Raw genomic sequence first — 57,671 nt, forward strand, 5'->3', positions numbered from 1 at the left:
CGGGGGATTCGTCGCCCGTAAAGCGAAGGTCCCGGCCGTCCGGGGGTGTTGTTTTGCAGCCCACGTCGTGGGCCATGCGCGCCAGGACCTTTTCCCTGTCGTAGGTTCCCCAGTTGAAAAAGGCAAGGTCCCGAAAGGTGGTGTTGTTGTCCCTGGCAATGGACGTGAAGGTTTCCCCTGCAGCGACCTTGTGCTCCGTGATATGGGCCATGTGGCGCATGCTTTGTCTGGCGTTTTCCTTTTTTCGGGTATGGACCCGGGTGGCGCCGGGGTCACTGGCTTCGGCTTCGATGGGGGCGGTTCCCATGCCGACGTAGGCAAAGGTGTTGTCCAGGGTGGCACCGAAGAGGCCGGATGTGTTCAGGTCAAGGCCACTTGTCTTGCCCTTGACGTTTTTGAGGATCACCTTGCCGTCGTTGGCTGAGACCAGCTCCTTGTGGCGGTCTTCCGTGAGGGTGACGTTGACCCGCACCCCGGGGAGGATATCGCCGGGGCGGTCTTCCACGATTTTGTAAGTAATGGTGGCGCTCCCATAGTCAGGGAGCTTACTTCCCATGCTGAAGGCATTGGTGAGTGTTTCGGTCGGTACATGGTTGGCGGTGATGCCGTGGGCGGTGTTTGTCATTGCCCTGGGGTAGACCGCGATGTCCCGTTCCACGATGAGCTTCGCCGCCTGCTGGCGAAGGGTCATGTCCGATGAAATCCAGGCCGAGCCGTGATGGTGCCTTGCCACAAAACCCTGGATATCGTGGGTGTCCCCTGTGCAGCCCATGGATGTCTGGATCAGCTCTTCCGCCTCACGGATCGATGCAAGGCGCATGACGTCGGCCTCGGAATCCGCCGAGCCGCTGGGATCCAAAACATGGTAATCGTAAACGCCGTCGGTAAGTATCAAGTCACATGCATCTTCAGTTGGCTCCAGATCCACAGTGTCCATGTTTCAGCCTCATTTTTTTTCTGCTTTCAACTGCGTGTTATGATGAAGGTTCCGGAGCTGGCGTCACGGTTTTGGTCTACATGTATGATGGGGGCTCAGCTTGCCGGTGCCTGTTTACTATGTCTCATGTGTGGGGATGACGATGGCGTATATATGTTCTTTTGTGGTCACGTTAAGTAATTGACATAGACTGATTTGTGGCGTTTTGTCAATGAATATGAAAATTTGAGGTTTTGCTTTGTGTGTGGTGGGCCTTTGGCGTACAACGCGACGTAAGCCTCTGTGGGGTGTGGCCTCCGCACCGGCCAACACTCCGAGGATTCATGACGTGAGACGTATTAGATTTTCTAATAACTCGGTTACGATTACTGACTTGAGCTTTCCGTCGCGGCCTCTTATGGTTTGCACCGTTTTTTTCGATCGCTTCGGTTGACACCCCCATGTTTCCACACAGAGATGCCGACCCATGGTGAGTTTTTTATCGGTTTTCCGGCGTGCAAGCCGGGAGACATTATCTTTTGGGAAGGTATGGTATGCTGACGACGATGATCAATACGCTGTTGCCTCTGTTTGCGATGATGGGGTTCGGCCTTGCGGCCGGTTACAAGGGGATGCTGCCGGAAGAAAGCGCCTCCATTCTGAACACCTTTGTTTACAGGTTTACCCTGCCGAGCCTGATCTTCGGCTCCCTGGCCTCGTCTCCGGCCGCCGAGATCTTTCAATGGCAGTTCATGGAAGGGTTTGCCCTTGCCATGCTCTGTGCCTACCTGGTGGCCTTCCTCGTCTCCTGTTTCTCCTTTAAATGCCATTTTACGGAAGGGGGCCTTCGGTCCACGGCGGCCAGCTTTCCCAACACAGCCTATCTCGGATTCCCTATCCTTTTGTCCCTGTTTGAGGGAAGCTCCCATGCGGTCATCGCCGTGACCCTGGCCACTTTGATGCCTACCCTGGTGCTGATGCTGGCCATTGGCAAGCTCGAGTTTCACCGGGCGGACAAGGGGCGATCCTCGTGGCATACCCTGGGGACAGTCTGCTTTTCCCTGCTGAAAACCCCTGTTATCGGCGCGTCTGTGGGGGGGATTCTCTGGTCCTGCCTCGGGCTGGGATTGCCCGAATCCCTCACCCTGTTCTTTCATGACTTCGGCATGGCATCCGTGCCGTGCGCCCTTTTTGCCATGGGCATGGTCATCGGCAAAAGCGGGTTGTCGGTCTCTCCCATGGACCTTTTGTCTGTGAGCGTGGTGAAGATGGTCATCCAGCCCGTGCTGGCCGCTTTTTTCCTCGTCATGTGCCATGTCTCCGGGGACTGGCTGATCATGGGAATTCTCCTTTCCGGGCTGCCCACGGCCATGGTTTCCTACCTGGTGGCCAAAGATTACGGGCTCTACGAAGACGGAAGCTCTGCGGCCGTCCTTGTGTCGACCCTGTTGTGTGTCGTGACCATCCCCGCCACCCTGGCCCTGGCGTCCCGCTTTGGCTTGGGCCTTGCCTGACCCGGATATTTCATGAGAAAACGACCGCCTCTCCTCCCTTTTACCTCCGGCTAATCCGCCGGAGGTTCTCGTAAATTTATTAAAATATCAATGTGGTGTGTGGTGTCTCCTGCTATACTCGGTGGGTATGGTGTGGCGACGTGTGGCGTCGCCCGTCCGAGCCGGGCCATTCTGGGCCCGGGTAACCTCGGCCGTTTTGTCGACAAACCGTCAAGGAGGAGACCATGGAAGATCGCATCAGGGATGCCGTGATGGCGTCGTTTGTGGGGGATGCCTTAGCGCTGGGAGTGCACTGGATCTATAACGTCCGGGTCATCGACCGGAAATACGGGCGTGTTGAAGAGCTTCTGGCCCCGGAGCTGGCGTCGTTTCACAAGGGCAAGGCCAAAGGCGAATTTACCCATTACGGGGATCAGATGATGGTGCTTCTGGAGTCCGTGGCCCAAAACGGCGGATTTGACGCCAAAGGGTTCATGTCTGCCTGGGTGGGGCTCATGAAGGGGGGCTCCTGCTACCTGGATAAAGCATCCCAGGTGACCTTGGGGAATCTTGATGCGGGGGCGGCCTTTGACGGGGCTGGGTCGGACTCCACGGACCTGGCCGGGGCGGCTCGGATTGCTCCGTTGCTGCTCGGCAACCATGCATCGGCCGGGGAGCTGGCGCAGCTGGCCACGGCCGAGACAGCTCTGACCCACGCCAACACCGCCGTGACCGATGCGGCGGCCTATTTTGCCTGCGTGGCCCGCCTCGTGCTGGACGGATGCGGGCCGGTGGAGGCCTTAAGCCTCGCCCTGGACGAAGCCGGGGGCGGTGCCGAACTCAGGGAGGGGGTAACCATGGGCCTTCAGAGCCGCGAGACCCCGACCCGCGAAGCCATCGCCGAGTTTGGCCAGATGTGCGAGATCGAGGCATCTCTTCCTTCCACCGTTCACCTGATCACCCGCCATGAAAAAAGCCTGAAAGAGGCCCTCGTGGATAATGTCATGGCCGGAGGCGATTCCGCGGCCCGAGGCATGCTTGCAGGGCTGGTCCTGGGGGCCCGTCACGGGATTTCCGACATACCGGAATCCTGGGTCACCGGTATGACACGGTATCAGGATATCGTTAAGCTCATGGCGCCATCGTAAGTCCTTGGTCGACGACATTGTCAATGGGTGAGGGCCGGGATCATGCGGCGGCCCCCCAGAAAGAGGATTGCCACGGCAGCGGGGTACCACAGGGCCTGGTAGCCTCCTATGACGATGATGACAAGGGCCAGGCTGGAGAGGGTGAGTTGGATTTTGAAGGATTCGTGCACCAGCATGCGCCACGACGCCAGGATGATAATGACGTAGGTGGTGAGAAAATTGGCGCTGGCGAGCTTGAGGTAGTCGTCCACCCGAAATCCGCAGACCCAGAAGAGAAGCAGGGACAGGCCCCAGATACACCCCAGGGCCAGGAGGGCGCGGCGGGGCGTGTGGGTTCTGGGGTCTACCTCTGAGAGCCAGGAGGGAAAGACTCCGTCCCGGGCAAGGCCGAACACCAGGCGGGAGGCCCCTCGGACCCAGGAGATCATCATGATGAAAATAATGGTGATGGCCGCCACGGCTGAAATGCATTCGGCATGGGCACCGATGGAGACGCGCAACAGGTCGGAGATGGAGGCGTTGCTCGATGTCAGGGTGGCTCTGGGCAGCACGCCCACGATGGCAACGGAGAGAAGGGTGAACAGGACGCCCACCACGGCAACGGAGGCTCCTAATGCTTTAACCATGTCGTTGGGATCATGGAACTCCTCCCCGGAAAAGGCCGCGTTTTCCCATCCCACAAAGGCGAAAAAGCAGATGAGGGTGGTCTCCAGGATATGGCTCGGGGTCACCCCGTTGATATCTGTGAACCTCACGGGGTCGATGTGGGAAAAGGAGAGGAGGATACCTAAGGTTACCAGCCCGAGGAATCCCAGGAACGTGTAACGCTGGATCCGCATGGTCATTTCCACATCCGCCAGGTTGATGCCGATGAGGGCCACGAGAAAGCAGTACGCCACCAGCACCTGGCTGCAGTGACTCAGGGCCATGAGTTTGGTCAGGTACTCGGAGAAAAAGAGGGCGGTGGCCGGGGCGCCCACGAAGATGGCCGTCAGGTAGAGGACCCCGGTCAACTGGCCTATCTCTTTTCCCAGGCCGTGGGAGATGAACTCGGTGACGCCGCTTGCCGAGGGGTATCTGCGACCCAGTTCGGACATGACCCGCGCCATGGGGTAGGAGATGCCCGCCAGAGCCACCCAGATGGCGATGGACCAGGGACCGGCCAGCCTGGCCGCGATGGAGGGCAGGACAATGAGGCCGAGGCCCAGGACAGAGGTGGTGTACAGGACAAACCCGTCGATTGCCGTGAGGTGTTTGCGCAGCATGTGTCGTCTCGTGTGTGAATGTATAAATCGTGGCAACGGCTCGGCTCGTTTTTTTTCGTTGGTGGCGCTGCCGGGGCCTGCCTTATTTCCTTGTGTATTAAAGCCGTAAAGCTGTTTTTTTGATGCGTAGTAAATGTCTTTAAGGCTCTTTAAAATTGGCGCTTGGGTGTTTTTGAATACTTTTTGTGTGTTGGGGTGTTTTCCTACCAGGAAATCCGGGTGAAGGTCAACGGGAAGGTTGCCCGCTGGGCGGGGCAAAACGAAAAACAATGGTGCAGGCCATCACATGGGCCTCCGGCGACTGTGCCGGAGGCCCATTGCTTTTTTTATTTCCGCACACGCTGGGCCAGGCGTTCGCTCAGGCGCAGGAGGGCAGGGGAGCGATCGTCCCTGCCGATGGAGACATGGATCAGGGAGAACCCGTCCTGGTAGGCCTCGGCATTGTCCAGGGCCCGGTCCAGTTGGGCTTCGGTGGTGACGTGAAAACCCTTTCCCGCGCTCAGGACCTCGGGGATGCGGCTGAAGTTCCATGGCAGGATGTCGTTGAAGGGGCCGTCCAGCATGGGGCGCTCCGTGCTGTAGCCTTTGTTGTCCAGCACGATGATGATGGGGTTGAGCTTGAAGAGGGCCAGGGTGGAGAGCTCCATGCCGGTCATCTGGAAGGAGCCGTCGCCGGTGAGGACCAGGGGCCTGTGGCGGGGGTTGGCCAGCTGGGCCCCGATGGCCGCCGGAACCGCAAAGCCCAGGGAGGCGTAGTAGGCGGGGGACAAAAATTCTGTTGCCTCGTGGATGAGCAGGTCGTTGGCGCCGAACAGGGTGTCTCCCACATCGGCGATGACCACGGTGTTGTTTTTCAGGAATCCGTTGAGCCTTTCAAAGAGCCGCTTGGCCGTGATGGGGTCGTTGCCGTTGCCCGCAGGCACCGGATCCGGGGTCGGAGGCTGGGGCAGGGTGCCTGGTGTTCTGGGTTGTATGTTGGTTTCGTAGAGACCGCTGACGAACTCTTCAAAGAGGATGTCGTCGTAGTGGTGGTGCTTGATGCTGACCCTCTCGCTGATGGCATAGATGGATCGGCCCGGGTCGATGTCGGCTGTGTAAACCCCCAGGTTCAGGTCGGTCATGAAGGCCCCCAGGATGATCAGGCAGTCGCTTGATTCGACATAGTCACGAACCTCCTCGCGCCCGGTGGCCCCTTCGTAGATGCCTAAGTACAGGGGTGATTTTTCCGAGATGACGGATTTCCCGAGGATGGTGGACGCCACCGGGATCCCCATTTTTCGGGCGAACCCAAGGAGCTGGGGCTGCAACCCGAACCGGTGAATCTCCACCCCGGCAAGGATCACGGGGCGCTCGGCCTCGTTGATGAGCTCTGCCGTCTCGGCCAGGGCTTCCTTGAGGCTCTCCGGGTCGCTCGTCTCTTCGGCCTGGGGGTGGGTGTGGTGGGCGGGGCACTCCTTTGTCACCATGTCCCGGGGGATCTCGATGTAGACGGGCCTTTTGTAGCGAAGAGCCGCGTGGATCACCCGATCGATCTCCGCAGGGGCCGTGTCCGGGTTGTCCAGGAGGGCCGTTGCCACGGTAAATTCCTGAAACACCCGAAGCTGGGTGTCGAACTCTTTGACCTTGTGGTGCAGCATGGGGTCGTTGAGGCGCTCTTCCACGCCCGGTGCGCCGCTGATCACCACCACCGGGGATTTTTCGGCAAAGGCCTGGGCCGTTGTGTTGGCGATCTTAAGCCCCCCGACGCAATAGGTTACGCAGACGGCCCCTAAGCCCCGTACCCGGGCGTAGGCGTCGGCTGCGAATCCGGCCCCCTGTTCGTCGCAGGTGTTGATGAGGCTTAAGGACTCGTGTCGGGCCATGAGATCAAAGAACGAGAGGACATAGTCTCCGGGAATGCCGAACACATGGTCGACGCCGTGGCCCTGGAGTTGTTCGATCAGATAATCGCCAATGGTCTTCGATGCGGTCATCGTAGCCTCCTCGAATGAAAAACGGTTATGGGTACGTCAATGGACCCTGCCCAAAGGGGATGGCGGCGCGGGCAGGTCGTTGATGCATGGCGTTGTGTCGGGATGATTTTCTCGGAAGCGTCGGCAGAGAGGCCCGTGATGGTCTTTGAAGATGTGTGCTGGAGAAGGTGTCGTTGCTAATATATCAATTTTATGTGGCCTTTGGCAAATGAGTTGCCGGGGAGGGCCGGGCTTCTTACCCGGCCCCGGCACGGGCAATCAGGGGCTGGCGGGGTCTGTTTATACGGCCGTCAGTATGGTTTTGAGAATGTGCGGAAAATCCGTGATCAGCGTGGTGACCCCGGCCTCGATAAAGGCCTTCATGCGCGCGGGATCGTTGACGGTCCAGAGGTTGACACGTTTTCCTTTGGCGACGATATCGCGAAGCTCATCCGGGGTGATGAGGTCCTGGTTGGCGTTGTAGGTGTCGTAGGCAAGGTCTCCCCAGTTGTTTTTGGGGCCGCCCGTGTCCCCGATGAGGGCCTGGACGTCAAATTCCGGGGCTTTTTCTTTGATCTCGTCCAGGAGGCTGTGGTCAAAGGAGGAGAAGAAAATCAGCTCTGGGGCAAGGCCGCTTTGGCGGACCTCCGACAGGGCTTTTTCCACCACGGGAAAGCCCACGGCGGACCCCAGAAGGGTCTTGATCTCCAGGTTGACGGGCCAGTTTTTGGAGGCGGTAAAGGCCAGGCCTTCCTGCAGGGTGGGGATGGTGAGGCCCCGGAACGATGCGGCCTCTTCCTGTGAAACGGCACCGGATTTGATCTGGTCAAAGGGGTCGGTGCGGACAAACCAGGAGCCGGCGTCGAGCTGCCGTAGCTCGTCTAAGGTAAAATCCGAGATCGCGTAGCTTTTTCGCCCGGGGAACCGGGTGAGGGCATCGGTGGTGCGCTCCAGGGTGTTGTCGTGGAAGAGGACAAGGGCGCCGTCCCGGGTGACGGAGATGTCTGTTTCCCAGAGATGGGCTCCCAGGTGAAATCCTTTTTCGATGGCGGCCAGGGTGTTTTCCGGTGCGAGGCTTCGGGCGCCTCGGTGGGCTGAGTTGAAAACCATGATGTGGTATCCTTTGCAAGGGTGACGGGCTGAGGGTCCCACCCCCGGCCCGGACACCCGTTATAATACAGAACCGGTGGTTAATCCAGGCGTGGTGGTGGGCTGGCAACGCTCTGTTTCCCTGACAGGAAGGTGGTAAAGCGCGGGTGCAGCTGGCCTGAGAAGGATCAGGCGATGTATGGCTGCGGTTTGCTGTGTATCTGTAAATAGATACAGTTCAGGGCTGAACGGTGTTAGTGTTTGGGGTGGTGGTTTTATCTCCTGCTTGACAAAAAGATAAACTTTACGTTAACGTAAAGTCCAAAAATCGCCGGTGGGAAAACACGAAGCTCCTCGCCTGCCGGACTGTCACCGTTCATGCTCTGATGCTTTACCGGAGGGCGTATGAAGATACTGGCCATTGACCCCGGTTCCACATCGACAAAAATCGGGGTGTTTACCCACGGTGAGATGATCCAGGAGGGCATGGATCACGACCGGGACCTGATCGATTCATTTGCAGAGATCCACGAGCAGGAAGAGATGCGGTTCGCCTGCATCACCAGGGCCCTTGAGACCCGCGGTTTCGGTACGGTGCGGTTTGACGCCGTGGTGGGGCGCGGCGGATTGATCCGTCCTGTCACAGGCGGGGTCTACCGGGTGTGCGACAGTCTTCTTGCCGACTTAAGGACAGGTGTCAGCGGCAGCCACGCTTCGAACCTCGGCGGTATCCTGGCCCGTCGGTTTGCCGCCTCCTCCGGGTGCGAGGCCTTGATCGTGGACCCCGTGGTGGTGGACGAACTCGACGACGTGGCCCGGCTCTCCGGCCTTGAAGGCATCGAGCGAAAAAGCATTTTCCACGCCCTCAATCAGAAGGCCGTGGCGCGCCGGGTGGCCGAAGAGAGGGGCGGCTCGTATCATCAGGCCCATCTGATCGTGGCCCACATGGGGGGCGGCGTCACCGTGGGGGCCCACAAAAAGGGACGTGTGGTGGACGTCAACAACGGCCTGGACGGCGACGGGCCTTACGCTGCGGAGCGCTCCGGCTCCCTTCCGGTGGACGGCATGGCAGAGGCCCTGCGCAAAGGCCGCTTTACCCCGGATTCCCTGGTGCGCACGGTGAGCCGCAGTGGCGGTATCTTCTCCTATCTCGGCATTGTGGACCTGCGTGAGGTGGAGCGTCGCATGGACGCGGGCGATTCCAAAGCGGTCCTTATCTGGCGCGGCATGGTCTACCAGATTGCCAAAGAGATCGGGGGACTTGCTGCGGCCATGGACGGAGACGTGGACGCCATCGTCCTCACCGGGGGGATGGCCCATAGCCGACGCCTCACCGAGGCCATTTCGGAAAAAACCGGGTTCATCGCCGACGTGGTGGTGGTTCCCGGTGAGTTTGAGCTGGAAGCCCTTGCCGAGGGGGCCCTGAGGGTGCTGGAGGGGGAAGAGAAGGTCAAACGGTATGAAACAGGGGAACAGTGAACAGTGAGTAGTGAGTGGTGAGTGGTGAGTAGTGAACAGTGAACAGTGAACAGTGAACAGTGAACAGTGAACAGTGAATGGTGAATGGTGAGTGGTGGGGGCATTGAACTGTGGTGGCGTTTTTGGGCACGGTCGGGTACACAGGTTTAAAAAAAGCGTTTGCTGAATCCTACCTGTTCAGCGTGCCTCCGGTGGGTCGCTTTTTTGGAAAAAAGCTCCGTTAAAAACGTTCCCAGCGCGGGTGCAAAAATGTCGACATTGTTTCGGCGGAGTCTGGAAAGGCTTGCTGCAGGCCTGTTTGCCAAACTTTTTTAAACGTTTGGCCCCCGGCAGGGCCGCCGGAGGCAAAGATGAACGGAATAGCTACACAATCAGGAAGGACGATATGGATATTGGGAAGCACCTGAGACGGTACATGGCGCGGGAAGGGGTCTCCGAGGCGGAGGTCATGGAGACCCTGGGGGCGGACCCAGGCAGGTTCGAGGAGCTGGAGAGCGGTGAGCTGGCCCTGGGGGTCTCGGATCTGCTCAAGCTGGCCACCCTGTTGAAGACCGACCTTCCGGCCCTCTTGCACGGCAAGGAGTACCGTGAGCGAAAGGCGATCAAGACCGCGGTGGCCGACCGTGTGGTGGTGCGGAACGAAAGGGCCCTGGACTACGAGAGCCTGGCGCCCTCCTATGTGGGGCGAAGCATGGAGCCTTTTCTGGTGACCATCTACCGCAGGGATGACGCCGAGGTGGAGGTGAGCCGCCACGACGGTGAGGAGTTTCTCTTTATCACCGAAGGCACCTTGAAAATCGTGGTGGACGGTGAAGCGCATATCCTGGAGGAGGGGGACAGTTTCTATTTCGACTCCAGTCTGCCCCATTCGGTGAACGCCGTAACGGAGAAGGTGGTGCTGGTCTCCTCCATCTACAAAGGCGAGTCCATGGTCCACCGCACGCGGGGGCGGCGCATGAAGGCCATCATCGAAGCGGCCAAGCTCTTGACCCGCCGCAACATCGTGGTGATCTCTCCGGACAAGACAGCCATCTCCGCCATCAACATCGCCATTGAAGAGGAGATCATCGACAAGGCCTATCTCGTGGGCAAAAGGGCCTGGATCGAAGAGCGGTGCGACGGAGAACTTCGGTTCCCAGCCGCCTACGAGTACGTGGAGGTTGCAGCCGAGGGCGACGACTTCGAACCGGCGGCGGCCCGGGCCGGTGTGGCCATTATCCGCAAGGGCCTCGGCCACATGATCATGAAGGGGAAGGTCAACACCAACGCCTTTTTAAAGGCCATCCTGAACAGAAACGAGGGCATCGGCACAGGCCGGAGGCTGTCCCTGGTGGGCATTTTCGAAGTGCCCGGCGTGGACCGGCTTCTCATGCTCACCGATCCGGGCATTAACCCCGAGCTCTTTGTGGGGGACGATGTGGCCAGTGGCGTGGATATCGTCCGCAACGCCATTGATGTGGCACGCTCCCTGGGCGTTGCCCGTCCCAAGGTGGCTCTTCTGGATGCCAACGAGGTGCCCACGGACAGCATCCCCACCACCGTGTTCGAGCGGAACCTTTCGGAGATGGTGTGGGAAGACGCTGACGTGGCAGGCCCCCTTTCCTACGACCTTGCCCTTTACGACACCTTTGTGAAAGCCAAGGGCATCACCGGTGATCCCGTGGCAGGCAAGGCCGACATCCTCGTGGTGCCCTACATCGCCACCGGCAACATCCTCTACAAAAGCTGGGCCATGACCATGGGTGCCGAAGTGGCCAACGTGGTCCTGGGCGCCTCAGCCCCCATCATCCTCACCTCCCGCTCAGATTCGGACATCGTTAAGTTCCTCACCATCTGTGCCTCTGCCTTGTATTCACGCTGGCTGGAAGAGAAAAGCTCGTAATGCAGTGCATTCACGGGGGCCCCGAAGCGTGTCGCGAATCGTAGGGTGCGGCCCCCGCACCGCTTTGCGATGGGTGACGCAGGTCGAATGATATGAGTCTTCATTTAATAGTGGTGGGTGCTTCAGGAGGAAAGACAAAAGCCGCCGCACGTTGACGTGGTCTACGATCAAGGCGCGGCGGCTTTCGTTTTTTGAGGCGGCAATGCCTCGCAATGGCAATGTGTTCGGTTTTTGCGTCGTAAGGCTGTTTTGATATTTGATCCGGATCACGTGTCCCGGGTCGCTGCCTGTGGTCTTTGCGTCTGACACCACGGGCGTGCGGTGGACCGGCACGCGTAAGATGCCGTCGGTTCGGGGGCGGGTGTTCATCTCCGGTGATGATGCCCCGCACGTGTTCTTCCAGCCCGATGACGTCCACCCTGTCCATGGCTTTGTTTCTGGGCAGGGGGAAGCCGAAGTTGTTTCACGCTGGGATGCCCTCCTTGACTTATGGAAGCGGGTATCCCAGCGTGGAAGCACTCGCGTGCCGACCTGACCCGCCCCGTCGTGTTGATGGGAAACGGGGCAAGGGGAGGTCTGTTATTCAATCGTTTCCATGGAAAGATCCAGTATGGGAGACTTTACATTATGGTCTTTTTCTTTTTTGATCGCATAAACCACACCCGTGGTAAACGCTATGATCGTAATAACGACGATGTAGAGTTTGATGGATGTAATTGAGTTGTAAATAATGATGCATTGCACAAGACCGGCAAGGCCCACTGATACATAGAAGGCCCACGTCGGGATTTTTCTTCCAAACTCTCTGTTTGCCCAGGCACCCGGGTATTTTTTGGGGATTTGAGCGATTGAAACCACGAGGAAAACACCCAGGATGAGGTCGGTTAACAGGTAGGTGTTTGCAATGGTGCTGACATCCCATCCCAATACAATGGGAATCATGGACGATGCCCAGCAAATCGTCAGGATTTTCCAGGGGCTGCCTTTTTTGTTGGTTGCAGCAAAGCTTTCGGGGAACCAGCCGTCTTGGGTCGCTGAGTACAGAGGCTGCACGTAGGCGGCATACACGCTGTTAATGGTTGTGGCAAGGGCCATGAAAGGCCCGCAAATGATGAAGAATACAAAAATCGGTGAAGCGAGAATCTTTTTTGCGACGTATGTAAGGGGTTGATTTGCAACCGCTTCGATAGGGAGCACTCCGGATGCAACAATAGAAACCCCCAAGTATACGAATACGATAACAATGGTTGTTCCCAGCATGCCGAAGGCAATGTCTTTCTTGGGATTTTTGGCGTGCCTGCTGAAGAACATGAGGTAGTATTGACAATACGTACAGAAGGAGAGCAAACACGTGGCTTTAAACAAGCCCTTGGGTCCGTTTGCCAAAAAATCGGGGTTCGAAACGCTTGACAGCAGCGTGAAGTCAATATGCCCCAACCCGATAAGAATAAATGTCGCAACGCCTACGACCAGGGCGGCGGTCATCATATTCTGGAATTTGGACAATGTGTCCATTCCAAACAGGTTGACGATGTAAAACGTTGTCAGTGCAATGATCGCGACAACGTTGACAGGCAGTCCCGGGATAACCGAGTGCACGTAGATGCCAAGAGAGATGGCATATATTGCGACAGTAGGGAAGTACAGAAAGAAACTTACCACATACATGCCTGCGTATTTCTTGCCCAGAATGGTGCTGATGAGGGCGTAGGGGCCGCCGTCCATGATCAGTGACCCACTTGCGAAAAGCATTGGTGCGTTGTAGAAAAAACCAAGTATAATAGCCAAACCAAAGGCAAGCCAAAGTGAATGGCCGGTGATGCCGATTGCCTGACCTACCAGCGAGAACACACCGGCGCCAATGGTACAGCCAACACCCATCGCCAAGAGTGTCCATTTGCCTAACGTGCCATTTCCCTGACTTGTGTCTAATGAGCTACTCAATTGCATTTCTCCTTTATTGCTGGGCTTATATTGAGCCCGACATTTGAGTTTGCGCACCCGACGTTTTAATTTTTCCATCGGTCCGAACCGTTGAACAGACAGAACCATTGTCATGTCGGGTGCACGTCGCACTGTAGTGGTAAGTGTTGCTTGTCAAACTCTGCGAGAACTGGACAGTTTTTCTATGCTTTCAGTGGGTAGCTTCCGTTCCATACGATGTTTTTGTATATTTCAGGATCGGTGTCCCCTTCGGTGCTGATGAACAACAAGACGGAGTCTTTTGTCAGTTTCATCTCTTCACGGATATCTTTTAATGCATCCATTGTGCAGATACCGTAAGTAACGCCAAGGCAGACTGCACCTGAGTCTCCGGACGTAACCTTTGTGTCGTCGCCCATGGGATTTGCCAAGATTCTCATGCCTGTTGCTGAAAATTCGTTGGGGCATGTGATGTAGTAATCGACAATGTCTTTCAGGACCGTGTAGGCGAAGATATTCGGCTCTCCAACGGACAGGCCGGCCATAATGGTTTCCAAATCACCATCGACAGTTGAAAACTTATTCGCCAACGCGGACTGCATGTAACAACCCGCCGTGTCCGGCTCGACGATGGTCATATGGGGCTTGTTTTCAGCCATCAACGATGAATAGTAGGCCATGATACCAACAGCGAATGAGCCTGCACCGGCCTGCAGGATAATGTGTGTCGGTTTTGTTTCATCCAACTGTTCTCTGATTTCATCCGCAATGGCGGTGTAGCCCTGTGAGATAAAGTTGGTTGTCTCTGTATAGCCCTCCCACGCCTGGTCCTGGACATGGCACCAGCCCATTTCCGCGGCTTTATCAATGACAAGCTTCAACGTTCCGTCATAGTTGTGAGGTGTGACCGTAACCTCGGCGCCCAGATTTTCGATGGCTTCAATTCTGGCTGGAACTGTCTGGGACGGCATGTAGATATAGCATTGGCAGCCGATTAATTTTGCGGCATAGGCCAGGCCTTTGCCGTGGTTGCCGTCGGTTGCCGCAATCAAAACAATATCTTTGATTTTGGCATTTACTTCAGGCTTCAAAAAGTAATCGAAGTCAATGTCATCGATGTCTACTCCCAAATGTTTGCACAGAACCTTGGACACGCCATACACAACCCCAATGGACTTAAACGCCTTTAACCCCATGCGGTATGATTCGTCTTTGACAAAAATACGTTTTACGTTCAGCTCTTTGGAGAGCTCATCAAGGGCAACAAGGGGGGTCGGTTCATATTGCTCGAGCGTTTTTGCATACCGCCTGACTCTTTTGGCAACTTCAGGGGTAAAAAGGTCGCAATCGGTCTTTCCTGCACAATCAGCTGCAAAAAATTCACAGCCACACTTCTTGTAACTCATTAACGTAACCTCAACTTGTCATCTATAATATGGGGCCGATACCGGATTGGCCGGCACGGGCCCTTGAATGGGTTTATATGTCTTGTGTTGATCATGCGGCGTGGCCGATGATGCCTTGCCCTGCCCTGGGGGAAAGGCTGTTTGCGTTGGGTATGCACCTGTCTCTATCCGTCGGCAACTCCTTGACGATTGAAATAAGCGCATACCCTATTCTCATGAAAAATCCGGGCTACACGCTGACGATGTCCCAGGGGGTGTCACCGGCAATAATGGCCTTGTCTTCATAGAAGACCAGTGTGTCAATGACCCAGAAACCTGTTTCAAAGTTAACGGCTGTCCCGGGAACAAAGCGCTGATCTTTTTTGTCCATATCGGCGTCGTAGACCGTTGCGCCACCACAGCAGTCGCCGGGCCAGAGGATGCCCATGTCGTAACCCCCAAGCCAGAACTGTTTGCCCCAGATGCCTAACTCCTGGTAGAACTCTTTGAGCTCGCTAGTGAAATCATTGATGAGCATATTGGGCTTGAGGATGCTTTGGACTTTTTCCCGGATAAGGGGGTGGTATTTTTCGGCAAGGCGCAGGAAAGCAATCTGGTCTTCCGTGTATCGGCTCGCGTCCAGGTCCCCAATGGTGAAAAGGCGACTTAAATCGGAACTGTAACGTTGGTGAGAGCCGAACAGGTCGACGATTACCACGTCTCCCTGCTCGAGTTTTTCGTGGGATGGGAAGTTGTGGCCGCGTAATACGCGGTTGCCGCCATGGATAAACGCACATCCGGCAAGTTCGCCGCCTGAAAGGGACATTTTGTAGGCAGCATACGCATAGAGTTCATTTTCAGTAACCCCGGGCTTGAGGTATTCTTTGACCGCATCCATCGCGACATCGGCAATTTTTGCTGATTTTACAATGTAGTCTAACTCGGCTTTGGATTTGACCTGGCGGATAAGGTCAAACATCTCACTTGCGTTAAATGTTTCTGTTCCTTCCTCAACAAAGGCATCGTTAATCAATTTTGTGATATGGAGCCCGTGCTTTTCGGATTCGATGCCGACTTTTCCAGTCAGCCACCCTGATTCTTTGAGGTTTTTGGCGATGGCGCCCATGAGGGTACCGCCAAGGGGGATGGTGCCTGCATTGCCGCTGATTCCGTAGGTGGGACGACCGGCATGGGTGAAGATACGGATATCTTTCGATACGGTGTCTTCGCAAACGTCGGCTTCTTCGCCAGCCACATCCATGAAGGCAAAGTCATCGTGATCGACATGGATCGCTATGCTTGCAGGGACATAGTAATTCCACTGTTTTTTTGAGTTGACCCTGTACCAGCTGAGTTTGTATCCGGAAAAATAGTAGAGAGCTTCAGGTGATGTTAAAAACAGTATTTCGACGCCGTTTTCGCGCATGATTTTTTTTGCGTGTGCCAAGCGTGCATCATACTCTTCCTGTGCGAAAGGTACATTTCTCATTGTTCCGTTTACTTCGTATTTCATAATCGCTCTCCTTACTAACTTAGCAGTGTCTTTTAAGTTTAGTTATTGAACTCATTTATGAAGGTTGTGTATATTCGGGCCGCGTCAAAGACATCTTTCATTTCGCAATGCTCGTCTTTCATGTGGCAATATTTCATAATGCCCGGGCCATATCCTATTGTGGGGATCCCCTTGGCCGTTGACGCAAATCCGTTTGTACTGAAATTCCAGTGGAAAAGTGTTGAGCTCTCCCCTGTTGCGCTTTCAAAGGCATTTTTCATGGCAACGGTAATCGGGTCGTCCGGAGCCATGGCCCAGGACTCCATAAAGCTGTACATGGCAAATTCTTTTTCGGTATAGCTTTTGCCGAGGGCGTCATAGACATTCCAAGATGCTTTTGTGCCTTCAATGAGATCATTCATCTCTTTTTCAATGACCTGAAATGTCTCTCCGCTTGCCAGGCGGCGATCAAGGTAAATGGTGCACTCGTCAGGCACTGCGTTGAGTGACACTGCTGTGCTTTCGATTTTGCTCAGTACCACAGAGCCGTGCTGGCCTTCATTTTTGTATAATGTGTTGTTGAGGTCGTTGACTCTCTGGATGATTTCAGACATTTCATAGACAGCATTGACACCGTTTTCGGGGGCGCTTCCGTGACACGATACGCCTTTCGTGTGGATTTCCAGCAATGCCCTGCCTCTATGGCCCAGTGCAATTTGCCTGTCACTCGGTTCCCCGATAACAACTGCGTCGGGCTTTTTGGGGAGCTTTTCAAGGATGTTTTTCAGCGCAAACCCGTCAAAGTCTTCTTCCATGACGGAGGCCGATATGTATACGGTTTTACCCTCCAGTAACCCCATTTTTTTCGCAAAGTACCCTGCGTAAACAGAGGATGCGATGGCGCTTTTCATGTCCGATGCGCCGCGGCCATACATTTTTCCGTTTACTACCTCGCCGCTGAAGGGACCATATTCCCATTGATCCGCATCGTTCACGACGACGGTATCCATGTGAGAGTCAATGAGGATTGTTGTGTCTCCGTCTCCAAGAACACCGATTACATCGCCGTATTCGGTTTCAATGATGTCGTCATACCCCAGTTGCTCCATGGTTTGCCTTATGGTCTGGGCAACCTCTTTTTCTTCTCCGGTATAGCTTTGTATAGAAATGATTTTTCTTAAAAAATCTGTAATCTCATTTTCATGGTCTTTGCAAATATGTTTTATTTCATCCATGATTACCCCTTAATTTTACGACATATAAATTTCAAATCCGGTTTGGGTCGTAGCGGTGTGTCTTGCAATAATTGTATTCACTTTTCAGTTATCACACACACCATGGAAAGCCACGTCCCATTATTAGAAAAGTACTTGATCCTTTGTACATTTCACTTACGGGTGCGGTCATGGATGGTCCTTACACATCGGCGGTCACTTCTATCTCAACTTCGGCTCCCATGGGGAGGGCGGCCACCTGCACGCAGCAGCGGGCAGGGAAGTCTCCGTCGAAGAATGTGGCGTAGATTTCGTTCATGGCGGAAAAGTCGGCCAGGTCGGTCATGAACACGCCGACTCGGCAGACGCGGGAAAAATCGGTGCCCGCGGTTTCCAGGATGGCCTTGATGTTGGAAAGGCTCTGGCGCGTCTGGTCTTCGATACCCTGGGCCAGTTTGCCCGTTTCGGGGTTCACCGGAAGCTGGCCGGAGACATAGAGGGTGTCTCCCTTGATGACGGCCTGGGAATAGGGACCGATGGCCTTGGGGGCGTTGGGTGAGCAGACGATCTTTTTCTTCATGCGATCCTCCTGTGTGGCTTGGGTTTGCTTTGTGGATTCTGTTTTGTTGTGGGAACCATCCAAAGCAACTCGCGGGCCAAAAGTGAGAATTAGTTTATAAGTTCTTGAAAATGATTTTCTTTTTTTAGATAAGGGCGAGCCCCCTTGTCTGTTGTGGCGTAACAATTCATTATCGTTTTGATAAAAATTACCAGAATGATAATTTTGAGGGTGCTGCACCGCTTTTGACCGGAGAGAGAACTGTTTTTTAATATGTCTTCTGATTCTCGGAGATTGGTGGTATGCCTCTGGGATGTCGTTTGACCATACGTCGGCTATCAAAATGATAATTGTTGTCTGCGCCGGTGGCGGTTCTCTCCGTGGATTGCGGTGGGTGACGCGGCTTTCATGGGCAGTGCCGGGTCAGCGAGTTTGGTAAATTCGAAATTCAGTAAAAACGGGCATAGGCCGAATATTTCATGAGACTGGTTGTTTTGTCATGAGATATCCGGGATAGCTGTCCCATGGTGTATGAGAAGAGGATAGACCACGATGCTTTATGCAATAGAAGAGTCCATCAGGAAATTTGCCCATGTCATCGCCGTGGTGGTGGGCATAGATGTGGAGGTGGTGGGGGCGGATCTGAAACGCATCGCCGGTACGGGTCGGTATGCTGAAGGAGACGGGAAAAGCATTGAAGACGAAGGGGAGGTCTACCGACATGCCCTGAACACCGGGCAGCCGGTGTGCATTGACAACCCGAAGAACGATCCCATCTGCTTTAATTGCAAGAACAGGGAGGGGTGCGAGGAGAAGCTGACCCTTTGCTCTCCGATCCTGCGCGATGGGGAGGCCTTGGGGGTTATCGGGATTATCTGTTTTACAGAGCAGGACAAGCAGACCATCCTGGAAAACAGGAACAATTACGGCGCCTTTCTCTCCATGATGGCGGATCTTATTGCGGCCAAGGCCGAGGATTACAGCCACATTGCGGAGACCACGCAGACACTGGATGTCTTGCGGCAGGTGATGGATGTGCATGCCGAGGGCATGTTTGTCTTCGGGGCCGACGGCAGCGTGACCTACGCCAACGCCCATGCAAGGAAAGAACTGGGGATCGAGGGGCCCGGCGATACCGTGTCGGTCCAGCTGATTCCCACCGGCAACACCGTGGGTGACGCCGAAGAGTACGAACTCCACTTCGGGGAGCACCATCTGGTGATCATGGGGCAGGTGGTGGATTTGCAAAAGGATGATCCCAGGTTTTCCAGGGTGATGCTCTTTGAAACCCAGACCGATTTTACACGCAAGATGTCCACCCTTACGTCGTCTGCCTCCGGTGAGGGGCTTGATGCCATCCTTGGGATGTCCCCTGCCATCCGGCAGCTCAAGGATCAGGTGATGGCCATTACCACGTCGTCTTCCACGGTGCTCATCAGCGGCAAGAGCGGCACGGGCAAAGAGATGTTCGCGCGGGCCATCCACCACGAGAGCGACCGGTGGGAGCAGCCCTTTGTGGCCATCAACTGCGGGGCTATCCCCGACACCCTTTTGGAGAGCGAACTTTTCGGCTACACCTCCGGGGCCTTTACCGGAGCCAGCCCCGGGGGCCGCATCGGTAAATTCGAGCTGGCCCACAAAGGGGTACTCTTCCTTGACGAGATCAGCTCCATGCCCCTCTATCTCCAGGTCAAGCTGCTTCGAGTGCTCCAGGAGCGCAAGGTGGAGCGCCTGGGGGCCAACAAGCCCATTGATGTGGATATCCGCGTCATTGCAGCAACCAACGACGACCTGCCGGAGCTTATCTCTAAAAACATGTTCAGGAGCGACCTTTACTACCGCCTCAACGTCATCCCCCTGGATATCCCCCCCTTGTGCGAGCGGCCCGAGGACATCGATCTGCTTGCAGAGCATTTTCTGGCCAAGTACAGCGGTCGGTTCAATAAGCGGTTCCGCAGGATCGAACCCTCCACCATGGACCGGCTCCGCGGCTACGCCTGGCCTGGGAACGTGCGGGAGTTCGAGAATATCATCGAATTCATGGTGAACATGATGCCCGCAGGCGGCGTCATCGACGACTCCCTGCTGCCTCCGCGGATACTGGAAACGCCAGCCACCTGTACCTGTGGCCGCTGCGCCGCAGAGTCCCCGGTTTTGCCCCTGAAAGAGGTGGAAAAGCAGGTTATCATCGAGGCGGTCAAGCGCTTCGGCAACGACACCAAGGGCAAGCGGACGGCTGCCTCGGCTTTGGGGATCGGGGTGGCGACCCTGTACCGGAAGATTCGGGAGTATGGGATTGAAGGTTGAGGGGGGAGGCTAAGGGCTAAGGGGGGAGGCTAAGGGCTAAGGGGGGAGGGCTAAGGGGGAAAGGCTAAAGGCAAATGGTTCCTCGTATCACCGTATGGGATATCGGTTTTCGACACGCTTTGCGGTGCGCACGGTTCACCCTGCGAGCCATCGATGCGCTCGTGAATTGTAGGGTGCGGCCCCCGCACCGCGAGGCGTAACGCGTGGCAGCGGCTTTTGTCTTTTATGGTCCCTCTCCTCACCCCAAGGCATCCTTTAACGCTCCGACGCCTCGCCTGATGGTATTTTTATCGAGATTCCCGTATCCAATCACCAGCGTGTCCCTGTGCTGGCCCGGCACGATGTTGTGGTGTGAGACAGGGTAGACCCGGGCCCCGTGAGCCTCGATGCGGGCAAGGCGTTTTTTCGTGAAGGGGATGTCCTGGAACCGGGCCGAAAGGTGGAGGCCTGTGTCGCTTCCCAGGATGCTTACGCGGTCGCCGAAGGCCTCCGTGAGGGCGTTTACGGTGGTCAGGCGTCTTTGGCGGTAGAGTTTCTTCATTTTTGAGAGGTGTCTGAGGTAGTGCCCCCGGGTTATGAACTCGGCCAGGGCAAGCTGGGAGGCGGTGTCATTGTGAAGATCGCTTTGCCATTTCAGGGTCCTGGCAGGGGTGATGAGCTCCTTTGGAAGCACCAGGTAGCCGGTGCGAATGGACGGGCAAAAGGTTTTGCTGAAGGTGCCGATATAGATCACTCGCTCCGGGCAGAGCCCGTGGAGGGAACTGATGGGCGGACCGTCAAATCGGAATTCGCTGTCGTAATCGTCCTCAACGATGAAGGCCCCTGTGGCCTCTGCGTAATGCAGCAGGTCGATGCGCCGTTGAATGGGCAGGGTACCGCCCATGGGAAACTGATGTGACGGGGTCACGAAAACAAAGGCGGGGGATGGGCCCTGGGGCAGGCGTTCGGTGATGATGCCCGCATCATCCACCGGCACCGGGAGGATTTTACCTCCATGGCTCCGGACGATGTGCTGGATATCCAGGGTGATGGGGTCTTCGAGGATCGCCTCCCGACGTTTCCGGAGCAACAGGGCGCAGACAATGCCGATGGCCTGGGTCGTCCCCGAGGTGATGACCACCTGATCCGGGTGGCAGCAGACCCCTCGCCGTTCCACCACATGGCGACAGATCGTTTCTCGAAGCTCCATGCGTCCCTCGGGGTGCCCATAGGCAAGCACCTCTTCCGGGGGGCTTGCGTAGACCTGTTTCAGCATGGAGAGCCAGGTGCGGGTTGGGAACAGGCGAAGGTCCGGCGTCCCCGATTTGAAATCAATTACCCCGGAAGTACAGTCGGTTTTCGGGGCGATCGGTGGTGTTTCCGGGGGCCCGAGTGGGGATGTGGCCGGATACACACTCCCCGGTGCGATATAGGTGCCGGAACCGGTTTTTGATTCGGTAAACCCTTCGGCATAGAGAAGGTCATAGGCTTCCAGAATCACATTCCTCGAAACCCCGAGGCGCTCAGAAAGCTCACGGCTGGAAGGCAGGCGGGTGCCTGCGGGGAGCTCTCCGTCCAAAATGCGCCGCCTGATCTGTTCATAGACCTGGCGGATCATGGGAACCCTTGAACACTTATCCAATGTCAGCCAGAGCATGGCCGCCTCCTTATAAATGGCCCTATGAAAATTGAGTGGCCCTATGAAAATGGGCCAAAAGTGGATCTTTTGTAAACCACTTGCGCTGGAGTAAGGTACACGCATTTTCATTTGCCGTCAAAGGAGGCTTTTCATGCGTTACCCCAACTCGTTTCACGGACAGGTCAAGGGTATGGCCCAGTTGGTCATGGCCATGGTTCTGGCAGGCAGCTCCGTGGTGGTGGGAAAATCCCTTACGGAGGCCCTGCCGGTTTTTATGATCGCTTTCAGTACCCTGCTCGTGGCTTTCCTTGTGTTGCTGGCCCCGGCCCTTGTCCGGTGGCGTGAGATTGTCGCATTAACACCTGACCAATGGGTGTCTCTATTTATGCAGGCCCTGTGCGGTATCGTTCTTTTTCGGGTGCTTACCCTCTATGGCCTGCAGCATACCGGAGCCGTGCAGGCGGGGGTGATTCTGGGAACCACACCGGCTGTTCTTACGGTGTGTGCGGCCCTCTTTCTCGGGGAGCACCCCACCCCGTTCGGGATGATGGGGGTAGGGCTTGCGGTGATCGGCATGATGGTTCTGAATCTTTCTTCAGGACAGCCCGGTGGGGAGGGGCATCTTTCGGGAAGCCTTTTGGTTTTTGGGGCGGTGGTGGCTGAAGCCCTTTTTACCATTTTCAGGAAAAAGGTGGCCCATGAGATTTCTGCAGTGACCAATACCTTCGGTCTGGTGCTGATCAGCCTGGTGATGATGTGTCCCTTTGTCGCATGGGAGTTCAGGGTTTACAATCTCCTGCCTGGTGTGCAGGCCTTTGCGGGCATTGTCTACTACGGTGTGTGCGCAACGGCCATGGCTTATCTGCTATGGACCCACGGCGTGGGCAGGGTCAGCGCCGAAGCCGCCGGGGCTGCCACAGCCGCCATGCCCGCCAGCTCCGTTCTCCTGGCCGCCCTCGTCCTTGGGGAGCCCTTGGATCACCGGCACCTTCTGGGGTGCAGCATGGTGATGGCCGGGATTGCCTTCAGTACCCTGTTCAAAAAGAGGGGCTATGTGGGCTGCGTTGAGTGAGCCGGGGCTGTTTTTTATGACATATCCGGGCTAACCCGGATATGCACTCGGTTCGCCCGAAGGGTGAGAAAAGCGACCCAAAAACTCGGCTTTTGTCGTTTATGGTACTTGCCACACCGCAAACGATACTGGTTTTCGAGACGTTTTGCGGTGCGCACGGCGTACTCTACAGGGTGTCGGTACGTTTCGCGAATCGTAGGGTGCGGCCCCCGCACCGCCAGGCTTAACGCGGGCCATGGGCTTTCGAAGTGTTTTCGCCACCCTCGCCGCCGGAGGCTTGCTTTTGACCATAGAGTGCCTTCAGTCCCGGGGGCCGGTCATGGTCTCGGGTTTCACCAGTGCGTCAAATTCGTCTTCGGTGACCCATCCGCTGGAAAGGGCGGCTTCCCGCAGGGTGCATCCCCGGGCCATGGCCTCTTTGGCGATGGACGCGGCCTTGTCGTAGCCGGTGTGGGGCACCAGGGCGGTGACGAGCATGAGGGATTGTTCCATGAGCTCTGCGATGCGGCGGGTGTTGGGCTCGATGCCTGTGATGCAGTGGCGGGTGAGGCTCTCCGCCGCATCGGATAACAGTCCGATGGACTGCAGGACGTTGTGGGCGATGACCGGCTTGAAGACGTTGAGCTCAAAATGTCCCTGGGCCCCTGCAATGGTTACGGTGGCGTGATTGCCCATGACCTGGGCGCATACCATGGTCATGGCCTCGCACTGGGTGGGGTTGACCTTTCCCGGCATGATGGAGGAGCCCGGTTCGTTCTGGGGAAGGGAGAGTTCGCCCAGGCCGGAGCGGGGACCGGAGCCTAAGAAGCGGATGTCGTTGGCGATTTTGTTGAGGCTGACAGCCAGGGTGTTGAGGGCCCCGGAGGTCTCCACCATGGCGTCGTGTGCTGCCAGGGCTTCAAATTTGTTGTCCGCCGTGACAAAGGGAAGCCCCGTATAGGTTGCCACCTCTTCTGCAAAGGCCTCGGCAAAGCCCATACGGGTATTTAAGCCTGTTCCTACGGCGGTGCCGCCCTGGGCCAGGGGGTAGAGGCGCTTCAGGCTGTCTTTGAGGCGATCTTTTCCGAGGCGAACCTGGGCGGCGTAGCCCGAGAATTCCTGGCCCAGGGTGAGGGGGGTGGCGTCCTGCAGGTGGGTGCGCCCGATTTTGACGATACCCTCCCATGTTTTGGCCTTGCCGGACAGGGCGGCATAGAGGCTGTCCAGGGCGGGGAGGAGGCGGTGGTGAAGCTCTTCTACGGCGGCGATGTGCATGGCCGTGGGAAAGGTGTCGTTGGATGATTGGCCCAGGTTGCAGTGGTCGTTGGGGTGAATGGGGTCCCTGGCTCCCAGGGCGCCCCCGAGCCGCTGGTTCGCAAGGTTTGAGATCACCTCGTTGGCATTCATGTTGGATTGGGTGCCGGAGCCGGTCTGCCAGATCACCAGGGGAAAGTGGTCGTCCATCCCGCCTTCAATGACATCCCGGGCCGCATCTACAATGGCCGCAGCTAGGGTTTTGTGGAGCGTTTTCTGTTTGAGGTTGGCAAGGGCCGCACACAACTTGACGATGCCCAGGGCCCGTATCATGGCACGCGGCAGGCGTTCGTTTCCGATGTTGAAGTATTGCAGCGAGCGCTGGGTCTGGGCTCCCCAATAGGCGTCGGCCGGGACGGCAATGGGGCCGAAGGTATCGGTTTCCTGTCGGGTCTCGGTCATGTTTTTTTCTCCTTGGTTGGTGATGGGCAGGCCGGAGCCGTGTCTGGAAGGGGGGAGGGGCGTGGTGTCCGGGTTGGAAGGCCTTACAACTATACTGCGACTTGGAGGTAACTGTAAAGTTTCGAGATATCGATGAATCAAGACTTGGATAAGGGCTATGCCCTAAAATAATAATACATAACGATACTCCGCCTTAAATTCGTTATGTGTCGAAGCAACGATAAAAAAATCATGCTGAGGACTTATGGGATGATCCCGTCATGTGTAATTTAGTCTTGGCATGGCCCTAAAACGACAGGCAAGAGGAGCAAAGGGGATGTGAATGCAAAGCAGTAAACCAAGGCACTCGAACAAAACCGGGCCCCAAAGTCTGTTTGCCAGACCCAGCCCATAGAAACGGGCAATCGTTTGGCCCCCGGCAGGAGTGCCGGAGGCAAGGGGCCGCTGAGCCGTTTCCTTCTTTTTACGGAACCCAGGTCACGATCCCGTCATCGGGCTGTGCGTCTTTCCAATGCCAAAACGCGTCGACATCCCGCACCCCGTCAGCAATAACGGCTTTGTATATCTGGATGCCCATCACTTTTTTCTCTGGGGGGATGGCGTCCTTGATGGTGAGGATGGCTTGGCGGGTTTCCGGGGTCAGCACCTGGGAGATGCGCTCGGCCACACGCTCGAAGTAGCCGACGTAGGGAGAGTCCTCAAGGATGTGGATCATGTCGATCTGCCAGGACTGGTTTTCCTCGTCTTCGTAAAAGGCGTGCCACTCGATGCACTTGTCCTCTGCCTCGATGAGGTTGGTGTAGGAGATGGACTTGATTCGAGGGTTCTCGGCAAGTCGTGCCATGGCTGAAAAACTGTCCGAGAGGCTGAAGGGGGCCGAGTAGATGTGGAAGTCGATGTCCCGGTTGTTGATCAAAAGCCCTGTTTGAAGCGAGCCGACCAGATTGATCGTTGCTCCGATGGAGGTCCATATGTCCATGAGCTGAGTGTCTTCAATGATGGCCCGGGCTTTTTGTTGCATGCTTTCCGCAGTCTGTAAGATACGTTCCATGGCGTTACTTTCCTTCGGTCTGGGGTCCTGTTTCAGGACCTGTGCTTTGTTGTCTTTATGTGCCCGGATATTTTTATACTGCCCCGCGAAAGCAGACAATAAAAAAAGCCCGTTCCCATGGTAACCACGGAAACGGGCTTTGTGCTTTGGCGTCACTGCTTTTTTATTCAGGGCTGATGCATTGGCCTGGCAGTGAACAGAGCACGCTGTGCAGCAATGGGCTATTCGGCGTCCAGGGCCATGGCGATGTCTGCGCCGCACTGGAAGGCATCGGCGCCCACAGAGTTCGGGAGCAGGGTATACCCGCCGAGCTTGTCGCCTGTCTGGGCCAGCTCATGGAGCTGGTCGTAAGTTGCCTCCACGGCCAGGGTACCGTCGTGGGTGGCGGTGATGTAATTTCGGGGGATATAGACGCGCTCAACGGAGACACGAACGCGTCCGTCATCGCACTGCTTGGCCTTTACATCCAGGACCCTGCCTTCGCCGTTGGTGAAGTAGGTGTCTGCACCGCCGTTCTGGTTCAGGGAAGCCATGGCCAGCTCATGGAGCTGGGTTCCTTCCTGGGCAACCCGCCCGAACATGGCGCCCATGCATCCTGCGTATGCCTGTGTGCTGATGAGGGTGAAGGCGCAGAGCGCGAGAAGGGCGGATGCCAGACCTGATTTTTTATATACTCGTGTAGTCATGGTTGTGAACCTCCTGGTTCTATGGGTGATCTAAACGCTGTATCGCCATGGCAGGGTTTTGACACCTTGTTGTCCATTTCGGCGATATGCGGTGATTGACGTGGCATGTTGCCAACCTGAGAGATGTTATACGCGGTTGATTTGTTGGCATGAAGGGGGTAAATAATCATTTACTAATTGCATTTTTTGCAATTACTGGTGCGGGCCAGGGGCTTCTTTCGGCAACCTGCTGAAATGCTTGGTAAGCACGGATGCGTTCCTGGGCAAGGGTGATCGCTAAACGTGTCGGGACAGGCCGGTTTCGGGGTTGTCGCAACACCGGAGGGACGATGAAAGGGCGCTGACAAGGGTGTTTTGCCCGAATGGCGTGACCCTGTCAGTACGGGGGCTCAAAGGAATTCGGGCGGAAAAGTCAACGAAAAGGCAATGGGGATGTTCTCCAGGGAGCGGCATGGCAATGGAAACCAATGAACAGATTTTTCTGAGGGTGGTGGAGGCAGGTAGCCTCAAAGCGGCGGCTGAGCATCTGGGGGCGGACCCGTCGTCCGTGAGCCGGAAGGTGGCGGCCCTGGAGGCCCGGCTCGGGGTGAAGTTGCTCCAGCGGTCCACCCGGCGGTCGATTCCCACGGATGCGGGGAAACGGTATTATGAGGGCATGCGGCGGCTTGTGGACGAGCAGGCTGCCCTTGAGGCGTGCGTGGCCCACGAGAAAGATGTCCCCAGGGGGCTGCTTCGGGTGACGGCTCCCAACAACATCGGCGACGTGCATGTGGCCCCGGTCTTGACGGGCATGGTCGATATGTATCCGGATTTGAAAGTTGAACTTATCCTGACAAGTGAGATCCAGGACATGGGCGAGAAGGGGATTGATGTCTCTATCTGTATCGGCAACCTTCCCGACTCCAACCTCATCTGCCGGAAATTGATTGATCTGCCCGTGCTGCTTATTGCTTCAAAGGCATATCTGGAAAAGCGCGGCACCCCGAGAAAACCGTCGGACCTGCCGGGCCACGATTTTCTTTTTTTTAACCGCATGCAACGGGATACCCCCCTTGAGTTTACCGGACCGAACGGGCCTGAAAAGGTGAAGGTATCCTCCAAATTCATCGTCAACAGCGCCTCGGTGATTCGTAAGCTCAACCGGGCCGGATTCGGGATCAGTCTGGGCAATCCCCGGGCTTTCAAGGGGTTGCTTGACAGCGGAGAGCTGGTCCAGCTGTTGCCCGAGTACACCCTTGAGCCCTATCCCCTGTATGCCACCTATGTGTCCACGGCCTTTGTCCCGGCCAAAATCCGACGATTCGTGGACCTCATGGCTGCGTACTCTGCCGAGGAGTTGACCGGGTGGGGCATGCTGGAGACATAGCGGACAAGATGTCGTTTATTTCTCGACAGCTTCTGGGAATATGCTTTCCGGTGGTGTGTTTTACGGCTTGTCTATGCCGTATACCTGCCGTGGTGCAAGGTGATCTGGAAACCTGTCCATAAGGGCGCGGCGGACAAGGGTGCAACAGTGGCATTCATCCACATACCCTTGGTCCAGCTCGACTCCGTAGTGTTCTGCCAGGCCTGTCGGCCCCCGGCTTAAAAGGGGGCCGCAGATGGGATGGGAGGTTGCGACATAGCTGCGCACCAGGTGTGAGAGGGGATGCTGCCACATGTTACCCATGCTTATTCCCTGGCAGATGTGGACATGTCCGTAGCAGTCCACATGGACCCTTGATGGGGTTTCCAGTTTTTCATGGGGGCATGTGGTGAAGTGTCGAGCGGGCCTTCGGGGTAACCCTTCTGCGAGTGTATCAACAGCCCGCCCCCTGAACATGGCACCGCCCCCAATGACAGGCGCTCCTGTGGCCTGTGCCTGGCCGGGGGCGGACTCGACAAAGGGTTTTTCAATGCAAATGGGGGCGGTGGGGATGCCCAGCCTCTGAGCTGCAGCCAGACCGCGCCCGGCAGGATTGTCTTCCATTCCATAGTGAAACGAATCGTTACTGATTCTGAGGTCCGCCACGCCAAGCTCCGCCAGGGGTTGAAGCAGTATGTCTGCGTCCTCATCGGACACCGCACCATAGATATTTGTTACGACTCCGACCTTAAAGCCCATACTTCGTGCAAGCCTGATTCCTTCAAGCAGGGAGGGATAAAATAAAAACGGCTCTCCGCCTTCGAAGTATATCCATTCCACACCGTCGATCTTTTTTGATTCATCCAGTACGGAACGAATCTGGGCCAGAGTCATTGTCCCTTTCGCCCTGGGCCCAGAGTAGAGAAAGCAATGGTCACACTCCAGGTTGCATGTGTATGTCATGAGGATGTGGATTCCTGTCAACATGGCTTTGCCCTTTTGGCTGTTGTATGGCAGGGAATGAAGAAAGGCTACGGGTTAACGTTTCCACAGCCTTGGCGAAGGTCCATGGGACGAGAACGTCACAATGGTGTTCGGCAAGACTTTGTATCCACTATGGCGCAGGGGCAAAAGGGAGCCCCCAAATATCCGGGTCAGGAATTTATTGTTCGTGTAAACCCTGCAATCTCCTCAAACAGCTCAATATCCGGGGCCTCGCTCAAGAGGTCTTTGCACTGTTTCAGGAGGTTCTGGAGGTATGGCGTTGTCATGTGGTCGTTACAGGCCTGCTGGTCTTTGTACTTTTCATAAAACAAAAATCGGCCCATGTTCTCCTGGGACCGGTGAAGGGTATACACAATGGTGTCTTTTTCAGTCTGGACGCTGGGGATAATGCCTTTGAGACGTTCTTCCAGTGAACGTTCCATGCCGGGTTTTGCCTGAAGTATTGCCTTGATAACAATCATGATCGTCCTTTGCCACACAGGCAATCTGGTTGCCCGTGGCTTTCATGGTGGATGGGTGGGGGAGGGGCTGTGCGCTGTTTAGCCATATGAATCGTCTCTACGTTACCGCATATCCACAAAAAGAACAAAGGGCTGGTAAGGGTGGGGCCGCACGATTAATTAATCGGGGCTGGTTCGCTTTTGAGCGAGTGATGATTACTCTATAAATCCGCGATCTCGCATCACGTTTTCTTTCTGGAAACATGCCATACCCGTTTTCATTTTCCGGAACCCGAGGGATTGATAGAACCCTTCTTTGCCCGGCGACGCGTACAAAAGGATGTTGCAATGCGATAGTTCGGCTAACAGACCATTCATGATTATTTTCCCGATTCCCTTGCCTTGATATTCGTCACGAACCGCACAGTCATATATGGCTGCCTGATAGGTACCATCAGATATGGCGCGGCCAAACCCGATTAACCGCGTTTCATGATAGACAAACACAGTCGTATGGCTGGCTTCAAATGCCTTTTGATGGATTTCGGGTTCGTAGAAAGCCATATTGACGCTTTTTAATGTGTCCGATACGGCTTTCCAGTCCACACCCTCGCAGCTTGACGTTACATCAATATTCATATTCATTCCTGTGCCTTTAAACCGCCGTCAACTTTTCCCATTCACTTCTCATGATGATGTGATGGTCAATCGTGTGGTCCGTAAACAAGACGCCGTCCAGATGATCGATTTCATGCTGGAAAAGTTCGGACAAATCGTCCGTGAAGGTTTCATTGATCTGTTCCCGGTCCTGGTTCCAGTACTGAACGTGGATGGATCGATGTCGGCGGGTCCGGCAGAAAAAAGCGACATCGGCACTGAAGCAGCTGTCCCAGACGTCGAAGGTTTCGGGGCTTTGGGAAACGATCCTGGGGTTGATCATCACGATTGTTCGTCCTTCGGACTCCAGGTAGACTATCCGTTTCAGGCAGCCGACTTGGGGTGCGGCAATGGCCCTGCCAATGCCCTCTTTCTTCTGGAAAAACCGGAGGGTGTCCCTGAGGTCTGCGATGTGACCTTCCACATTGTCCCGCTCAAAATCAATCTCTTTCGATTTTTTTCTGAGGGTCTCATTGCCAAGCATAAGAATGTCTCTGACTGTCATCACTCTATCCTTTCACGATGCACCGGGTTTCATGCCGCCCGTCTTGCCGAGAGCAGGTTTTACAAAGAACAAGACTACCCTTATCCCGGATATTTTATGAAAAAAACAACCAGCCAAAGCGAAAATCATATGATTTCGGAAAGGCTATAATAAAAAAAGTCAGCTGTTCAGAAAATGCAAAATGTAAATCAGGGTTTGCTGTTTGATTTTCTCACCCGACTCGTGACATATCCAGGTTATGTCTCAATAGCCGTATTTTCAATAGAAATGAAGGGAAAGGCCACCCCACCGGATTATTTTCGTGCCGCATGCACACATATCCAAGCCGGTGGTCGTGGGGCAGGAAAAATGCAGCCGTGTTTTCCTGCCCCCGATGTCCTGTTTTGGTGTGGACGTTAATTGAGGTACAGGCGGGTCACCTGATCTGCGAATTCAGGAATAGATGCGTGCTGGTTCGACAAGTCCCGTATCTGCGCCACAGCCTGTGGTTGATCCTTTGTCGGAATATCCAGCAGGGTGAACAGTGATGCCACATACTCGCCTGTGTCGGAGTTCAGTTCCGTGACAATGTTCTGATATGCCGTGACGATGTATTTTTCGGCTTCGGCCTTTTTGCTGATGGGTTGTGTCTTTCCGGAGGCGACGGGAGAGAGTGTGATGAAGTATTGAGACGGCGAGTATTCGGTGACCGAGCCCGAGAATCCGTCCGTTACGGAGCCTAAAACCCCGCCAAAGACAATGTTTCCCCAGAACCAGCTGTCCAGGCGTGTTGTCAGGGTCATGTGTTGAGGGCTGTATCCCTGTTTTTCAAAGACAATGGCCTGGCCCGGCTTTTTCTTGAGCAGCATTGTGAAAGGGGTTTGGCCAAGGACCCTTCCGTCTAATATGACAGACGCCCCGGCGGGAACCGACGTAAAGCTCACCTCCTGGGTCGGGCCTTTTACGATGGTTGCGCATCCGGTCAGGAGCAGGAAAATGGAGATACCGGTAAGAGAAATACAACGGCGTGTAACATGTTTCATACGGAATGGTCCCTCAACTGTTCAGTTTTATAAATGCCGGCATGGAGTGTTATCCCCTTGATGCCTTAAAAAGAAACAGGTTTCCCCAACCCGGATATTTCACGAGGCGAGAGCACCCATATTCAAGGCATCGGAGCTGCAGATGTGGTGGCTTACCTCAAGGCTCTTCTGCCGACTCGTTTCCATGCAGCTTCTATAGGTAAAATACCATCTGTTATCAATGTAGAAATAGGAAAGTTCGCTTTGCGGGTGCACTGATTAACGGGGAGGAAACGACCTGGTGAGGAGGCCCTTTTCTGATTTCACTGGCTGGCCATGGTGGGGGACGTCTCTGTTGTTTGTCTCGTTATGTTCTTTTGTCCATGACGATCTCGTGATTGCATCGGGGGTGGAATATGGTGTAATGCCTTCAGTATACGATTGCGCTCTGGGTGAAAGGTAAAATCGCCATGTCTTCAGAGGCAAAAGTCCCATGGGCCTGTAACGGCATGTTTCCGTGATGGCACCTGGGTACTGAGATTGGCTGAAGCGTGTTTTTCGACGTGCTTGCTTGCGAAACGAGGAGTTATCCTCTTTAATTGGTTGTGAAAAACATTGTTGACACGCTAAAATAACAAGTGTTATATAATATTTATTATTTAAAAGAGGGACTATGCCGCGGAAGACCAGGTTTGCCATTGAAGACATTACCCAGGCCGCCCTTGAGGTGGTTCGCAGGGGCGGAGTGGAAAAGCTGACAGCCCGAACCATCGCAACGGAATTGAATGCCTCCACCATGCCGATCTACTCATGTGGCAGGACCATGGCAGAGATTGAAGAGGCGGTGGTGAAAAAGGCATGGGAGGTTCTGGAGGCATTTCAGGACACCCCGAGAAGTGGTGATGTCTATCTGGATATGGGCTTGGGGTATGTTCTGTTCGCCAAAGAGGAGAGGCATCTTTACAAGTGCATTCACAGCGACAAATACCCGGGGATCAATACGGTCATGGCCGAGGAGAACCTGAAGCGCAGCATGGACAGAATTGCTGATTACCCGCTTCTAAAGGGCATCCCCGACGACATCAAAGAGACCGTTTTGATTCAGGGGTGGATATACTCCCATGGATTTGCCGATTTGATGCTGAGCCCCCTGACACAGAATATGCGAGGGCTTGAGACCGAGGCCCAGATCGTCGACTCCTTTATCAAAGCCAATGGGATGTACTGGGAGGGCCTTAAAGGGGTGGTGGAGAAACATCGCCGACCGTAATGCACCGGGTCACTTTAAAGGCCCGGTTTTTGGGAGGCGTACTCTTTGAACCGCGTAATAAATGTGTGTTATTTCGCATCGGAGCGAGTGTTTCCATAAATACAGGTAGTCATCACGTGGATCTGTGGGATATTTGGTTGTTCGGGATCCGGTAAGTATGATCGGCGTATTGGGAAGGGGGTTCATTACCTCCAACATTTCATATTGCAACCTTGCCTGGGTACAATCTGAAATCGTGTAATTCCCCAATCCATGCACCGTGGCTCCTTGCCGGGTCCCTTTTTGAAAAAAGCTCCGCAAAAAACTTTTCTAAGGCACCCGCGCTACGTTTTGATCGCCCTTCAGGGCGATCAAAACGTAGCGCGGGTGCGAAAATGTCGAAATTGTTTCGGCGTAGCCTGGAAGGCTTACTTAAGACCTGTTTGTCAAACTTTTTAAAAGTTTGGCCCCCGGCAGGGCCGCCGGAGGCAATTTTGAGCTGAATCGTTACGTCGGTTTTCTCCTTTTATGACGCCCAGGCCTTGGGTCTTGGGGGGGCTAAAAAGGGATGCATGGTTCATCCGTAAAAACAGGATCGGCAAGCCCCATGCTCATCACCCCACACACCCGAGGCTCGGGTCCTGGGCGGCCGGACGCCTCCGTTCCCGTTTCTTGTGCTTCACCTGGCACAGCAGTGTTTTGTAAACCGGGAACCCGGAGATCTCGTCGTACTGGTTCAAGTCGGTGAGCACGTTGACGTTGGCATTCTGCCACGCCTCGGTCCCCAGGGGGCCGCCGCCTCCCACGGGGGCGTACACAAAACCTTCCATGATCTTGTCGGTGACATAGGCCCTCATCACCACCGAGCCCCGGGCTGTCTTGATGATGACGGTGTCTCCGGTGGTGACCCGGCGTTTTTCGGCGTCTGCCGCATTCATTTCAATGACCGGGTAGGGGTATTTCTCCATGAAGCTCGGGATGGCCCGCAGGCAGGATTTCATGTCGGGTTTGAAGGGGCCGGTTCCCAGGATCAGCGGGTACCGCTTGTGCAGCTTCGGGTTGCTGACCGGGGTCTCAACGGACTCTTCATATTTGGGCAGGCCCTCGTAACCATGCTGTTCAAGCACCGTGGATTTGATCTCGAATTTACCCGACGGGGTCTCAAACCCCGGTTTGCCGTCGCGTCGAAGCAGGCCCTTTTCCCATTTCCGGTAGGCCATCTTTTTTTTGCCGTTGCGGAGCACATGTTTGTCCGCCTGTTTCAAGTCCTCCACGGTAAAGCCGGTTCCATCGAGGATGTAGTGCAGCAGCTCTTCCTGGCTCTGGGGGTAGAGGTGGCCGTAGCCCAAGCGTTCGGCCAATTCTGCCAGGATCTGGTAATTGGGCCGGGCTTCACCCACGGGCTCTGTCAGTTTTTCCCGCAGCCGGATGGCGTTTCCGTAGTAACAGTAGGACTCCTGTTCAAAGGCCGTGGTGGCGGGCAAGACGATATCGGCGTAGGCCGCATCCCGGGTGAGCTGGAGATCGATGGTGACCAGAAAGTCCAGGGCCTCCAGGGCTTCCTTCCAGACCCCCGGGTCGGGCCATGAGGTCAGCAATGAGGCCCCCATGACAAACATGGACCGTATCTTGTAGGGCTCTCCTTCCAGGATGGATTTCGGGAGGAGGGCGGCGTGGGGCTCGCCCCCGCAGTAATGAGAATAGACAGGAAATTTCCCGCTGCCGATGGATTTGTCATAGCCGGGGGTCTCCAGCTGGCCCTTTCGGTTCAGGTGAAGGCGATTTTCCAACCTTGCAAAACAGCGCCCCCCTTCCACATCCAGTTGGCCTGCCAGCGCCCACAACACCATCACCGCCCGGATGTTCTGCACCCCGCTTTTGGTGTACTCCAGCCCTGTGTACATGATGTAGCTTGCGCCTTCGGCGTCGGCGATGCTTTCGGCCAGGGTTTCGATGGTTTCTTCGTCGATGCCCGTGACGGCGGCAACGTGGTGTGGCGTAAACTCCTTCACATACGCCGCGAACTCATCAAACCCCAGGGTCCAGTCTTCCACAAATTCTTCGTCGTAGAGGTTGTCCCGGATGAGGATATGGGCAAGCCCTAAGGCCAGTGCCCCGTCCGAGCCTGGCCGGATGGGGAGCCACGTGCTGCCCGCAAGGTCTGCTGCTTTGGTTCGTCTGGGGTCGATGACAATGATCTCGGCTCCTTCCTCTGCGGCCGTTTTCAGCCGTTCGAACATCTCCGGCGGCGTGGAGGAGGAGGGGTCGGTGCCCCACACAAGGATCAGGTCCGAATTGTCCACGTCCGAGAACATATCGATGTGCAGGCATCCCATGGTGAGCTTGGGGGCCAGAACGCCCAGGGCGGTGTAACACGGGGCGCCCACGCCAAAGGAGTTGGGAGACCCGAAGGGAAACAGCACGCTGCTGGCCAGGTAGATCTCCGATCCCTTGAGTTGAAAGACGTCTTTGAAAGATCGCTCATAGGTCCCTGTCCCTGCATAAAAACCAACCGCCTCCGGGCCGTGGGTTTTCTTTGTCTCCTTCAGCTTGTCCACGATGATCTCAAAGGCTTCGTCCCAGCTTATTTTTTCGAACTCATGGGTGCCTTTGGGGCCCACCCGCTTAAGGGGGTGGGTGAGCCGCCGCTCGGAATAGATGATCTCTTTGACGCTGTCCGCCATGGGGCACAGGATGCTGCCTAAAGGCGCCTCGGGGTCCGGCTCCAGGTGCTCGATTTTGTTGTTGTCGTCAAAATGCGCAATGACCCCGCAACCGGGGCTATGGAAACAGATGCCGCAAATTCCGGGTTTTGGATCCACTGTGCTCATCTCCTGTTTTGCTGTCTGACCCCCACCACGAACTGGGAGGTGATGTGTTCCCACAGGTTTTCTGTCTTCCGGATTTTCCAGTTTACATCGCCTTGGTCAACGATCTCGAAGGGAGGATGGAAGGTGCCGCCCCCTTCGGACATCAGCCGGATGATGTTGTCGATGCCCCGGCCTTGAAACGGCCCTTCGGTGCGGCCGCCCATCCACACCTCAGGATGTGAGACGGCTTCATCCCAGGAAAAGGGGTCGGAGAAGACAAACATGGCGTTGTCGTCTTTGAGAACGTGATTGATGTTGGCCAGATGTTGCCTGGGATGGGGTACTTTTTCCAGGACGTTGACCGAGGTGGCCGTGGAAAAAAGGGTGGGCCGGAAGGGCAGGGCCATGGCATCGGCCACCACAAACTCCACACGATCTTCGTGCCAGCCCGGATCCAGGTCACAGCTCCTGCGTTCCGTGAGGTGGCCTTCCACGATGAGGTCGAACTCCAGGCGTTTTTCGGTCAGGAGCTGCCGCGCCTTTTTGATGAACGACAGGGAGGTGTCCATGCCCACCACCCGCGAGTGGGTCCTGCTCAATTCAAAGGAGAGGCGCCCTACGGAGCACCCGATATCAAGGGCCCATCCGTCTGTCTCGGTAAAATACGAAGACCAGGTCCTGTAGGCATCTGTGGCGTTCGTGCCGTTGAAAAATTCGGCAAAATGGCTCCACAGGTACGCCGAGAGCATGGCTCTGGAGTTGTATCCGGCATCATCGGACAGCAAGCCCATGCTGCGTTCCGGCAGGAGCACGGCAACGCCTTCGTGGATCCCGTAGGTCCGTCGGCAGCCCACGCACGTCAGCTCGCCTTCCAGCACATCGTCGCCCGTTTCGCGCGTGACGCTAAGGGTTAAGGGGTTTTCTTTCGAAGCACACTCCGGACAGATCAGCTTTTCATGCAGCCATCGTTTCATATGCGCCTTTTTGCGGCCCTTTGGAGGCATGCTCCGGGGCCGAACCGTTGCCCCGTCACGTTTCAGGGGATGATCAGGTAAGGGGGTGGGTGACGAACCTTCAGGCGAAGGTCCGGTGTGGTCGCCGGAAATCGCTCGCCACAGGTGGATACCGCAAGGTGGCACAGATCCTCAGCACCGATGGGCAGTTGTCCCACCCCGGGTTTACTGGTTGTTATGAAGGATTGTTATGGTTTTGGATATGATTGCAGGATGTTGCAAGTTGTCTCTACCATCTCACAGACGGCCGGAAAAAGTCCAGCAGAAAGAGCCCTTTCCCCAGGTTTGGTTGTGGTGGCCCACTTGTGGCAGAGAGTAAACGGAAGGGATAAAAAAAGGCCCCCTGGAAATAAATCCAGGGGGCCTTTATATATTAAATCATGCTGCACTCACTTAAAGGAGCACGATTTTTTTGCTACTGAACGGTGACGTTGGTAGCAGAAGGACCTTTGGGGCCCTGCTCGATGCTGAAAGTAACGCGGTCACCTTCGTTGAGGGTTTTGAAACCTGAAGCGTTGATGCCTGAGTGGTGTACGAATACATCGGGGCCGTTTTCCTGCTCGATGAATCCAAAACCCTTGCTCTCGTTAAACCATTTTACGATTCCATTGTTCATTGTGACTTTTCCTTAAAAATTAAATGATGTTTGTTGCATGTTCGAAACTTTCAGGTCTGGCCACTTCTTCAAATGGAAATTCCTTTGATAACGAAACACAAGCCTCCACATGAGGCAGTAACGCTGCGGAGTATCCATGGGTTTGCGTAAGGTGTCAATAAAAAAGTGGAAATTTATTTTTTTAAACGGTTGGCCACACGTGTAATTGGTTGACATAAAAGGGTTCCCCCGGGTTAATCGCACCAGAAAATAGTGAGGTCGATTCAAGGGTTCTCCGTGGATTTTACAAAAGATCTTTCCCTTAGTGTCGGTATCGTTCCCCCCCTCTGACGATGATAAATCCTAGGGTGCAGCCCCCGCACCGTAATAAGGATCAATGCACGTCCCCGCATGGCTGCCGCCAGCCGCCGGAGAGCCGTCCGTCAATCCCCTCAATTTCTCGCCCTCACGTAACCGCCCGGGCCGTGTCATCCCGTAGGGTGCGGCCCCCGCACCATAAAAGGCTCAATTCACGGCCCCGCATGGCTGCCGCCAGCCGCCTGAGAGCCGTCCGTCAATCCCCGCAATATCTCGCCCTCACGTAACCGCCCGGACCGTGTCATCCCGTAGGGTGCGGCCCCCGCACCGCAAAAGGTTCAATTCACGGCCCCGCATGGCTGCCGCCAGCCTCCGGAGAGCCGTCCGTCAATCCCCTCAATTTCTCGCCCCACGTAACCGCCCGGGCCGTGTCACCCCGTAGGGTGCGGCCCCCGCACCGGAAAAGGTTCAATTCAGGTCCCTGCATGGATACCGCCAGCCGCCTGAGAGCCGCCCGTCAATCCCCGCAATAGTTTATCCCTTATATTACGTGACCCTGAAAACATCGGGATGCTTTTCGGTGGCCCATTCGTGGCAAAGGTCGCTCAGGTACTGTTCCAGCTCGGGGCTTTTGATATCGGAAGGGACAACAAGGTCTGTTGCCGGGCGACGCTTTCCATCCGTTCCCAGATAGAACAGCGCCCATGTGTTCTCTTTTCGTAGCGCCAGTACGGTCCTGCCAAACACATTGAATGTGATTTTTTCGTCCATTTCCATCTACCTCAGTCCGTAACCCTCAGTCGGCAGGCCACTGAGCCCACATTGCTTATCATCAGGAAACCATCGGTGACCCCGCATCCTTTTCCCGCGATCTGGGTGGGCGTAAACGGCTCAGGTTTCACCTCTGGCCGGATCCAGGATGCCCAGTTTAAAGGTTTCCTTCTTCTCTTCAGCCACAATCATGACTTTTTCACGTATGGCGTGCCCGTAAATATCGGGCGCCAAAATCCCTGTCCAAGGTGCATGGTGCGATGCGCAGAGCGAATGTGCATGCAATTCCTTTGAATTCATACCATGAAGGGCATGGACCGTTTCGGAGTGAAAAGATAATTCCGGGCTCCATTCGTCGTTGCCTTGCATGAGACATGAACATAGCAAATGATAATCGAGGTGGGGACCGGTTGCAACGCAGTTTTTTGACGTCAGAAGGGAGCGGTGTTCAGGTGCCGCCAGGCGTCAGACCCGGAAAAGGAACAAAGGCTGTCTTTGGTCGGGTGGGTTGTATCACCCTGATTGAGCTGGCTTTATAGATAGGGTATGTGGCGCTGTGAATTTTTTTTAGTTTGATTTTCAAAACACTTGATCTTCAAATGAATGGTCGGTATAGAGAGGGTGTGCCGGGATTGTTTTTCCTGCGCCGGCACAGATGACATGCATGTTCTGCGACGATAGATAAGAGAGAAAACAGACCGCGAAAAAGAGGAAACGCTATGATCGGACGGTATGCAAAACTCAATGTGTATCAGGAGATTTTTAAATCATCGGATTTTATCCGTGTGGCGGGCGGGGCGCTTTTGATCCCCGTGGCCCTGTTGACGGGAATGGTGAACCAGCAGGGGCTGGTGGCCTCGCTGAACCTGAGGGACCTGGTTCTTATTTTGTCGGTGGCGCTGAACGGCCTGCCCATTATCGTGGACGCCGTCAAGGGGATCATGGCCCGGGAGGTGAATGTGGACGAGCTGGTGAGCATCGCCATCATCGCCTGCATGCTCACGGGTAATTTTCTGGAGGCTGCCGTGGTCAGCGCCATCATGGTGGTGGGGGCCCTCATTGAAGAGGCGGTGAGCGACAGCGCCCGGCACGCCATCGAAGAGCTGGTGGAGATGACCCCGGCCACTGCCACCCTTGTCAAAGAGGGCGGCGAGGTGCAGGTAAAGGTGTCGTCCATCCGTCAGGGGGACCGGCTGGTGGTGCGAAGCGGCGAAACCATCGCCGTGGACGGGGTGATCCGTGAAGGGGCCACCTTTGTGGATGAAGCCGCCATCACCGGGGAGTCCATTCCGGTGAGCCGTTCGGAAGGGGACGAGGTCTACGCCGGAACAACGTGCGTGGACGGGTTCGTGACGGTGGAGGCCTTGCGTGTGGGCGAAGATTCCACCTTCGGAAAGATCGTCAAGATGATCCAGGCCGCCGAGTCGTCGAAAACCCGGAGCGCCCGCATCGTGGATGAGTACGCCAAGTGGTTCACCCCGGTGATCCTGGCCGGTGCGGTGCTGGCATTGCTTATTACCGGGGAGATCTCCCGGGCCATTACCGTGCTCATTGTGGGATGCCCATGCTCGTTTCTGCTGGCCGGACCCGTGACCTCAGTGGCCGCCATCAGCCGTGCGGCCAAAGAGGGCGTGCTGGTGAAGGGGGGCGGATTCCTGGAGACCATGGCCGGAGCCGATGCCCTCTTCTTCGACAAGACCGGGACCCTCACCAAGGGAGAGCCCGGCGTGGTGGAGGTTTTGCCCCAAGGGGACAGGCGGCCGGAAGAGCTCCTTGCCATGGCAGCGGCCCTGGAGACGGGGAGTGCCCACCCCCTGGCCCATGCGATCCTTGCCAAGGCAACCTCTTTGGGCTGCACTGTTCCCGCTGCCCGGGAGATCCAGTCCGAGGTGGGACGCGGCGTCTCGGGCAAAGTAGGGGACGCCCGGGTTGAGGTGATCTCCAGCGGCGCCAGGGGCGAGACAGGCCTGACCACCGTGGAGGTACGCGTGGATGGCGAGCTTTGGGGCTATCTTGGCATGGATGATGAGGCCCGACCCGAGGCCCAAGAGGTCATCCGGGCTGTGGCGGCCAAGGGCCTCGGGGATGTACGCATCCTTTCCGGGGACCGGGAACCGGCGGTCCGCCGCCTGGCAGACCAGGTGGGGATTTCACGGTGGCACGCCGGGTGCAAGCCCCATGAGAAGCTGGGCCTCATCGAGTCCCATGAAGGCTCGGGTCTGATCTTTGTGGGGGACGGGGTCAACGACGCCCCGGCCCTGAAAGCTGCAGGCACCGGCATCGCCATGGGCCTCCGGGGATCGGACGTGGCCCTGGAGACCGCCGACATCGTGCTGATGAACGACAAGCTGGAGACCCTTCCTTTCCTCGTGGACCTCAGCCGCAGGATGAGTCGCACCATCAAGGTCAACATCGCCCTGAGCTTCGGCATCAACCTTGTGGCCGTGCTCCTGGGCTTTGCCGGGGTGCTCACCCCCATCCTGGGGGCTGTGGCCCACAACATCGGATCCATTCTGGTGGTGGGGCTTGCCGCGTCATTGAGGTATGCAAGATAGGGGAGATAAGTTAACTCAGCCTGCATCTGCTGGTTATCAGGGTATTGAGGTGAAAAACGACATCTGAAGCTCTCTTGCCTTGCATATGAGTGCACCCGACTTGTGTAATACCCGGGTTAAACCCATGGCTGTCGAGTAACGATTTCACATTGGCCTGTATCGGGTGTCTGGTTACGACAGATGAATCAAACCGGGTGGCGTGCAGCTTATGAGGAGGCAGTTTTTCGGTAAATGGCTTTTCCGACACGATGGATGTGGGACCTCAGGGCGGGGCTTTGAAGGGTATTGTAGTGGATGATGTCGAAAAAGTAGGGGATGAGGGTCTCTTCTTCAAGAATATCCTTAAGCTTGAGGATCTCTTCGGGGGAGACCCCTTCACCTTTGACGGCGAGGTCTATATCGGACGCTGCTTTTTCGGTCCCTTTGGCACGTGATCCGAAAATCAGAATGGATTCCACACTCGGGAACCGTGCAGCAGCCATCTGGATGGCCATGATTTCCGATGGTTTTAATCCGAACCGTTTCATGGCGTGATCCTGGCCTGCAAGGTTGTGTAGAGTTTGGCGAGGTTGGGGAAGTAGGCTCTTCGAATACGTCGTTCAATTTCTTTGGCTGTGGATTCATCATAGGTGTGCACGGTCAGATTTCTATCTTTTAATGCGTTAAGCCAGGTTTCACCATCCTCGATCACTCCGGACTGAAAGGCTTGTTTAATGGCTGCCCGGGGGCTCTGTATATCATATCCTTCCGCATCCAGATAATCCTTCATCACCTTCCATGCCAACTCAAAGGACATTTCGTAGAACTGGATGAGCCCAGCCCGCTCAAGCCGTGACGGTTCATCGACGGCAACAGCCAGTTTTAACTCGGCAAAGGCTTTCTCAAAATGCTCGAAACGCTGAATCCAGCGGATATCTCCGGCGTCTTTTGTGGTCATGTGGTCTCCTGTCCAAGTGGTGGCATCCGTTTTCTTTATACCCTATATGGGCTGTGAATATCCACGGGTGATTTCGTGGTGATGCCGGTGGGCGGAGATATCCGCATGTGGGAAGGGATGATCACCCTCCGTTTGTCTTGTTCCAATTATCCACAAACTGCGCCGACTCCTTTAAGGTCTCCACGAACCACGGCACCTCCCATTCGGGGGTGCTGGAGTAGGTGTGGAGGATCTCCTCGTCGGTCATGGAGAGGATCTGGGTCCAGTTGTCCTGATTGGCGGCGTTTACCAGGCGGGTAATGAGGGCGTCGTCAAAGGGGCGCGTGGATTTCCACAGCCACACCGGCGGGTAGATTTTCATGCCGAAGACGGCAAAGAGGGTCTGGACGCCCCCGGTGGGATCCCGCTGTTCCGACGTGAGGTCAAAGGCCTGGTTGCTGACCTTCATGGTGGTCAAGTCCACCCCAAAGTCGTCCCGGTGACATTCGTTGGGATCGCCCTGGCCGAGGCTGAGGGTGACCTGTTCCACCCACCAGCTCGGCTTGTCCGCCGGGGCGTTGTACCGGAAGTTATCCAGGGAGTGGGTCATGAGCCACCCCATGAGGGTGTGGGTGTTGTCGTTGGAGGCCTCGGCCAGGGGCGGGTTGCCCCCCTGGCCCCAGATGTGCACCGGCCCCACGAAGTGGGCGCCCACCAGGTTGAAGAAGTAGTCGTAGCGCACCTTGCGGGAGAGGTGGCTGAGCATGACGATCTCCTGGTCATCGGCGTTGCGACCGGCCATGACCACGATGATGCAGGAGGTGGCGCTGTCCGAGTAGAGGTATTTTTTGTCTGTGTCGTTGAGGCGAACCAGGCAGTAATTGTCCTGGCTGACGTAGTGGAACCCTTCGGGAAGGGTCGTTGTGGGGGCAGAGGTGGTGCGTTTGAGGGTCAACATGGCTCGGGTCTCCTTATTTGGTGATGGTCATGGTCTGCCACGGTTTGGTCCGCGGGTTGCCGTTAATCACGTATTCGCACATCAGGCCGTTTTCCTGGGTGCTGAAGATCACCGAGGCCTGGGTGTAGAACTCACCGGGCTTGACTGCGACACGGCAGATCGAGAGCTCGGTTTCGCCGAAGTACTGATCCCGCAGGAGCTTGTGGACGCCGTCGTGGTTGGGTTGGAGCAGCAACAGCCGCTCGGCCCGCTCCAGGCGCAGGAAGGTGCTCTGGTTCATGGGGTAGGTGACGGAGGTGTTGAAGAGGCGGCAGTTGTTGGTGTTGGCAAAATAATCGGCCTTGGGGGAGAGGGTCAGGACCTCGGGCTTCCCGGTCTGGCCGACCACATCGCCCAGGCCGTTGAATTTAAAGTTGCCGATGGGGGAGTACTCCATGTATACGGCCTGGCTTGTGTCGGAGAACATGGCGATGTCTGCGGACTCAAAGGGCCCCGGGTGTTCGGCGTCGCCGTTTAAGTAGAAATCCGCCAGGGAGTTGGCCGCATCCTGGGCGTTGTCGTAATCGGCCACGGCCTTTTCGTAGGCCAGGAACAACGAGTCCACGGAGCTGTTCGATCCCTGGTAGGTGTTGGTGCGGACCAGGCGGAACGGGGAGTTGCTCTCCCGTGCTGTAAGCTCGCGCGTGTAGTTGTCCGCGGCGGTGAAGGTAACGCCGCTTGTATTGCCCCCGGCCCACAGGCCCGGTCTGCCCAGACGGGTGAGGGCCAGGTAGGTCCCGGCTTTTCCCTGCCGTTCTTCCGGGGGATAAAAGGTGGTGGGGTCGGTGAGATCGCACTGCTTGAAGGATCGGACAACGGATGCGTCAAACACGGTTCCAATGGTGCACATGGGGCTCTCCTTTCATGGTTGGCGTGGGTGGAAAAAAGCGGGACCCCGGGACCCGGGAGCAACATGCCCGGACCCGGGGGGAATTCCGGGTGCAACGGTCAAAACCCCCGGTAAAAAGGCGTCACCGGGGGGCGTTTGTCATCGCCTGCGGGCCATGGTGGAGAGCAGCAGGATCTCGGGTACCGACGGCACGGCAGCGGCCGCAGTCTCTGTTGACGGGGCGTAGATGGTGTAGAACACCTGGTTTGTGTCCATGTTGTACAGGGCCAGGGAGCCGTCGTTGCCGAGCTGGAGATAGGCGTTGTGGCCGATGGTGGCGGTGTTGGTGGCCCAGAGGGGCGTGTGGCTCATGTCGTAGAACACCAGGTTGTTGTCGGACTGCATCACCAGCCTGCCCTGGGCTCCCATGTCCTGGTGCCAGACCAGGGTGGGGTTGGAGGCGTCGCTGACATCGTAGATGGCCAGGGTGCCGTCGGTGGTGTTCTGGAACTGGAAGTTGCCGTTGATGGAGAAGAGGTTTTCACCCGGCGCCAGGTAGGCGTTCTGGTACCCTGAAATGGCGTAGTAGGGGGTGAGCTCTCCGGCAAGGCTCTGGCCCATGAGGTTCTCCACGTCGGCCATGGCCATGGACGGATCCCTGGCAAGGAGTACGATGAGCTTTGCCAGTCCCGCGATGGGGGTCATGTCGTGGCCGCTGATCACCCCGGCCTCCTTGAGCCATGCCCCGGTGGCGTAAGCGTTGTAGTTGACGTCTCCGGCAAGGACCTGGGTACAGTCCACCAGGATGATGCCATCACCGTGCATCTTTTTGAGGAGGTCCTGCATGGTCTGGTAGCTGGGGATATTGCCCTCGCCGTAGGCTTCGAAGATGATCCCGGCAAGGGGCGGGGAAACCTGGCTCAGCTGTGTGAGCATGGAGGTCATGAGGGACGGGTCCCCTTCGGTGTCCTCGTTGTAGTAGGCCGGAAAAATGAGGAACTGGATGACCGATTTATTGGTGATATTGGAGGCGATGGTGGCAAGGTCTGCGCCCACCTGCTCGTAGTTGGCGTCAAGGGCGTTTGCGCCCGGCAAGGGCAGGAGGAACTGGTTGTAGAGGGTGGGCAGGATGCCGAACTCTCCCAGGGCAGGGTAGTTGGGGGAGGAGAAGGCCACAAACTCACTGGCGTTGGTTTTGACCACCCGGTTGCCGCGGTAGAGGGTGTCGGCAAAGTAGAGGCACACCTCGTTGACCCCCATGGTGAGGAACTGGACGCTGCCCAGGACGTTGCGCAGGGCGTCGGTGTTAAAAAGAAAGGGGTAGGCCGAGGGGTCGCTTCCCTCCTGGATGAACAGGGGGAGCTGGGAGCCTGTTACCGTGATGGGCTTTGTGGTTCCGGGCAGGAGGAAAGAGAGGGCCGATGCGGTCCAGGCCATGGTGTCGGTGCCGTGGAGGACCAGAAAGGCGTCGTAGTCTTTGTAGTTGTCGAAGATGTTCTGGGCGATCATCACCCAGCCCGAGGGCTGCATGTTGGTGCTGTCCAGGGTGTGGTCGAAGTAGGCGATCTCCACGTCGGTGATGGCGGTCTGGCCCGTGATCATGGGGGTGACCTGGGCGGTGAAGGCTGTCTTGAAATCCTCGCCGGACATGGGCGCCAAGGGCGTTCCCACGGAGCCGATGGTTCCACCGGTGTAAAGGATGTAAAGCTTCATGATGCGATGTCTCCTTGTTTTTTTCTGTTGGTGTGGATGGCTTTTGCCGGTCAGATGATGTCCACCCCATCGCGGGGCACAAACATGTAGGCGTAGAAATCGTAGCTCACCACCATCTCCCGTATGTCTGTTTTGCTGATGGGGCCCTGGTTCACCGTCCAGTTGGCCGTGGCGGGGTCGGTGATGGGGTTGCCCGCGAAGTCGAAGTCCGTGACCTGATCGGAGCCGTCCTTCTGGGACCACATGGAGGTGGTCAGGTCGTCGCAACGGACCCAGTGGTAGTCGCCGGTCCACCCGATGCCGGGGTCTGCTTCGGAGATGAGCAGGGCCACGTAATGGCCCGGAGCCTCATCTTTGGCATGGGAATAGACGGCTTCAAGGGTTTGCCCCACCATGGACAGGCCGTCCAGCTCGGCCCCGTATGCCACATCCGAGCCCGTGAATTTTTTGGGGAGGGTGTAGCCGTTGAGACGCCCCGGCTGGGGAAACGAGTTGCTGGCGATGACGCAGCCGTAGGCATAGCAGTTGTTGTTGGGCTGGTATTTCGCGGACATGAAATAGCCCTTGCAGTCATGGGGCGGGTCGTAGGCAGTGGACTTGCCGAACACCGTCGGGGCGTACTGCGGGACGCTGCCGACGCCCTCCACAAAGACATAGTTCGGGGCGATCACATGGTCTTCCGGGGCCTTTTCTCTGAGGATGTGGAACTTGCTGTTCGGGTGAACGACGCCACAGAATTTAAGCCTTCCGACGCCGGTGGCAGCGTCTGATTGCATGGATGATGAACTCATGGGACCTCCTTTTTCAAGGTGGGCCCGGCCCCTTGTGAAGGGCAAACACCGGGGCGCAGGCCGTTGACAGGGCGCGGGAGCAGGTCCATAGCCCCTGCAATGCTCAAAGGGTGACGGGGCGCTTGGGCTGTTTACGCGCATGGTTGTTGGATGTCTTGCGGGCCTTGTCTCGGCTGCGAAAGAAGGTGCTGGGATGGGTATGGCTCCGGGGACGTGACGCGACCGGGCATCAAAGGCCGGTGACGATCATTGTACGGGCAGGCCATGGCCTTCATACGCTGGGGTGTTGGTGGGATGCCGTTGGGGCTCTTGTGGGGATTGGCTGTAAATAAGATGTGTTGCAGGCCAAAACGATCGTTTCACAGATCGGTTGAAAAATCAAGCGGGAGAACAGGGAAAAAGGGTGAAAAAAGAGTGCCTTGCGCAAAAGGCTCGGAGGGCGTTGGCCTTCGAGCTTTTTGTTTTTAATCGAGGGCAGCGCATCGTCCTGCGTCCCGGATGATACGTCGTACCTGTAACAATTCAGCGTGCTGTTGCCTCCGGTGATTCTGTCGGGGGAACCCTCTAAAATAAATAGAACAAACAGGCTTTGATTAAGCCTCTTGAGGTGCCTCCGAAATAATTTCGATACGTTCTGTAAAGGTTTTTCAAGAAAGCGCCTCATCGGAGGTGATCTGAATAGCTACGGTTCGGTTATAATTTCCAAAAGCTGGTCACGGCTTTTTTGTCTAAGAAGTTGTCGCACCCGAAACGCTTGTCCATTTTCCGCATCATGGCGTGGGGCGGTCCGGTCATGCGGTGGTTGACCTTGCCTCTCAAACGATGGGACCAAAAATCGGTTTTGTTGAAGGGGGCAGCTGGTGATGCAGGTGGCGCAGTCGCTTTTGGCCTTTCCCCAGGCCAGAAGGCACTTTTTTGCGTCGATGGCCCATTTGGCTACCCCGGGATTGTTGCACTCGTTGTGAACGTCAAAGGATGGCTTCTTTTCCGTGGAAATGGCGTTGCCCGGGCAGGCGTCGGCGCAGCGCATGCAGGTTTCGCAGAAGTGGCGGACCCCAAAGCTCATCGGCTTGTCACAGGCCAGGTCAAGTTCGGTGAACACCTTGCCGATGCGCACCCGGGGACCGTACTCATAAGTGACGAGGAGGCCGTTTCTGGCCACCTCCCCAAGGCCTGCAGCTATGCCGTAGGGGACGCTCAAGGCAACGTCGTTTACAGCTGCAAAGGCCCTGTAGCCGATGTTGGTGATGAACCTGCGGAGGGATGCGCCTGTGATGGCCATCTGGGAGTACCCCTTACCCACGATGGCCCCGAAGTTTACTTCAAAGGCCATAACGATGACCGATTTGGGGGTAAAGGGCAGGTCCGGGGGCAGGCTTGTTCCTTTTTGTGGGTTGTAAAAGGACGCGTAGGTCCAGCGTTCATCGTAGGGGGTGATGCCCACCAGGTCGGCTCCCAGGAAGCGGGCCGTCTTTTTGATGTAGAGGGAGGCCTCTTCGGCGGATGAAAAATCGTAGGGGCTCGAGGAAACCTCGTTGTTTCGGACCTCGGCCACGATATCCGGGCTCGTGGTGGGCGCGCCGCCTGCGATGAGGGAGTCCATGTACCACCCGGCATCGGAGATGGCCTTGTCCATGACTCGCTGCCCCAGGTCTGCCGATGAGCTGCCCAGGAGCTCCAAGGCCTGGCGTCCTTCTGGGAAGGCTTCAGAGATCGCCTGGCAGAAGGCGGTGTCCTTCTGGTGAAATCGCTTGTAGGCCATTGCGTCGATGGTGACTGGAAGTTCGAGCCTCTCTTTTTTGTTGGCTCCCTTTTTTTGAGGCCTGCTATGGCATCGCATTTCACATCCTTTCGTCGTTTACGATCGCCGTTTTTTTTTGATCCTTTCCCTGAATCCATTGATCCCCCTAAATACGTCCAGTGATTGGGCCCGGCTTTGGCATGGCGTGTGACGTAGTCGTTTTCTCGGGACGGTGTGTTTCTGCTTCGGGTGCACGGTCCAGATGGGCGTGGGATGCTACAAAGTAACCATAAAACAGCATAAAGCGTGCCGGGGTGTTATGTGGTGTATTGGTGTGGGTAATTTGTTTATATCATGAATGATAAAGGGCGCGGTGAGATGTGGGGCTGTGGGGCAAAAAGTGTTTCGGGGATGATATGTCATCCCCGGGATTTTATTTCATCGGGGAACAGGGAGCGGGTTCTTGACCACGGGCCGTGGAACTCGGCCTGGGGATGCCCAGTTTGTTGATCTTGGACATCAGGGTGCGGGGGTTGAGCTTCATGATTGCAGCAGCCCCGTCCGGTCCGAACACCTTGCCGCCTGTGGTGGCCAGGATCGATGCGATGTACCGGCGTTCATTCTCTTCAAAGGAGAGGGGCGCGTCCGGGGCGTCGACGGTGGGGACCGAGGCAAAGGAGATGCAGGCCGGATCCAGGCTGTCGTCGGTGCTGAGGATGCAGGCCCGCTCCACAACGTTCTGGAGTTCCCGAACGTTGCCCGGCCAGTGGTAGGCCTTGAGAATGTCGGTGAATGTTTTGGGCACTGCTTTGTGTTTTCTGTTGAGGGTGGTACAGAAGTTTTCCGTGAAAAAACGGGTAAGAAGGGGGATGTCCTCTTTGCGCTCCCTTAAGGGCGGGGTGGGGATGGGAAAGATGCTGAGGCGGAAATAGAGATCGGACCGGAACCTGCCCGTGCGTACAAGGCTCGGAAGGTCGCGGTTGGTGGCTGCGATGACCCGCACGTCCACCTTGAGGGTGTCGGTGCCGCCAAGCCTTTCGAATTCGCCTTCCTGAAGCACCCGCAGGAGCTTGGCCTGGATCTCCAGGGACATCTCACCGATTTCGTCCAGAAAAATCGTCCCTCCGTGGGCCAGCTCGAACCGGCCGGGCTTTTTCGAGTGGGCCCCGGTAAAGGCTCCGCGTTCGTGGCCGAAGAGTTCCCCTTCCACAAGCTGGGCGGGCAACGTGGCGCAGTTTACCTTGACGAGCTTTTTTGCGGCCCTGCCGCTCAACTCATGGATCTTGCGGGCCACCAGCTCCTTGCCCGTGCCGGTCTCCCCGGAGATGAGGACCGTGGTGGGGGTGGGGGCCACGCTGCAGATGAGCCGGAAGAGCTCTCCGGTGGCCCGGCTCTGGCCGATGAAATCCCGGAAGACCTCCCGGGGTTTTTCAGAAGGGAGTTCTGCGTCGGCCTCGGTGCCATGGGAGGGGTATCTCTCCTGAAAGGCCCGAAGCATCTCCGCAAGGCGCACGGTCTCGGACAGGTCCGTGAAAAAGGCGCACCCGAAGTCTCCGTGGTCTTCATTCGCTCCGTAGACCAGGACTTTTACGGGGATCACCTTGCCGTGCTTGGTAAACAGGTTGTGCAACGTCCCTGCCCCTGGATCGTCTCCGTAGTAGGAGCCCCTCTCCTTCTGGGTGTCCAGGACGACAAATTTGTAGAGATAATTCCCCTCCAGCTCCTCCGGGGCATATTCCAGCTTGCGGGCGGCGTATCGGTTGACGCGGATGATCTTGCCGTCGGCATCGTGCCAGACGATGCCCACCGGGGCATGGTCAAAGGAGAAGAGGGTTCGTTGGTCTTCTATGGTGCTGTCGGTCATGTGCTGCGATTCCATTGCGGTGCCGTGTTAGGGCTATGCCCTAAAATAATAATACATAACGATACACCGCCTCAAATTCGTTATGTGTCGATGCAACGATCAAAAAATCATGCTGAGGACTTATGGGATGATTCCGTCATGTGTCATTTATTCTTGGCATGGACCTTACTCTGATTCTTTGAATTCCAGGATGTCGCCGGGCTGGCACGACAGGTGCTCGCAGATGGCATCCAGGGTGGAGAGGCGAATGGCCTTGGCCTTGCCGGTTTTTAAAATGGACAGGTTCTGTTCGGTGATGCCGATGGCCTTGGCCAGCTGCACGGACTTCATTTTGCGCCTGGCCAGCATCACGTCTAAATTCACGATAATGGGCATGATCTCTCCGGTTGGGTTTGTTTATATCACATGGGGTCGGCCTTGCCGCCGCAGGGGTGACCCGAATCCTTATACCGTGAATTGGCTCTCTTCGCTAAGGGCTCTTCCTTCATCCATGACCCAGGCAATGAAAAAGACGATACCTGCCAATACCAGGGAGGTGAGCTCCGGCGAGCTGAACCCCACGCTGATGACCCGCTCTCCGGGCGGGTTGCCCATGGTGAAGATCACGCTCTTGGCCGACTCATAGAGGATGGAAAAGACCACCCAGAGCACCAGGGCCTTGGCCGTGCTTCGAAACAGCCGCACGTGTTCAAAGGAGAAGATCTCTCCTTTGTTATAATAGGCAAACAGCTTGCGGAGGTTCATGAGCCCGTAGGTCAGGGCCGAAAGGGGAAGGAGGCTGCAGAGAAGGCCCAGGGCCCGAAGGGAGGCGGGCAGGTGATTGGGGATCAGCGGGGTGGCCGTGGTGTTGACGTTGATGATCTCGTTGGGCAGCTGGTTGATGAAGATCCAGTACAGAAGATAATACAAGGGGATGGCCGCCATGAAAAAGGTGATGAGAAGGTGAAACCGCTTACTGTGTTTTTTGATTTTTGACAGGTTGTCCACAACAGGCCTCCTTGGCACGGGTTGTCGATTAATCTCTATGGCGTTCTTATACATCAATCATTTATTATCGAAAAACGATAAGTAACGGTAGCGCATGGTCTCTATGAGTGTCAATCATTTATTATCGAATTTCGATAATAGAAGGGCAAAGGATAAAATCAGGGTGAGGAAGAACGGCATGCGGTGGATGGATTATACGGAACGGGGAACAACCGAAAACGATGAGTCACTATTCAGCTTATGCCTCCGGCGGCCCTGCCGGGGGCTAAACTGTTGCCTGATTTTATAAAGGCGGGTTTAACAAACAGGTTTTAAGAAATTTTTTTGAGTGAATTTTTACTTTAAAGGCAGGTGTGATTTGACCCGAGGAACGAGGGGCAAAACACATCTGCTCTCTGCTTTCAAGGTGGCACACCTTGCCGCCGGAGGCTGTTTTTTTTGAGCTGAATGGTTACAACGATGAAAGGTATTTTATTGAAGAGGCCGGTCGTTTTCTTATGACATATCCGGGTTGGGGAGGGTGGTCCCCCACTCCTTGAGGGCCAGGATGATGGGTTTGACAGGTTCGGCCATGGGCGTGAGGCTGTACTCCACCTTGGGCGGGACCACTTTGTAGACCTCCCGGTGGATGAGGCCGTCGTTTTCGAGCTCCCGGAGCTGCTTGGTGAGCATGCGCTGGGTCACCGAGGGCATCTGTTTTCTCAACTCGCCGAAGCGTTTTTTTCCCGTCATCAGGTGGTAGAGGATGATGCCTTTCCACTTCCCGCCGATGATGCCGAGGGCCTGTTCTACGGGGCAGTTGGATGCTCTGTCGGCCATGATGCATGCCTCCATGGTATACAAATTGATACTATAGTACAAAATTGTACCTACTTGACCAAAAGGTACTTTGTCCTTAGGTTGGTTGTCAACACACAAACGACATCTACACGGAGGACGATTTCATGAAAAAACAAGAGATTCTCGACGCCTTTATGTTCCGGCACGCCTGCAAGGAATTCGACGCGACGAAAAAGATATCCGAAGAGGACTTTTCCTTTATCCTGGAGACAGGGCGCCTCTCCCCCAGCTCCTTCGGGCTCGAACCCTGGCACTTTCTGGTGATCCAGAACCAGGCCCTGCGGGAGACCCTGGTGAAGGTGGCCTGGGGCGGACAGAAGCAGTTCCCCACGGCCAGCCACCTGGTGTTTATCCTGGCCCGGAAGAGCCACTTCATGCGGTACGACAGCGAGTACGTCACCGGGTTCATGGAGAACGTTCAGAAGTTGCCACCGGAGATCGTGGAGATGCGCAAAGGGTTTTACGAGGCCTTTCAGTCCACGGATTTTAACCTGCTGGAGAGCGAGCGGGCCATGACAGACTGGGCCACCCGGCAGACCTATATCCCCCTTGCAAACATGATGACCGCTGCAGCGGTCATCGGGGTGGACAGCTGCCCCATGGAAGGCTTTGACCGGGAGAAGATGGACGCCCTGCTTGCCGCAGAGCTGGGCATGGACAGGGACAAGTTTACGCTGGCCTGCGCCGTGGGTTTCGGGTATCGCAAGGAGGCCCCCATGGCAAAGACGCGCCAGGAGTTGGAGGCGGTCACCACCTGGTACGAATAGCCGCAGCCGGGCACCTGATCACGCTGGTAATGATCAGGTACCCGGAATCCCTTTTTTACCCTTTGATGTAGAGGATAAAGTTCTTGATTTTCTTCAGATGGGGGAGCACCACGATGACCACGATGGCGATGAAGATGTACTGGATAACCTGAAAGCGGTCATTTAAAAAATCGAAACCGTAGAACCAGATTCCGATGGCGGTGAGGGTACCCAGGAGGGTGGCGGACAAATTGCGTACCAGGCCCAGCCGCAGCATGTACCCGATGATGGATCCCATGACCGGGCCGGTGACGGGCAGGGGGGCCATGACAAAGAGGAAGATGCCGATCCAGCCGTAGGGCTCGATCTTGTCTTTGTGCTGCAGGGCCTTTTCGGTGAGGCGATCCATGGCGTTCATGATCCACGGGACCCTCAGGTAGCTCTTGGTGCTGAGAACGAATCCTGCGTAGGTGAAGCAGACGATGAGCACCTCAATGTAAAAGTTGTAGCCGATGGACAGGGCGGGCCCCATTCCCGCAAAGATGCAGAGTCCCACACCGGCTGCCCGTCCCCCGAAGGTGTGGGCGCCGAACACGAGGATCAGGGTCTCGGCTTGCTTGTAGTCTGTGAAGGCGCAGTATCCAAGGTACCCCAAGAGCAGGACGGCCAATAAAACGCCTAGAAGCAGGATCTTGAATTCAACGGAGTTTATTAGGGTATGTTTCATGGTGATTCTACACCGTAATATTAAGGTGGCGGATTCAGGCGTGTGACGGGTAACACACTGATAGGTAACTTTCAAAAGAACTATGAAGATGCTTTTACCACACCGGCCGTCCTTTACCAAGGGATAACCACCCTTGCCCGAGGGTGTTACCTTCGGGCTCCGGGTAGAGACGCACAAAGGCCCGCATCCATCGATGATGAATGCGGGCCTTTTTTGTTTTACGTGTCATGATACCGCTCTACTTGAGCAGCTCCACAAAGGCTTCCACGCGGGTCTTGAGTTGTCCCATGTCCTCCTGGCTGTAGTCGGTCTCAATGCGCAGGGTGGGAAGACCTGTCTCTTCCAGCTCTTTTTCCAGGGGAATGGCCTCCATGGCGTAGGGCTGGCAGAAGTTTAAGGTGTACTGGATCACGCCGTCGGCCTTGGATTTTTCGGCCAGCTCTTTGATGTGGCCGGATCGCTCGGTGTTGGGGGTGAAGATGGCGCAGTCGATGGCGAGGTAGCGGTCCACCAGGGCGTCCATGAGGCCGTCCAGGTCGTCTGCGGAGTCGTCGGTGAGGTTGCGGCAGCCGCGCTCGCCCACGCAGGACTCTTCGGCCACGATGACCGCCCCGGAGGTCTCGATGACGGCGGGGAGCTTCCAGTTGGGCACGGCCATGGGGCAGCCCGACACAAGGATGCGGGGGGTGCCGTCGGCAACCACGGTTGTTTTCTCTGCAATGCGCGTTTCCAGCTCGTCGCACAGGGCGTTGACCGCATCGGTGAAGCGGACCGGGTCGTCGTAGAAGAAGACCTGGTTGGCGATGAGGGCGTCCAGGCCGGAGATGGGCAGCACCGGATTGTGCCGCAGGGCGGCCAGACGGGCCATGGCCTTGCGCTTGTTGTTGACGATGGCGATGCCTTTTTTCAGGGCGGCCACGTCAATGGTGTTGCCGGTGAGGGCCTCCACCGCCTCTTTGTAGCGGATGAATTCCGCTTTTAACAGAGCCCGGCCCTCGTCTGATTTTACCTGGGGCAGGTCCATGACGTAGAGGTTGTCGGCCAGGGTCCCAAGGTTCTCGTACGCTTTTTTCTTGCCGTCGCAGGTGTTTTCCCCCACCACCAGGTCCGAACACTCCAGATAGGGGCAGACCTTGGCCAGCTTGAAGCCCAGGGAGGATTTGATGAGGGCGCAGGTGTTTCGGGGAAGATATTTTTCCACCTCGTCCATGGCAAAATCGGCGCCGGAGCAGAGCCCCACCTGGATGGCCTCAGCCGCCAGGGAGATCTCTTCGGGCACGAAGACGCAGTAGCAGCCGATGACTTTTCGGCCTGCGGCCTGTGCATCCACCAGCTCCTGAATTCGCTGGCCGTGGACCTCGCTCATGACAAAGTCAAAGTACCCCATTCCTTCGGGGCGGTTTTCCTGGGCAAGGTAGATGTCGCCGTAAGCCTGGCCCAGCACGCTGAGCAGGGCATCGTGGGCCTCGATGTCAAGGCCGAGGTTTTTCCACATGGGGGTGTGATCGGTGGTCATGGAAGCTCCTTTGGGTTGGGTGTTCATGTTTTGTCAATATTAGGTGAAAAAAGCAGGCCTCCAGGGGCGCGAATGCACCCGTAGGCAATGGGGGCCTTGCTGTTTTATGCGGGTAGGGTCTACAGGGCCTGCCCCCCCGGAGGCGCGAATGCTTCCGGAAACATCTGTCTGATGCTGTTCGAATGACGACATCGTTTCTCCGGCCCTCAGCAAATGCCATTGCGATTTGCCCTGAGGAACGAAGGGCGAAGCGCAATGGCAGCCTGCTTTCGAGGTGGCACACCTCGCCGCCGGAGGCATGCTTTTGTTTTTTTACCCTGTCAGATCATCTCCAGAAACGCTTCCACGCGGATCCTTATCTGCTCGGTGTCCGACGGGGAGTAGCCGGTGTTGACGTGGAGGACGGGGGTGTCGCATTCGTTTTCCAGGGTTTCTGCCACGGTGGTGTGTTCCACGGTGTAGGGGTGGCAGTTCTGGAGAGTGGCGTCCACCACGGCGTCTGCGCGGAATTGAGTGACCAGGTCTTTGAGCAGGTCCAGGCGCCTGGTGTTGGGGCTCATGCAGGCGCAGGGCGTGCCCAGGTAGTGGTCGGCCAGGGCGTTGACCATGTTGGTTTCTTTGGTGACGGGGCGGAAGATGCTTTTAAGGCCGCCGCAGTGTTCCTGGGCCACCACGAGCCCTCCGAGCTCTTCCACGAGTTTCAGGACCTTGTCCGATCCGCTTCCCATGGGGCAGCCGGTGACCAGCACCCGTGGTTTTTTCTTGCCCCGGGACTCCTCCGGGGCGTTGGCCAGGATGGTTTGAAGGAGGTCGTTCAGCATGGCGTTGTAAGCCGGAAGGTCCACGGCCACGTTGCGGGACTCCATGAGCATGAGCATCTCTCGGCCCGTTAAGGGCGGCACGGGCCCTGCCATGAGTTCGGAGATGGCCATAAGGGCCTCGTTTCGGGTGTTGAGAAGGTCCGCCTGCTCGGCCAGGGCCTCGTCGGTGATGACGCGTCCTGTGTGGTCTTCGATGAAGGCCTTCAGCCGCTGGACTTCGCTGCGCCAGAACTCTTTGGCCGGGGCGCTGTCCGCTGCGTAGGGCAGCTGCATCACGTGGACGGGTTTAAGGGACGCCATGCGTTCAAACATCTTCTTTTTGCCGTCGCAGGTGGTCTCCCCGATGATGACGTCGGCGGCCGCAAAGTAGGGGCAGGTGCCGGAGAGGGCAAAGCCGTAGCTGGACTTGATGAGGGGGCAAAGGGCTGCGGGAAGCTCGGTTTCAGCCACGGCAATGGGCTTTTCGTCCTTGCCGCAGAGGCTCACCGGGATCATGCCCGCGGCCCGGACCAGCTCTTCCGGGGCAAAGGCGCAGTAGATCCCAGCCACCTTGATGCCGTTTTCCGGGGCTTCGGCCAGGTGGCGCTGGCAGTGTTCGGACAGGAGGGTAAAGGGTTTCAGGGCCGCTTTGATGGCCGGATGGGTGGTACGGGTCATGACTGTTTTCCTGAAGATGGGGTGAGAAGGGCGTGGACGGAGACCGCGCCCATGATAACGACGCCGTAGACCATGCGGGTCCACAGGCCGGAGAGGCCGATGCTGATGATGCCTGCCTCGATCATGCCAATGATGATGGCTCCCATGAGGGTGCCGTAGATGGTGCCGGTGCCGCCGAAGACCGAGGTGCCTCCCACGAAGACGGCGGCGAAGACGAGGAGCATGTAGCCCTCGCCCTGGGTGGGCCACCAGCTGGCCATCTCCATGCAGACCATGGCGCCGGAGAGCCCGGTGACCATGCCCATGAGCACAAAAACGCCGGTGCGGACCTTTGCCGTGGGGATGCCCATCATGCGGGCGGCTTCGGGGTTGTCTCCGCAGAAGCGCAGGTGGTCTCCTGCCACGTGGCGGTTCAAGACCAGCCAGAAGAGGCCGGTGAGCCCGGCAAACCAGACCGCCTGGGCGGGCAGGAATTCAAACCAGCGGCCCACCATGAGGTGGTGAAGGGCGGTTTCCCTGATCTCGGGCATGTTCACGGCCAGGCCCCCTGCCAGGAGCACGGTGGCCCCGCGCCAGAAGAACTGGGTGCCGATGGTGGCGATGATGGCGGGAACGCCGAAACCCACCACCAGCAGGCTGTTGAGACATCCGGCAAGGGCGCCCACGGCAACGGCCGCCATGAGCCCTGCCGCCGGGCTGCCGGTGATGGCAAAGACCTTGGCAAAGGCAAACCCGCAGGCTGCCATCACCGCCGGAAAGGAGAGGTCCATCTCACCCGTGATGATGACCAGGGTCATGGCAAGGGCGATCATGCCTGCAAAGGGGATGGTGGAGAGGTAGGCGATATAGATCCTGCCGTGGAGAAAGGTGTGGGGGGCAAGGGCCATGAAGCCTGCCAGCAGCACCGCAAAGATCAGGGTAATGGCCCCTTGCACGGGGTTGTTGCGCAGAAAAGAGGGGATTGCGTTCATATCAGGACCATTTCATCAGGGTTGCCATGAGGGATTCCGGGGTTTCATCGGCCTTGCGGGCTTCGTGCACCACCCGGCCGCGCTGGAGAAAGAGGAACCGGTCCACCACGTCATGGACGTGGTGGAGGTTGTGGGAGACAAAGATCCCTGATTTCCCCTCGGTCTTGAGGGCTTTTGCAAAGCCCAGGACCTTGTCCACCTCTTTGACGGCAAGGGCCGTGGTGGGTTCATCCAGGATCACCACCCGGGCGTTGAAATACATGGCCCGCCCGATGGCAAGGCCCTGGCGCTCCCCGCCGGAGAGCACCGAGACCGGGGCGTCGGCAGAGAGCCCCGCCCCTTTGAGGCCGATGATCTTTGTCAGGACCTTCATGGCTTCTTTTTTTTCATGGGCCACCCGGATCATGCCCAAAGGGTTGGTGCGGTGGCGCCCCATGAAAAAGTTTCGCCAGATGGGCTGGGACTCCCCCAGGGATTTGTCCTGAAAGACCGTCTCGATGCCCATGTCCCTGGCGGTTTTTACGGTGTGCCTGCCCGGGTCCACGGCGGCCCCGCCGATGCGCATGGTGCCCTTGTCAAAGGTCTCCACGCCGGAAAGAATTTTGATGAGGGTGGATTTCCCTGCGCCGTTGTCCCCGATGAGGCCGATGATTTCGTTGTCATGCAGGGTCAGGTCCACGCCGTTTAGTGCGTCCACGTGGCCGTAGGACTTGGTGATGCCGGACAGTTCGATAAGGGGCGCCATGGGACTTTTACCTGAGTCCTTTTTTCGCCAGGGGCGCGATGAGGGAGAGGTTGTCCGCTCCGATGAAGCCGCCGCCGGTGTCGATGTTAAGGCCGGAGAACCCGTACTTTTCGGTGAGGGCGATCTGGAGCACGGAGAAGTAGCCCAAAAGGAAAGGCTGGGCATCTCCGATGAGGTCCACAAAGCCGTTCTGGATGGCTGTTGCCGTGGCAGGGGAGAGGGAGAACCCGGCCACGTTGATCTCGTCGGGTTTGACGGCTGCGGCCCTCAGGAAATTTTCCATCTGGGCGGTGAGGGCGCCGTGGTCGATGACCATGAGC

At 56.5% G+C, this 57,671-nt stretch carries 50 protein-coding genes (2 of these 50 running past the window's edge); 10 read left to right on the forward strand and 40 right to left on the reverse strand.

The window, feature by feature from the left end:
* Positions 1-937: the 5' portion of a LysM peptidoglycan-binding domain-containing protein gene (locus MSL71_RS11070; RefSeq protein WP_180140205.1), read on the reverse strand. Its footprint begins 380 nt before the window's first position; 937 of the gene's 1,317 nt are visible here — the first part of the coding sequence; it begins with the start codon at positions 935-937; its stop codon lies beyond the left edge, outside the window.
* 533 nt (positions 938-1,470) lie between these two features.
* On the opposite strand from MSL71_RS11070, the gene MSL71_RS11075 reads away from it, so the two are divergent.
* Positions 1,471-2,430: an AEC family transporter gene (locus MSL71_RS11075; RefSeq protein ID WP_180140207.1), complete on the forward strand. Its 960-nt coding sequence runs from the start codon at positions 1,471-1,473 to the stop codon at positions 2,428-2,430.
* A 224-nt stretch (positions 2,431-2,654) separates the two neighbouring features.
* Entirely contained in the window at positions 2,655-3,557 is a 903-nt protein-coding gene (locus tag MSL71_RS11080; protein ID WP_180140209.1) for an ADP-ribosylglycohydrolase family protein, read from the forward strand.
* A 20-nt stretch (positions 3,558-3,577) separates the two neighbouring features.
* Here MSL71_RS11080 and MSL71_RS11085 read toward each other — a convergent pair whose 3' ends face one another.
* From MSL71_RS11085 to MSL71_RS11095, 3 genes are all read right to left on the reverse strand, one after another.
* Positions 3,578-4,822 (reverse strand): APC family permease, encoded by a 1,245-nt coding sequence (locus tag MSL71_RS11085; RefSeq protein WP_180140211.1) that lies wholly within the window; start codon positions 4,820-4,822, stop codon positions 3,578-3,580.
* 326 nt (positions 4,823-5,148) lie between these two features.
* Positions 5,149-6,795, reverse strand: a complete 1,647-nt coding sequence (locus MSL71_RS11090; protein ID WP_180140213.1) for an alpha-keto acid decarboxylase family protein — start codon at positions 6,793-6,795, stop codon at positions 5,149-5,151.
* 279 nt (positions 6,796-7,074) lie between these two features.
* On the reverse strand, positions 7,075-7,884 hold the full coding sequence (locus MSL71_RS11095) for a glycerophosphodiester phosphodiesterase (protein WP_180140216.1): 810 nt from the start codon (positions 7,882-7,884) through the stop codon (positions 7,075-7,077).
* A 384-nt stretch (positions 7,885-8,268) separates the two neighbouring features.
* On the opposite strand from MSL71_RS11095, the gene buk reads away from it, so the two are divergent.
* Entirely contained in the window at positions 8,269-9,342 is a 1,074-nt protein-coding gene (gene buk, locus MSL71_RS11100; protein WP_180140218.1) for a butyrate kinase, read from the forward strand.
* A 385-nt stretch (positions 9,343-9,727) separates the two neighbouring features.
* Complete coding sequence (locus tag MSL71_RS11105; RefSeq protein WP_180140220.1) at positions 9,728-11,224, forward strand: phosphate acyltransferase; 1,497 nt, start codon at positions 9,728-9,730, stop codon at positions 11,222-11,224.
* A 579-nt stretch (positions 11,225-11,803) separates the two neighbouring features.
* Here the strand turns inward: MSL71_RS11105 and MSL71_RS11110 are convergent.
* The 5 genes from MSL71_RS11110 to MSL71_RS11130 all read right to left on the reverse strand — a co-directional run bounded on the left by MSL71_RS11110 (position 11,804) and on the right by MSL71_RS11130 (position 17,818).
* On the reverse strand, positions 11,804-13,246 hold the full coding sequence (locus tag MSL71_RS11110; protein ID WP_180140222.1) for an APC family permease: 1,443 nt from the start codon (positions 13,244-13,246) through the stop codon (positions 11,804-11,806).
* 104 nt (positions 13,247-13,350) lie between these two features.
* Entirely contained in the window at positions 13,351-14,553 is a 1,203-nt protein-coding gene (locus MSL71_RS11115) for a diaminopropionate ammonia-lyase (protein ID WP_180140224.1), read from the reverse strand.
* Between the two features lie 229 nt (positions 14,554-14,782).
* The gene (locus MSL71_RS11120) at positions 14,783-16,045 is read right to left on the reverse strand and encodes a M24 family metallopeptidase (protein ID WP_180140226.1); all 1,263 of its coding nucleotides are present in this window, start codon (positions 16,043-16,045) and stop codon (positions 14,783-14,785) included.
* A gap of 38 nt (positions 16,046-16,083) precedes the next feature.
* The gene (locus tag MSL71_RS11125; protein ID WP_180140228.1) at positions 16,084-17,259 is read right to left on the reverse strand and encodes a YgeY family selenium metabolism-linked hydrolase; all 1,176 of its coding nucleotides are present in this window, start codon (positions 17,257-17,259) and stop codon (positions 16,084-16,086) included.
* A gap of 181 nt (positions 17,260-17,440) precedes the next feature.
* Positions 17,441-17,818, reverse strand: coding sequence for a RidA family protein (locus MSL71_RS11130; RefSeq protein ID WP_180140230.1), 378 nt, complete (start codon positions 17,816-17,818; stop codon positions 17,441-17,443).
* Between the two features lie 531 nt (positions 17,819-18,349).
* Here MSL71_RS11130 and MSL71_RS11135 point away from each other — a divergent pair.
* Entirely contained in the window at positions 18,350-20,104 is a 1,755-nt protein-coding gene (locus MSL71_RS11135) for a sigma-54-dependent Fis family transcriptional regulator (RefSeq protein ID WP_180140233.1), read from the forward strand.
* 238 nt (positions 20,105-20,342) lie between these two features.
* Here MSL71_RS11135 and pdxR read toward each other — a convergent pair whose 3' ends face one another.
* The gene (gene pdxR, locus MSL71_RS11140; protein WP_180140235.1) at positions 20,343-21,740 is read right to left on the reverse strand and encodes a MocR-like pyridoxine biosynthesis transcription factor PdxR; all 1,398 of its coding nucleotides are present in this window, start codon (positions 21,738-21,740) and stop codon (positions 20,343-20,345) included.
* A gap of 133 nt (positions 21,741-21,873) precedes the next feature.
* On the opposite strand from pdxR, the gene MSL71_RS11145 reads away from it, so the two are divergent.
* Complete coding sequence (locus MSL71_RS11145) at positions 21,874-22,794, forward strand: DMT family transporter (RefSeq protein WP_180140237.1); 921 nt, start codon at positions 21,874-21,876, stop codon at positions 22,792-22,794.
* 300 nt (positions 22,795-23,094) lie between these two features.
* On the opposite strand, the gene fumC is transcribed toward MSL71_RS11145, so the two are convergent.
* From fumC to MSL71_RS11160, 3 genes are all read right to left on the reverse strand, one after another.
* Entirely contained in the window at positions 23,095-24,489 is a 1,395-nt protein-coding gene (gene fumC / locus MSL71_RS11150; RefSeq protein ID WP_180140251.1) for a class II fumarate hydratase, read from the reverse strand.
* A 463-nt stretch (positions 24,490-24,952) separates the two neighbouring features.
* A complete protein-coding gene (locus MSL71_RS11155; protein ID WP_180140253.1) occupies positions 24,953-25,540 on the reverse strand; it encodes a phosphoglycerate mutase family protein in 588 nt (195 codons plus the stop codon).
* Between the two features lie 221 nt (positions 25,541-25,761).
* A complete protein-coding gene (locus tag MSL71_RS11160; protein WP_180140255.1) occupies positions 25,762-26,226 on the reverse strand; it encodes a hypothetical protein in 465 nt (154 codons plus the stop codon).
* A 457-nt stretch (positions 26,227-26,683) separates the two neighbouring features.
* Between MSL71_RS11160 and MSL71_RS11165 the strand changes: the two genes are divergently transcribed.
* Positions 26,684-27,592 (forward strand): LysR family transcriptional regulator, encoded by a 909-nt coding sequence (locus MSL71_RS11165; protein ID WP_180140256.1) that lies wholly within the window; start codon positions 26,684-26,686, stop codon positions 27,590-27,592.
* Positions 27,593-27,652: 60 nt separating this feature from the next.
* Here MSL71_RS11165 and MSL71_RS11170 read toward each other — a convergent pair whose 3' ends face one another.
* From MSL71_RS11170 to MSL71_RS11190, 5 genes are all read right to left on the reverse strand, one after another.
* Positions 27,653-28,534 carry a radical SAM protein gene (locus MSL71_RS11170; protein WP_180140258.1) on the reverse strand — a complete coding sequence of 294 codons (882 nt, stop codon included), beginning with the start codon at positions 28,532-28,534 and terminating at the stop codon, positions 27,653-27,655.
* A 191-nt stretch (positions 28,535-28,725) separates the two neighbouring features.
* Positions 28,726-29,037: a putative quinol monooxygenase gene (locus MSL71_RS11175; protein WP_180140260.1), complete on the reverse strand. Its 312-nt coding sequence runs from the start codon at positions 29,035-29,037 to the stop codon at positions 28,726-28,728.
* 195 nt (positions 29,038-29,232) lie between these two features.
* The gene (locus tag MSL71_RS11180) at positions 29,233-29,655 is read right to left on the reverse strand and encodes a GNAT family N-acetyltransferase (protein ID WP_180140262.1); all 423 of its coding nucleotides are present in this window, start codon (positions 29,653-29,655) and stop codon (positions 29,233-29,235) included.
* Between the two features lie 16 nt (positions 29,656-29,671).
* The gene (locus tag MSL71_RS11185) at positions 29,672-30,178 is read right to left on the reverse strand and encodes a peptide deformylase (protein WP_180140263.1); all 507 of its coding nucleotides are present in this window, start codon (positions 30,176-30,178) and stop codon (positions 29,672-29,674) included.
* A gap of 395 nt (positions 30,179-30,573) precedes the next feature.
* A complete protein-coding gene (locus MSL71_RS11190; protein WP_180140265.1) occupies positions 30,574-31,200 on the reverse strand; it encodes a PEGA domain-containing protein in 627 nt (208 codons plus the stop codon).
* A gap of 652 nt (positions 31,201-31,852) precedes the next feature.
* On the opposite strand from MSL71_RS11190, the gene MSL71_RS11195 reads away from it, so the two are divergent.
* Positions 31,853-32,449, forward strand: a complete 597-nt coding sequence (locus MSL71_RS11195; protein ID WP_180140267.1) for a TetR/AcrR family transcriptional regulator — start codon at positions 31,853-31,855, stop codon at positions 32,447-32,449.
* Positions 32,450-33,042: 593 nt separating this feature from the next.
* Here the strand turns inward: MSL71_RS11195 and MSL71_RS11200 are convergent.
* The 5 genes from MSL71_RS11200 to MSL71_RS11220 all read right to left on the reverse strand — a co-directional run bounded on the left by MSL71_RS11200 (position 33,043) and on the right by MSL71_RS11220 (position 38,304).
* Positions 33,043-35,250 (reverse strand): molybdopterin-containing oxidoreductase family protein, encoded by a 2,208-nt coding sequence (locus MSL71_RS11200; RefSeq protein ID WP_246317768.1) that lies wholly within the window; start codon positions 35,248-35,250, stop codon positions 33,043-33,045.
* A gap of 5 nt (positions 35,251-35,255) precedes the next feature.
* Complete coding sequence (locus tag MSL71_RS11205; RefSeq protein WP_180140272.1) at positions 35,256-36,212, reverse strand: class I SAM-dependent methyltransferase; 957 nt, start codon at positions 36,210-36,212, stop codon at positions 35,256-35,258.
* Between the two features lie 454 nt (positions 36,213-36,666).
* Positions 36,667-36,867 (reverse strand): cold-shock protein, encoded by a 201-nt coding sequence (locus MSL71_RS11210; protein ID WP_180140274.1) that lies wholly within the window; start codon positions 36,865-36,867, stop codon positions 36,667-36,669.
* A gap of 843 nt (positions 36,868-37,710) precedes the next feature.
* Positions 37,711-37,941, reverse strand: a complete 231-nt coding sequence (locus MSL71_RS11215; protein ID WP_218951008.1) for a DUF7661 family protein — start codon at positions 37,939-37,941, stop codon at positions 37,711-37,713.
* A 114-nt stretch (positions 37,942-38,055) separates the two neighbouring features.
* The gene (locus MSL71_RS11220; RefSeq protein ID WP_180140276.1) at positions 38,056-38,304 is read right to left on the reverse strand and encodes a hypothetical protein; all 249 of its coding nucleotides are present in this window, start codon (positions 38,302-38,304) and stop codon (positions 38,056-38,058) included.
* Positions 38,305-38,654: 350 nt separating this feature from the next.
* On the opposite strand from MSL71_RS11220, the gene MSL71_RS11225 reads away from it, so the two are divergent.
* Complete coding sequence (locus tag MSL71_RS11225; protein ID WP_180140278.1) at positions 38,655-40,490, forward strand: heavy metal translocating P-type ATPase; 1,836 nt, start codon at positions 38,655-38,657, stop codon at positions 40,488-40,490.
* 206 nt (positions 40,491-40,696) lie between these two features.
* Here MSL71_RS11225 and MSL71_RS11230 read toward each other — a convergent pair whose 3' ends face one another.
* The 11 genes from MSL71_RS11230 to MSL71_RS11280 form a co-directional block, all read right to left on the reverse strand.
* A complete protein-coding gene (locus MSL71_RS11230) occupies positions 40,697-41,017 on the reverse strand; it encodes a nucleotidyltransferase family protein (protein ID WP_218951009.1) in 321 nt (106 codons plus the stop codon).
* Positions 41,014-41,427: a nucleotidyltransferase substrate binding protein gene (locus MSL71_RS11235; protein WP_180140280.1), complete on the reverse strand. Its 414-nt coding sequence runs from the start codon at positions 41,425-41,427 to the stop codon at positions 41,014-41,016. The genes MSL71_RS11230 and MSL71_RS11235 overlap by 4 nt, the downstream gene beginning before the upstream one ends.
* 121 nt (positions 41,428-41,548) lie before the next feature.
* Positions 41,549-42,364: a hypothetical protein gene (locus MSL71_RS11240; RefSeq protein WP_180140282.1), complete on the reverse strand. Its 816-nt coding sequence runs from the start codon at positions 42,362-42,364 to the stop codon at positions 41,549-41,551.
* Positions 42,365-42,377: 13 nt separating this feature from the next.
* On the reverse strand, positions 42,378-43,253 hold the full coding sequence (locus MSL71_RS11245; RefSeq protein WP_180140284.1) for a hypothetical protein: 876 nt from the start codon (positions 43,251-43,253) through the stop codon (positions 42,378-42,380).
* 138 nt (positions 43,254-43,391) lie between these two features.
* On the reverse strand, positions 43,392-44,945 hold the full coding sequence (locus MSL71_RS11250) for an asparaginase domain-containing protein (RefSeq protein WP_180140285.1): 1,554 nt from the start codon (positions 44,943-44,945) through the stop codon (positions 43,392-43,394).
* A 50-nt stretch (positions 44,946-44,995) separates the two neighbouring features.
* On the reverse strand, positions 44,996-45,736 hold the full coding sequence (locus tag MSL71_RS11255) for a hypothetical protein (protein WP_180140286.1): 741 nt from the start codon (positions 45,734-45,736) through the stop codon (positions 44,996-44,998).
* Positions 45,737-46,418: 682 nt separating this feature from the next.
* Positions 46,419-47,576: a 4Fe-4S dicluster domain-containing protein gene (locus MSL71_RS11260; protein ID WP_180140287.1), complete on the reverse strand. Its 1,158-nt coding sequence runs from the start codon at positions 47,574-47,576 to the stop codon at positions 46,419-46,421.
* 334 nt (positions 47,577-47,910) lie between these two features.
* Positions 47,911-49,341, reverse strand: a complete 1,431-nt coding sequence (locus tag MSL71_RS11265; RefSeq protein ID WP_180140288.1) for a sigma-54 interaction domain-containing protein — start codon at positions 49,339-49,341, stop codon at positions 47,911-47,913.
* A gap of 165 nt (positions 49,342-49,506) precedes the next feature.
* A complete protein-coding gene (locus tag MSL71_RS11270) occupies positions 49,507-49,716 on the reverse strand; it encodes a helix-turn-helix domain-containing protein (protein ID WP_180140289.1) in 210 nt (69 codons plus the stop codon).
* A gap of 69 nt (positions 49,717-49,785) precedes the next feature.
* The gene (locus tag MSL71_RS11275; RefSeq protein ID WP_180140291.1) at positions 49,786-50,328 is read right to left on the reverse strand and encodes a DUF2975 domain-containing protein; all 543 of its coding nucleotides are present in this window, start codon (positions 50,326-50,328) and stop codon (positions 49,786-49,788) included.
* Positions 50,329-50,823: 495 nt separating this feature from the next.
* Entirely contained in the window at positions 50,824-51,147 is a 324-nt protein-coding gene (locus tag MSL71_RS11280; RefSeq protein WP_180140293.1) for a winged helix-turn-helix transcriptional regulator, read from the reverse strand.
* Positions 51,148-51,272: 125 nt separating this feature from the next.
* Here MSL71_RS11280 and MSL71_RS11285 point away from each other — a divergent pair, with 125 nt between their 5' ends.
* Entirely contained in the window at positions 51,273-51,935 is a 663-nt protein-coding gene (locus MSL71_RS11285; protein WP_180140295.1) for an NAD(P)H-dependent oxidoreductase, read from the forward strand.
* Between the two features lie 55 nt (positions 51,936-51,990).
* Here MSL71_RS11285 and MSL71_RS11290 read toward each other — a convergent pair whose 3' ends face one another.
* From MSL71_RS11290 to MSL71_RS11315, 6 genes are all read right to left on the reverse strand, one after another.
* Complete coding sequence (locus tag MSL71_RS11290; protein WP_180140297.1) at positions 51,991-52,641, reverse strand: small multi-drug export protein; 651 nt, start codon at positions 52,639-52,641, stop codon at positions 51,991-51,993.
* A gap of 238 nt (positions 52,642-52,879) precedes the next feature.
* Positions 52,880-54,157 carry a double-cubane-cluster-containing anaerobic reductase gene (locus tag MSL71_RS11295; protein ID WP_180140299.1) on the reverse strand — a complete coding sequence of 426 codons (1,278 nt, stop codon included), beginning with the start codon at positions 54,155-54,157 and terminating at the stop codon, positions 52,880-52,882.
* 320 nt (positions 54,158-54,477) lie between these two features.
* The gene (locus tag MSL71_RS11300; RefSeq protein WP_180140302.1) at positions 54,478-55,635 is read right to left on the reverse strand and encodes a double-cubane-cluster-containing anaerobic reductase; all 1,158 of its coding nucleotides are present in this window, start codon (positions 55,633-55,635) and stop codon (positions 54,478-54,480) included.
* Positions 55,632-56,606 (reverse strand): ABC transporter permease, encoded by a 975-nt coding sequence (locus MSL71_RS11305; protein ID WP_180140304.1) that lies wholly within the window; start codon positions 56,604-56,606, stop codon positions 55,632-55,634. The genes MSL71_RS11300 and MSL71_RS11305 overlap by 4 nt, the downstream gene beginning before the upstream one ends.
* 1 nt (position 56,607) lies before the next feature.
* Complete coding sequence (locus tag MSL71_RS11310; RefSeq protein ID WP_180140305.1) at positions 56,608-57,351, reverse strand: ATP-binding cassette domain-containing protein; 744 nt, start codon at positions 57,349-57,351, stop codon at positions 56,608-56,610.
* Positions 57,352-57,358: 7 nt separating this feature from the next.
* Positions 57,359-57,671 carry the end of a sugar ABC transporter substrate-binding protein gene (locus tag MSL71_RS11315; RefSeq protein WP_180140306.1) on the reverse strand. It continues 674 nt past the right edge of the window, so the window shows 313 of its 987 coding nt (coding positions 675-987); its start codon lies off the right edge, out of view; the stop codon is at positions 57,359-57,361.

The sequence above is a fragment of the Desulfoluna butyratoxydans genome (assembly GCF_900699765.1).
Lineage (GTDB): Bacteria > Desulfobacterota > Desulfobacteria > Desulfobacterales > Desulfolunaceae > Desulfoluna > Desulfoluna butyratoxydans.

Excerpts from the sequence above, each read along its gene's own strand:
- MSL71_RS11075 (WP_180140207.1), top strand. The coding sequence starts at position 1,471 with ATGCTGACGACGATGATCAATACGCTGTTGCCTCTGTTTGCGATGATG.
- MSL71_RS11080 (WP_180140209.1), top strand. The coding sequence starts at position 2,655 with ATGGAAGATCGCATCAGGGATGCCGTGATGGCGTCGTTTGTGGGGGAT.
- MSL71_RS11085 (WP_180140211.1), bottom strand. The coding sequence starts at position 4,822 with ATGCTGCGCAAACACCTCACGGCAATCGACGGGTTTGTCCTGTACACC.
- MSL71_RS11090 (WP_180140213.1), bottom strand. The coding sequence starts at position 6,795 with ATGACCGCATCGAAGACCATTGGCGATTATCTGATCGAACAACTCCAG.
- MSL71_RS11095 (WP_180140216.1), bottom strand. The coding sequence starts at position 7,884 with ATGGTTTTCAACTCAGCCCACCGAGGCGCCCGAAGCCTCGCACCGGAA.
- buk (WP_180140218.1), top strand. The coding sequence starts at position 8,269 with ATGAAGATACTGGCCATTGACCCCGGTTCCACATCGACAAAAATCGGG.
- MSL71_RS11105 (WP_180140220.1), top strand. The coding sequence starts at position 9,728 with ATGGATATTGGGAAGCACCTGAGACGGTACATGGCGCGGGAAGGGGTC.
- MSL71_RS11110 (WP_180140222.1), bottom strand. The coding sequence starts at position 13,246 with ATGGAAAAATTAAAACGTCGGGTGCGCAAACTCAAATGTCGGGCTCAA.
- MSL71_RS11115 (WP_180140224.1), bottom strand. The coding sequence starts at position 14,553 with ATGAGTTACAAGAAGTGTGGCTGTGAATTTTTTGCAGCTGATTGTGCA.
- MSL71_RS11120 (WP_180140226.1), bottom strand. The coding sequence starts at position 16,045 with ATGAAATACGAAGTAAACGGAACAATGAGAAATGTACCTTTCGCACAG.
- MSL71_RS11125 (WP_180140228.1), bottom strand. The coding sequence starts at position 17,259 with ATGGATGAAATAAAACATATTTGCAAAGACCATGAAAATGAGATTACA.
- MSL71_RS11130 (WP_180140230.1), bottom strand. The coding sequence starts at position 17,818 with ATGAAGAAAAAGATCGTCTGCTCACCCAACGCCCCCAAGGCCATCGGT.
- MSL71_RS11135 (WP_180140233.1), top strand. The coding sequence starts at position 18,350 with ATGCTTTATGCAATAGAAGAGTCCATCAGGAAATTTGCCCATGTCATC.
- pdxR (WP_180140235.1), bottom strand. The coding sequence starts at position 21,740 with ATGCTCTGGCTGACATTGGATAAGTGTTCAAGGGTTCCCATGATCCGC.
- MSL71_RS11145 (WP_180140237.1), top strand. The coding sequence starts at position 21,874 with ATGCGTTACCCCAACTCGTTTCACGGACAGGTCAAGGGTATGGCCCAG.
- fumC (WP_180140251.1), bottom strand. The coding sequence starts at position 24,489 with ATGACCGAGACCCGACAGGAAACCGATACCTTCGGCCCCATTGCCGTC.
- MSL71_RS11155 (WP_180140253.1), bottom strand. The coding sequence starts at position 25,540 with ATGGAACGTATCTTACAGACTGCGGAAAGCATGCAACAAAAAGCCCGG.
- MSL71_RS11160 (WP_180140255.1), bottom strand. The coding sequence starts at position 26,226 with ATGACTACACGAGTATATAAAAAATCAGGTCTGGCATCCGCCCTTCTC.
- MSL71_RS11165 (WP_180140256.1), top strand. The coding sequence starts at position 26,684 with ATGGAAACCAATGAACAGATTTTTCTGAGGGTGGTGGAGGCAGGTAGC.
- MSL71_RS11170 (WP_180140258.1), bottom strand. The coding sequence starts at position 28,534 with ATGACATACACATGCAACCTGGAGTGTGACCATTGCTTTCTCTACTCT.
- MSL71_RS11175 (WP_180140260.1), bottom strand. The coding sequence starts at position 29,037 with ATGATTGTTATCAAGGCAATACTTCAGGCAAAACCCGGCATGGAACGT.
- MSL71_RS11180 (WP_180140262.1), bottom strand. The coding sequence starts at position 29,655 with ATGAATATTGATGTAACGTCAAGCTGCGAGGGTGTGGACTGGAAAGCC.
- MSL71_RS11185 (WP_180140263.1), bottom strand. The coding sequence starts at position 30,178 with ATGACAGTCAGAGACATTCTTATGCTTGGCAATGAGACCCTCAGAAAA.
- MSL71_RS11190 (WP_180140265.1), bottom strand. The coding sequence starts at position 31,200 with ATGAAACATGTTACACGCCGTTGTATTTCTCTTACCGGTATCTCCATT.
- MSL71_RS11195 (WP_180140267.1), top strand. The coding sequence starts at position 31,853 with ATGCCGCGGAAGACCAGGTTTGCCATTGAAGACATTACCCAGGCCGCC.
- MSL71_RS11205 (WP_180140272.1), bottom strand. The coding sequence starts at position 36,212 with ATGAAACGATGGCTGCATGAAAAGCTGATCTGTCCGGAGTGTGCTTCG.
- MSL71_RS11210 (WP_180140274.1), bottom strand. The coding sequence starts at position 36,867 with ATGAACAATGGAATCGTAAAATGGTTTAACGAGAGCAAGGGTTTTGGA.
- MSL71_RS11215 (WP_218951008.1), bottom strand. The coding sequence starts at position 37,941 with ATGGAAATGGACGAAAAAATCACATTCAATGTGTTTGGCAGGACCGTA.
- MSL71_RS11220 (WP_180140276.1), bottom strand. The coding sequence starts at position 38,304 with ATGCAAGGCAACGACGAATGGAGCCCGGAATTATCTTTTCACTCCGAA.
- MSL71_RS11225 (WP_180140278.1), top strand. The coding sequence starts at position 38,655 with ATGATCGGACGGTATGCAAAACTCAATGTGTATCAGGAGATTTTTAAA.
- MSL71_RS11230 (WP_218951009.1), bottom strand. The coding sequence starts at position 41,017 with ATGAAACGGTTCGGATTAAAACCATCGGAAATCATGGCCATCCAGATG.
- MSL71_RS11235 (WP_180140280.1), bottom strand. The coding sequence starts at position 41,427 with ATGACCACAAAAGACGCCGGAGATATCCGCTGGATTCAGCGTTTCGAG.
- MSL71_RS11240 (WP_180140282.1), bottom strand. The coding sequence starts at position 42,364 with ATGTTGACCCTCAAACGCACCACCTCTGCCCCCACAACGACCCTTCCC.
- MSL71_RS11245 (WP_180140284.1), bottom strand. The coding sequence starts at position 43,253 with ATGTGCACCATTGGAACCGTGTTTGACGCATCCGTTGTCCGATCCTTC.
- MSL71_RS11250 (WP_180140285.1), bottom strand. The coding sequence starts at position 44,945 with ATGAAGCTTTACATCCTTTACACCGGTGGAACCATCGGCTCCGTGGGA.
- MSL71_RS11255 (WP_180140286.1), bottom strand. The coding sequence starts at position 45,736 with ATGAGTTCATCATCCATGCAATCAGACGCTGCCACCGGCGTCGGAAGG.
- MSL71_RS11260 (WP_180140287.1), bottom strand. The coding sequence starts at position 47,576 with ATGCGATGCCATAGCAGGCCTCAAAAAAAGGGAGCCAACAAAAAAGAG.
- MSL71_RS11265 (WP_180140288.1), bottom strand. The coding sequence starts at position 49,341 with ATGACCGACAGCACCATAGAAGACCAACGAACCCTCTTCTCCTTTGAC.
- MSL71_RS11270 (WP_180140289.1), bottom strand. The coding sequence starts at position 49,716 with ATGCCCATTATCGTGAATTTAGACGTGATGCTGGCCAGGCGCAAAATG.
- MSL71_RS11280 (WP_180140293.1), bottom strand. The coding sequence starts at position 51,147 with ATGGCCGACAGAGCATCCAACTGCCCCGTAGAACAGGCCCTCGGCATC.
- MSL71_RS11285 (WP_180140295.1), top strand. The coding sequence starts at position 51,273 with ATGAAAAAACAAGAGATTCTCGACGCCTTTATGTTCCGGCACGCCTGC.
- MSL71_RS11290 (WP_180140297.1), bottom strand. The coding sequence starts at position 52,641 with ATGAAACATACCCTAATAAACTCCGTTGAATTCAAGATCCTGCTTCTA.
- MSL71_RS11295 (WP_180140299.1), bottom strand. The coding sequence starts at position 54,157 with ATGACCACCGATCACACCCCCATGTGGAAAAACCTCGGCCTTGACATC.
- MSL71_RS11300 (WP_180140302.1), bottom strand. The coding sequence starts at position 55,635 with ATGACCCGTACCACCCATCCGGCCATCAAAGCGGCCCTGAAACCCTTT.
- MSL71_RS11305 (WP_180140304.1), bottom strand. The coding sequence starts at position 56,606 with ATGAACGCAATCCCCTCTTTTCTGCGCAACAACCCCGTGCAAGGGGCC.
- MSL71_RS11310 (WP_180140305.1), bottom strand. The coding sequence starts at position 57,351 with ATGGCGCCCCTTATCGAACTGTCCGGCATCACCAAGTCCTACGGCCAC.